Origin of the sequence: Methylobacterium sp. 275MFSha3.1, assembly GCF_900108435.1 — a bacterium.
Lineage (GTDB): Bacteria > Pseudomonadota > Alphaproteobacteria > Rhizobiales > Beijerinckiaceae > Methylobacterium.
Map to the genome: position 1 here is coordinate 55422 of NZ_FNWP01000025.1, position 43591 is coordinate 99012.

Here is a 43591-nt window from a genome sequence, read left to right on the forward strand (position 1 = left end):
CACCTCGGTGACGACACTGCGGCCGGACATCTCGCCGACGTCCTGGCTGAAATAGCCGATGGTGATGCCCCGGTCGGCCGCGACCTGACCCTCGTCGGGCTGCTCCTGGCCGATGATCATCCGGAACAGGGTGGTCTTGCCGGCCCCGTTCGGGCCGACCAGGCCGACCTTCTCGCCCCGCTGGAGGGCGGCCGAGGCCTCGATGAAGACGAGCTGCCGCCCGTTCTGCTTGGTGATCTTGTCCAGGCGTATCATGGCGGCGGGCGCTGTCCGGGAGGTCGCTGTCCGGAAGGTGTCCGGGAGTATCCCGGCCGCTTACGGCATCGGCCGACGCGGCGCAAAGGCAGGGTGCCGCAGTGCGGGATAACGCTTGCGTCCGGCGCAGGCCTGGGCGCATCCCGGGACCCGGGATGAGGCTCGGCCGTTGCCCTGGGCAACATGAGGATCGCGATGCTGTTCGGTTGGTGGATGACGGGCATGGACATGGCCATGCTGGGGCTGGAGGCGCAGGGCGTCATCGCGCAGCGCATGGCGATGTTCGCCCTCGGCGGCCCGGCGGCCCAGGCCGAGGCGCAGCTCATGGTGACCGAGAAGATGCTGGCTGCCGGCGAGGCGGCCCTCATGCTCGCCGCAGGCGCCTCGAACGGCAAGGTGATCCGCAGCTACCGGCGGAAGGTCCAGGCCAACGCCCGGCGGCTGAGCCGGGGGTGAGGCGCGTGGCCGCCGGATCTCCGCGCGCCGTCAGTGCGAGCGCAGCGAAGCAATCCAGCGGCGCCACATCCGGCGACGTCACGTTACCCTGGGTCGCTTCGCTGCGCTCGCGATGACGGAGGCGGCTCGTGAAGCCGCGATCCGCCTTCAGTTATTGGCCGTCCGGAACGTGTCGCAGGACTTGGTCTGGCCGCTCTTGTAGCCGGCCATGAACCAGCGCTGGCGCTGGGCTGAGGAGCCGTGGGTGAAAGAATCCGGCACCACGTAGCCCCGCGAGCGCTGCTGGAGCGCGTCGTCGCCGATCTGCGCGGCGGCGTTCAGCGCTTCGTCGATGTCGCCCTGCTCGAGCTCGGCGTACTTGTCATTGGAGTTCTTGGCCCAGACGCCGGCGAGGCAGTCGGCCATCAGCTCGATCCGCACCGAGAGGGCGTTCGCCTCGGTCTTGCTGGAGGCCTGCTGCTGGCGCTGCTGGACCTTGCCGAGGATGCCGAGCACGTCCTGGACGTGGTGGCCGACCTCGTGGGCGATGACGTACGCGTAGGCGAAGTCGCCCTTCACGCCGAACTTCGAGGCCATCTCCTTGAAGAAGCCCGTGTCGAGATAGACCTTCTTGTCCAGCGGGCAGTAGAACGGGCCCATCGCCGCCTGGGCCGAGCCGCAGCCGGAGCGCGTGCCGCCGGTGTAGAGCACCAGCGTTGTCGGGGTGTACTGCTTGCCGGTCTGCTGCGGGAGGATCTGGCTCCACACGTCCTCGGTGTTGCCGAGGATCTTGGACGCGAACCGGCCGCTGTCGTCAGTCGGGGCCTGGCGCCGCTTGGCCTGGGTCTGCGGGTCGACCTGCTCCTGCTGGCTGCGGCCGCCGCCACCGATCTGCTGGGCGCCGCCGATCAGGATCGCCGGGTTGATGCCCGTGAAGTAGCTGATGATCAGCAGCACCACGATGGTGCCGATGCCGAGCCCGCCGGCGCCGCCGCCGGGAAAGCCCATGCCGCCACCGCCGCCGCCCTCGCCCCGGCGATCCTCGACGTTGTCGGAGCTGCGTAGATCTTCCCAGCGCATGGTTGGGTCCCGCCATCGGTGCTGCGCCGGCCGCCTCGGGCGGGCCGGGATTGGCTGTGCGTCGTCGTGTCCGGCCGATGGCGCGCCAGCAGCGGGAACGAAGCTCTAATGGCGGGAGGGGAGAGCCGGTTCCGTCACTCCGGTCAAGCTCGCGGTCACGCTTTCCCGTCGAGGAGGGCGCGCAGGGACCGGAAGTCCCGCCACGCGAGGCGCTTCTGGACCGGCTGGCGCAGCAGGAAGGCCGGGTGGAGCGTGGCGAGCAGCTTCACCTCGCGGTTCGGCAACTTGTACGGGAAGAGGCGGCCTCGGGTCCGCAGGATGCCGTCCTTGGTGCCGGTCAGCGTCTGGGTCGCGGGCGCGCCGAGGCAGACGATGATGTCCGGGTCGACGAGTTCGATCTGGCGCTCCACGAAGGGCCGGCACACGGCCACCTCCTGGGGGGTCGGGTTGCGGTTGCCCGGCGGCCGCCAGGGCACGATGTTGCCGATATAGGCGCTCGTCCGGTCGAGCCCGACCGCCTTCATCATCTTGTCGAGGAGCTGGCCTGAGCGGCCCATGAACGGCTTGCCGATCCGGTCCTCGTCGGCGCCGGGCGCCTCGCCGAGAAACATCACCCGCGCCTCGGGATTGCCGTCGGCGAAGACGAGGTTCTTCGCCGTGAAGCGCAGCGGGCAGGCGTCGAAATCCGCGAGAATCCGCTCGAGCTCGTCGAGGGACTTGGCCTGCCGCGCCCGGGCGCGGGCGTCGCTCGCGGCCTCGTCGGGCTGGGCGCTGGCGGCGCGGCCGAAGGTCCGCGGCGCGGCGGCGGGTGGGGCCGAGCCGGGGGGCGGCACGAGCGTGTTGGCGACCGGGCTGACCGGCGGCTGCTCGGCGGCCCGGGGGAGCGCCCGGCGCGGCGCGCGCAAGGTAGGCGCGGGCGTGTCGGCCTCGTTGAAGCGGTCGTGCGGCTGCTCGTCGAGCGCCGCGTCGGCCCCGGCCTCCACGTGGAAGTCGAGATAGGCGATCAGGTCGGCTTGCGCGTCGGTGGGGCTCGGCATGGGACTCAGCATGTGGGATCGCCGGGGCCTGTGGACAACTCGCCGAATCGCTCCGGGTAGCAAGGACTTGCGTGACCGAACAGCGCGGCGCGGCGCAGCGCTGTGACGCCGTTCCCTGCGGCAAAGGGAACTTTGCCTTGAGCTTGAGCGTCGGCAACTTGCCTTTCTAGCTTGGAATCGCTTGAGACGGCATCAGGAAGGCCGGCCCGGCGACGAACCGGGCGCCGGAACAAGAAAAGGAACCCGAGGATGGCGCTGCCCGAACGCGAGAGCATGGATTTCGACGTGGTCGTGGTTGGCGCCGGCCCGGCCGGCCTCGCCACCGCGATCCGCCTGAAGCAGCGCGCCGCCGAGATCGGCGAGGAGATCTCGGTCGTCGTCGTCGAGAAGGGCTCGGAGGTCGGTGCCCACATCCTGTCGGGGGCGGTGATCGACCCGATCGGCCTGGATCGCCTGCTGCCGGAGTGGCGCCAGGATCCCGAGCGGCCGCTCAAGACCGAGGTCCAGCGCGACGAGTTCATGATGCTCACCAAGAACAGCGGCATCACCCTGCCGAACGTGTTCTTCCCCAAGCTCATGTCGAACCACGGCAACTTCGTCGGCTCGCTGTCGAACACCTGCAAGTATCTGGGCGCCCAGGCCGAGGCGCTCGGCGTCGAGATCTATCCGGGCTTCCCGGCCTCCGAGGTGCTGTTCGACGGGAACGGCGCGGTGGCGGGCATCGCCACGGGCGATCTCGGCATCGGCAAGTCGGGTGAAGCGCGGGACGACTACACCCGCGGCATGGAATTGCGCGGCAAGTACACCGTGTTCGGCGAGGGCGCCCGGGGCAACCTGACCAAGGGTCTGATCCAGCGGTTCGCGCTCAACCGGCACAGCGACCATTTCAAGTACGGGCTCGGCGTGAAGGAGCTGTGGCAGCTCGCGCCCGGCAAGTTCGAGCCCGGGCTGGTGCAGCACACGATGGGCTGGCCCCTGCCCAACAAGGCCGGCGGCGGCTCCTGGCTCTACCACTTCGACGACCACCTGCTCTCGGTCGGCTTCGTCACGCACCTGAACTACGAGAATCCGACCCTGTCGCCGTTCGAGGAGTTCCAGCGCTTCAAGACCCACCCGATGATCGCCGAGACCTTCGAGGGCGCCAAGCGCATCGGCTACGGCGCGCGGGCCATCATGGAGGGCGGCTGGCAGTCCGTGCCGAAGCTGGTCTTCCCGGGCGGCTGCCTCGTCGGCTGCTCGGCGGGGTTCGTGAACGTGCCGCGGATCAAGGGCTCGCACAACGCGATCCTGTCCGGCATGCAGGCGGCCGACGCCATCGCGGACGCCCTGAAGGCGGGCCGGGCGGGCGACGAGCTGACCGCCTACGAGGCCGGCTGGCGCGAGAGCCCGATCGGCCAGGACCTCAAGGCGGTGCGCAACGTCAAGCCGCTCTGGTCCAAGTACGGCACGCTGGTCGGCGTCGGGCTGGGCGGGATCGACATGTGGGCGACCAGCATCCTGGGCGCCTCGCCGTTCGGCACGCTGTCCCATGGCAAGCCCGATCACGCCTGCCTCAAGCCGCTCTCGGAGGTGACGCCGATCGTCTACCCGAAGCCCGACGGCAAGCTGACCTTCGACCGGCTGTCCTCGGTCTACCTCTCGAACACCAACCACGAGGAGGACCAGCCGCCGCACCTCAAGGTCCGCGACCTGGAGCTGCAGAAGCGCTCCGAGCACGACGTCTACGGCGGCCCGTCCGGCCGCTACTGCCCGGCCGGCGTCTACGAGTGGGTGGAGGATTCTTCAGCCAGCGACGGCGTGCGCTACCAGATCAACGCGCAGAACTGCGTCCACTGCAAGACCTGCGACATCAAGGATCCGAACCAGAACATCGACTGGGTGACGCCGGAGGGTCCGGGCGGGCCGAACTACCCGAACATGTGAGGTCAGCCCTCGGCCGAGGGGCCGAGGCTCACGTCTTTGCGAGCGCAACGAAGCAATCCAGTGAACCGCTCCGTGGGCAGACGTCCCGCCGCCCTGGGTCGCTTCGCTGCGCTCGCGATGACGGGACGGCCGACCAACCCGGCTCAACCCCCGCGCCATCCTTTCGCCTTGCGGGGCTGGCGGGATGGGTTCAGTGTCCCCAACGTTTTTTCGGGGATGCCCCGCCATTCTCGCGCCCGGCCCCCGACGGGCCGGCGCCCAGGAGCCGCGATCGGTTCATGATGATGACACGCGCCCGCCGGAGCGTTTCGGCGCTCGCCCTGCTGCTCGCCGCCGGGCTCCCGCAGACCGTGCTCGCCGCGCAGCCGAAGGAATCGACCCCGGTGCTCGACTACGAGCCCGCGGACTCGCTCGAGGGCAACTTCCTCTCCGCCTACATCGCGGGCGCGTCGCGGGACACGGCGGCGGCGGCGACCTTCTACCGCGAGGCGGTGAAGGCCGACCCGCGCAACGCGGAACTCGTCGAGCGCGCCTTCATCTCACTGCTGGCTGACGGCGCCCTGCCGGACGCGTTCCGCACCGCCGAGAAGCTGATCGCCCGCGATCCGACCAACGGCCTCGCCAACCTCTCCCTCGGGGTGCGCCAGATCAAGGCCGGCCAGTGGGCCGCCGCCCGCCAGAACTTTTCCCGGAGCGGCCGGGGCGCCGCCACGGACCTGACCGCGACGCTGCTCACCGCCTGGTCCTACGCGGGCGCCGGCGACAGCAAGAAGGCGCTGGAGACGGTCAACAAGCTCCGGGGCGAGCGCTACTACAACACCTTCCGGGACTACCATGCCGGCCTGATCGCCTCGGTGACCGGCGACAACGCCGAGGCCGAGCGCCGCCTCAAGGCCGCCTACGACGCCGACCACAACACCCTGCGCATCGTCGACGCCTACGCCCGCATGGAGGCCAGCCTCGGCCGCACCGACCTGGCGATCCAGGCCTATTCCGACTTCGACCAGCTCTCGCCGCGCCACCCGCTGGTGCGCGACGCCCTCGAGAAGCTGAAGGACGGCAAGCCGCTCACGCGGCTGATCGGCACCGCCCAGGAGGGCGCCGCCGAGGTGCTGTACGGGCTGGGCTCCGCCGGCTCGACCCAGGGCGACGAGCTGCCCGCGGTGATCTACCTGCGGCTCGCCCTCTACCTCGCCCCCGACCACGCGCTGGCCCGGCTGACGCTCGCCGACACGCTCGACCGGATGAAGCAGCCCGAGCGCGCCAACGAGGCCTACGCGCAGATCCCGGCCAATTCCCCGCTCAAGCTCAACGCCGACATCCAGATCGGCCTGAACCTGGAGCAGATGGGCAAGGGCGACGAGGCGCTGGCCCATCTCGACGCGGCGATGAAGGCCCACCCGGACGACATCGACGTCATCACCGCGCTGGGCAACGTGCAGCGCGCCCGCAAGAAGTACGAGGAGGCGGCGGCCACCTACACCCGCGCCATCGACCTGATCGGGAACCGGCCGCAATCCAACTACTGGACGACCTACTATTTCCGCGGCACCGCCTACGAGCGCGCCAAGCAGTGGCCGAAGGCCGAGGCCGACCTGAAGAAGGCCCTGTCCCTGGTGCCGGCCAACCAGCCGGCCGCCAAGGCCCAGGTGATGAACTACCTCGGCTATTCCTGGGTCGACCAGAACATCAACATCGACGAGGCGTTCAAGCTGCTGCAGCAGGCCGCCGACGCGAGCCCGCGGGACGGCATGATCGTCGACAGCCTCGGCTGGGCCTATTACCGCCTCGGCCGCTGGGACGACGCGGTGCGCGAGCTGGAGAAGGCGGTCGAGCTGAAGCCCGGCGATCCGACCATTAACGACCACCTCGGCGACGCCTACTGGCGCTCGGGCCGGCGCCTCGAGGGCAAGTTCCAGTGGCAGCACGCCAAGGACCTGAACCCCGAGCCGGACGACCTCACCCAGATCAACGCGAAGTTGAAGGACGGGCTGCCCGACATCGAGAAGCCCACCGCCACCGCCGAGACGGTGCCGGCCCCGGTCGCCGCCCCGCACAATCCCGACAACCCGGAACTCCCGAAGGGCGCTCCCCAGCCGCACGAGGCGCCGGGCTCCGCCGACAAGGCCAAGAAGTCGGGGGGCTAGGCCTCCCGCCAAGTCCCGCCTCGGGGCGGTGCGGCTGCCGCGCCGTCCCGACGATGCGCGGGCCATTTCGGGACGCGAGGCCGCGAGATCCGGCCCGCGCCCGCCGCCCTGTCGCGGCTTCGGGCGCCCGCGCTGCGGCCCGGAGGCCGTAGGTCGAGCGACCTAATTGCCCACCGATCCGCGCCCGCTATCGTCGCGCCTCCGCAACGTTCCGGAGTGCGACGTGAGAGCGCTGAAGCCTGTCTGTGTCCTGCTGGCCCTCGCCTGCGCGGCGTCCGGGATCGGGGCCTATCCCGCGCGGGCGCAGGACGCGGCGGCGGCGCCGAAGTCCTTCGCGCTCGATTCCGTTCCCGTCTCGGACGCGCCGCTCGGTCGCTTTCCCTACTTCGCGCTGCCCGACGGCTACCAGCCGGTGAACCCGCCCGAGACGCGGGAATTCGGGCATTTCCTGTTCTGGACCGGCGCAGCGCTCCACGAGGTCGAAGGCAAGGTCTTCCAGTCCCTGATCGGTCCCAAGGACGGCAAGACCTACTCCGCCTACGAGCTGAAGAAGAACATCGAGGCCGTGCTGACGCAGGCCGGCGGCCGGAAGATCGCCGACGGCCGGATCCCCAACTCCGTGACGGAGACTCTGCCGGAGGAGATCCGGATCGGGATGTATGAGGGCCTGGGCGACGTCTACAACGTGCCCGCCCAGACCTGGGTGATCCGCCGGCCGGACCGGCAGATCTGGGTGCATTTCGTGCCCGACAGCTTCACCGCGGCCTGGACGATCCTCGAGACGAAGCCGTTCGTGCAGACCGCCGCCCTCCTGCCCGCCGAGCGGCTGAAGCAGGCTCTCGACAAGACCGGGAAGGCGGTGATCCAGGTCAACTTCGCCACCGACAGGACCGAGATCCTGCCGGCCTCCGCCCCGCAGATCGACGCGGTGGCGGCCCTGCTCCGGACGGATCCCGGCCTGCGGCTCGCGATCAACGGCTACACGGACGGGACCGGGGCCGCCGCGCACAACCAGGCCCTGTCCGACGGCCGTGCCAGAGCGGTCATGGCGAGGCTCGTCGGCGCCGGAATCGCGAAGGACCGGCTGAAGGCCAAGGGCTTCGGCGCCGCCAGCCCGGTCGCCGCCGACGACAGCGAGGCGGGGCGGGCGCAGAACCGGCGCGTCGAGCTGGTCAAGTTCTGAGCGGCGCGGGCGCGCGAAGACCCCCGGCGGCCGGGCTCGGACGGACCATCCGGTAGCGCTCCGGCGTCGGAGCGGGGGACAGCGCGATCGACAAGAGTATTTTGTCCGCCAGCTCATAAAAATCGACGCGCATTTTCGCGAGCTTTGACGCACAGTGCGTGGCCGTTCGCGGGCGGCCACGCCGCGTCCCGCCCGGCAGGAGATTCGCACGGCAAGAGCCGGCGGGCGGGCACGTGCCCGCGACCCAGGGAGGAAGGCCCATGCCGTCAGACATCGAGATCGCCCGCGCCGCGACCCTGAAGCCGATCGCGCAGGTCGCCGAGAAGCTCGGCATCCCGGATGACGCGCTCCACAATTACGGCAAGCACATCGCCAAGATCGACCACGGCTACATCGCCGGGCTGGAGAGCCGGAAGGCCGGCAAGCTCGTGCTGGTCACCGCGATCTCCCCGACGCCCGCGGGCGAGGGCAAGACCACCACCACGGTGGGCCTGGGCGACGCCCTGAACCGCATCGGCGAGAAGACCATGATCTGCCTGCGCGAGCCCTCGCTCGGGCCGTGCTTCGGCATGAAGGGCGGCGCAGCCGGCGGCGGCAAGGCGCAGGTCGTGCCGATGGAGCAGATCAACCTGCACTTCACCGGCGACTTCCACGCCATCACGTCGGCCCACAGCCTCGCGGCCGCGCTGATCGACAACCACGTCTACTGGGCGAACGAGCTCAATATCGACGTCCGCCGCATCCACTGGCGCCGGGTCGTCGACATGAACGACCGGGCCCTGCGCGCGATCAACCAGTCGCTCGGCGGCGTCGCCAACGGATTCCCCCGCGAGGACGGGTTCGACATCACGGTGGCCTCCGAGGTGATGGCGGTGTTCTGCCTCGCGCGTGACCTCGCCGACCTGGAGGAGCGCCTCGGCCGGATCGTCATCGCCGAGACCCGCGACCGCAAGCTCGTCACCCTCAAGGACGTGAAGGCCACCGGCGCCATGACGGTGCTGCTCAAGGACGCCCTGCAGCCGAACCTCGTGCAGACCCTCGAGGGCAACCCGGCGCTGATCCACGGCGGCCCCTTCGCCAACATCGCCCACGGCTGCAACTCGGTGATCGCCACGCGGGCCGGCCTGCGGCTCGCCGACTACACGGTGACGGAGGCCGGCTTCGGCGCCGATCTCGGCGCCGAGAAGTTCCTGGACATCAAGTGCCGGCAGGCGGGCCTGACCCCCTCGGCCGTGGTGGTGGTGGCGACGGTCCGAGCCCTCAAGATGCACGGCGGCGTCGACAAGAAGAACCTCGGGTCCGAGAACATCGATGCCCTGGAGAAGGGTTTCGCCAATCTCGCCCGTCACGTCACCAACCTGCGCGGCTTCGGCCTGCCGGTGGTGGTCGGCGTCAACCACTTCCACGCCGACACCGACGCCGAGCACGCCAAGCTCAAGGACCTGTGCCGCGAGCGGCTCGACGTGGAGGCGATCACCTGCCGCCACTGGGCCGAGGGCGGTGCCGGGGCCGAGGAACTCGCCCGCGCGGTGGTCAAGCTCAGCCAGGCCGAGCCGGCGCCGATCCGCCACGCCTACGAGACCGAGAGCCGGCTCACCGACAAGATCCGGGCGATCGCCACCAAGCTGTACGGCGCCGCCGACATCCAGATCGAGACCAAGGCCGCCGGCAAGCTCGCCACCTTCGAGAAGGACGGCTACGGCCACCTGCCGATCTGCATGGCCAAGACCCAGTACTCGTTCTCCACCGACCCGACCCTGATGGGCGCCCCCGAGGGCCACATCGTCGGCGTGCGCGACGTGCGGCTCTCGGCCGGCGCGGGCTTCGTGGTGGCGATCTGCGGGGAGATCATGACCATGCCGGGCCTGCCCCGGGTGCCGGCCGCCGACACGATCCGGCTCGACGCCAACGGGCAGATCGACGGGCTGTTCTGAGAAACGTCGCGCGGGGCTCGCCCACGGGCGGGCCCCGCCGTTCGTCGTTGCGAGCGGAGCGAAGCAATCCAGGGACACACCGCATCCGGAGATCGCGCGCTGCCCTGGGTCGCTGCGCTCGCGATGACGGAGCGGGTCGGATCAGGGGCCGCCCCTACGCGTCCCCGAACAAGTCCACTGCCAGCCGGGAATGCGCCTCGCGCAGCATCCCGGTATCGACTCCGAGCGGCTGCCCGTCGATCACCCGCCAGCGCCCCGCGACCATCACCCGGTCGGCCCGGGTGGCGCCGCACAGGACGAGCGCCGCCAGCGGGTCGTGGGCACCGGAGAAGCGCAGCTCGTCCAGGGTGAACAGGGCGAGGTCCGCCTCGCGGCCCGGCGCGATCCGGCCGATATCGGAGCGGCCGAGGCAGGCGGCCGAGCCCTCGGTCGCCCAGCGCAGGGCGTCGAGATGCGTCACGGCCTCCGCCCCGTAGGTGAGCCGGTTGATCATGAGGGCGTGGCGCACCCCCTCCATCAGGTTCGAGCTGTCGTTCGAGGCCGAGCCGTCGACGCCGAGGCCGACGGGCGCGCCCGCCGCCTCCAGCTCGCAGGTGCGGCAGCGGCCCGAGGCCAGGGTCATGTTCGAGGTCGGGCAGTGACAGACACCGACGCCGGCCGCGCCGAGCCGCGCGACCTCGGCATCGGTGAGGTGGATGCCGTGCGCGAGCCAGACCCGGTCGCTCAGCCAGCCGACCTCTTCGAGGTACTCCACCGGGCGGCAGCCGAACATCTGCTGGCAATAGGCCTCCTCGTCGCGCGTCTCGCCGAGATGGGTGTGCAGCCGGCACCCGCTGCGGGCGGCGAGCTCCGCGCTCGCGCGCATCAGGCGCTCGGTCACCGAGAAGGGCGAGCAGGGGGCGAGGGCGATCTGCACCATCGCCCCGGGGGCGGGATCGTGGAACAGGTTCAGCACCCGCTCGCAGTCCGAGAGGATCGCGTCGTCGTCCTGGGTCAGGGCCGCGGGCGACAGGCCGCCCGCCCGGTCGGACAAGCTCAGGGAGCCGCGGGTGAGCGCGGCCCGGATCCCGAGGTCGCGGGCCTCCGCGACCTGGATGTCCATCGACGCCTCGAGGCCCTTCGGGAACAGGTAGTGGTGGTCGCCCGCCGTGGTGCAGCCCGAGAGCAGCAGCTCGGTGAAGGCGACCCGCGTGGCGAGCCGGAACGCCTCCGGGGTGATCCGCCCCCAGACCGTGTAGAGCGCCTCCAGCCAGGGGAAGAGCGGCTTGTTGAGCGCCAGCGGATGGGCGCGGGTCAGCGTCTGGAAGGCGTGGTGGTGGGTGTTGATCAGCCCCGGGATGACCACGTGGCGCGACGCGTCGAAGGTCGCGTCCACGGGCGCGGCGGGCCGCGCGCCCGCCGGCACGCACTCGACGATCCGGGTGCCCGCCACCACGATCCCGCCGCCGGCGCCCTCGGCCAGGACGGCGCGCGGGTCGCGGATCCAGAGGCGTCCCGATCCCGGTTCCCCTGCCTCGGCCATGCGCGTCCGCTCCCGTCGCCCGAGGGCCTGCGTAGCGGAGGCGTCGGACCGGGGGCAATCCCGCGGGTACACGCTTGAGGATCCGGGGCGGTCGGCGCCCCGGCCGCCCCGGCCAGGGTTGACGGGCCCCGGCCGCCTTGAGAAACGTCATGGGGACTGACCTATCACCCGTTGGGAGCGGCCGCGCCGTGACACGGACAGCCCCGCGCGAGGAGATGTTCGCGCCGAAACCCGTCCCGGGCGCCGCGCCGGCCGCCCTCGGCAGCGACGACCTGATCGAGCTCCTGTTCTTCGCCTACCGGGACTTCGTCGGCGATCCGGACAGGATCCTGGCCGATTACGGGTTCGGCCGCGCCCACCACCGGGTGCTGCACTTCGTCGACCGGTACCCGGGCCTGACGATCGCCGAGCTCCTCGACATCCTGCGCATCACCAAGCAGAGCCTGAACCGGGTGCTCAAGGACCTGATCGGGCAGGGCTACGTCGCGCAGAAGCCCGGTTCCAGCGACCGGCGCCAGCGTCTCCTGTACTGCACCGAGGCCGGCGCCGGGCTCGCGGCCGACCTGACGCGGGTCCAGGCCCGCCGCCTCGCCCGGGCGCTCGCGGCGCCGGATGCCCGGGGCTCCCCGGAGGACTTCCTGATGGCGATGATCGAGCCGGAGGACCGGCCGGCGGTCCAGCGCCTGATGGCGCGGCGCGGGGGCGGGGCCGAGGGGCGCCTCGACGCGGAGGAGCCCGCGTGAGCCACGCCGCCCGGTCCGACCTGCCCGACGAGGCGCCCCACGTCCTCGTGGTCGACGACGACCGCCGCCTGCGCGAATTGCTCGCCCGCTACCTCACCGACCAGGGCTTCCGGGTCACCGCGGCGGCGAGCGCCGCGGAGGCGCGCGCCCGGGCCCAGAGCGTCGTGTTCGACGCCATGGTGCTCGACGTGATGATGCCCGGCGAGAACGGCTTCGACTACGCGCGCAGCGTCCGCGAGACCTCGCGCGTGCCGATCCTGATGCTCACGGCCCGCTCCAACCCGAACGACCGGGTGATGGGGCTGGAGATCGGCGCGGACGATTACCTTCCGAAGCCGTTCGAGCCGCGGGAACTGACGCTGCGGCTCAACAACATCATCAAGCGCAGCGCGCGGCCCCGCGCGGCCTCCGCCGAGGCCGTGACCTTCGGGCCGTTCGCGTTCCGGATCGACCGGGGCGAGCTGCGCCGGGACGACGAGCTGATCCGCATCACCGAGCGCGAGCGCGAGATCCTGACGATCCTGGCGACGGCGGGCGGCGCCAATGTCGAGCGCGAGCAGCTCGCCGGTCCGGGCGGCGCGGCGGCGGAGCGCACCGTCGACGTGCAGATCAACCGCCTGCGTCGCAAGACCGAGGTCGATCCCGCCAACCCGGTCTTCCTGCAGACCGTGCGGGGCGTCGGCTACCGGCTCGCGGTGGATTGAGCCGCCCGCGGGCCGCCGCCGGGCGGCTCAGACCACCCGCGGCGTGTCGGGCTTCAGCTTGAGGGCCTTGGCGATCCGGGTGGACAGGCTCCCCACGATCGCGAGGCTGGCCGAGGGGCCGGCGAGGGCGCGGACGGCCTCCAGCGCCTCCTCGGCGCTGGGCTTCATCACTGCGTAAACCGTGGCGCCGGGCGCCGCGCCGGCGCCCTCCGCGGTGACGGAGACGAGGAAGGTCGTGTGGCGTCGCCGCGGGCGTCCAGGCATGGTCCAGCATTTGGCATGTCGGCTAACCATCACCAATGCCTGAGACCCGGAGCCGGCCGGGAAACTGCACGCACCCGGCCCGATAACCCGTGCCGGGTCTCTCAGATCAGGGCAAGGTCGATGCCGGGAAGCCGCAGCCCGTCGAGGCGCGTGCGCCAGCGCTGACCGGAGGCGACGGGCAGCGCGTCCGTCAGCGTGCCCGTCGTGACGACAGTCCCGGCCGCGAGCGGTGGGGCCACCGGATCGTTAGCCAACGCATCGACGAGGTGGGCCAGGGCCGCGAGCGGCCCCGTCCCGAGCACGCAGCCGCCGCCGCCCCGGTCCGCGACGGCCCCGTCCCGCAGCAGCTCGACGGTGAAGCCGGCGAGTTCGCCGAGCCAGGCCGATCGCGCGTCCGCGGCGATCCGCACCCGCTCGCCCACCACCAGCAGCCCGTGCAGGCCGAAGGCCGCGACGGTGTCGGGCGCCGCGAAGCGCCAGCCCGGATAGAGCGACTGCACGATCTCGAAGCCGCTCGCCGCCCAGTCGAGGCAGGCGATCAGCGCCGCGGCATCCATGCCGGGCTCGGGCGCGCGCGCCAGCCCGAACACGATCTCCGGCTCGATCCGCGGCTCGACGAAGGCGGCGAGCGGCACCGGACCCGACAGGGCGGCCCGGTCGCGCAGGGTCGTGTCGTAGACGTGCCCCCAGATCGGCGCGCGGACGCCGTAGCGCTCCCACAGGGTCGTATTGGTGAAGCCGATCTTGTAGCCGACCGGCCGCTCGCCGCGCTCCCCGCGCAGGACCCGGACCGCCTCGGCCACCCGGTAGGCCGCCGGCAGGTCGAGGGCCGGATCCCAGTCGGTCAGCGGCGCGATCGGGCGGCGATGCTCGTGCGCGGAGAGGATCGTGCGGGCATGGGCCGCGGCGGAGATCGGCTCGGTCATCGGCGCACGGCGTGAGGGCCGACGGGGCGGCACCCGCGCCGGGCCGCCTCGATCGCGGCCGGCCGATCTTACCCGAGGTGACCGTCGCCGGGAACGCGCGCTCTGTCGCTGCGCCGCCGACGCTCGCCGGCCCGTCCCCCGCGGGGAGCGCGCGCCCGGGGCGTTCGCTCCCGCCAGGCCGCCCGCAGCATATTTTCATTAGAGGAATACCAAAATACGTTTCTTAAAGATGTGTCATCAGAGGCACATACTGCTCACGGATCCGTGATAGCTGGGCATCGGCGCGTATCTTCGCCCAGTAATTCCTGTTTAGAGTCGGTACAATGTCGAGATATGTCAGTGACCGGGCCGCGTCGCGCGCGTTTGATCGCGCGGAGAGGCTGCTCCGAATCGGGTTTGTATCGTCGACATCTATACTCACGCTCGGGGCGGCCGCGCTCGCCCAGCCCGCGCCCGTCCAGCCGGCGCCCGCCACGGAGATCGAGCTGTCCGAACTCAGCGTGAGCGGCGAGGCGCGCGCGCGCAGCCTGAACAGCGATCTGTACGGGCGCGGCGGGGCGACCGGGCCGGTGCCCGGCTACGTCGCCAGCCGCAGCACAGTCGGCACGAAGACCGACACGCCGATCCTGGAGACGGCGCAGTCGGTGTCGGTCATCGGGCGCCAGCAGATCGAGGATCAGAACGCCCTGACCATCAACCAGGCGCTGCGCTTCACGCCGAGCGTCACCACCGAGCAGCGGGGCGGCGCCGGCTCGACGCGCCTGGAGCAGTTCTACATCCGCGGCTTCACCGCGCCGATCTTCCTCGACAACATGGCGCTGCCCGGTAACCGCGACGCCTTCCCCAGCGTCGATCCCTACCGCCTGGAGCGGGTCGACATCATCAAGGGGCCGGCCTCGGTCCTCTACGGGCAGTCCGGTCCGGGCGGCCTCGTCAACCTCGTCTCGAAGGTCCCGCAATTCGTCCGCCACGGCGAGATCTTCGTCCAGGGCGGCGGCTTCAGCGAGGTCCGCGGCGGCTTCGACGTCGGCGGCCCGATCGCGTCCGACATCCCGGGTCTCGCCGACCAGTTCGCCTACCGGGTCATCGGCCTCGGCTGGAACGGCGACGGCCCGGCCGTGACCACCAAGGTCGAGCGCGCCTTCATCAACCCGAGCCTCACGTGGCGGCCCTCCGCCGACACCTCGCTCACGGTCATCGCCAACTACCAGCGCGACCCGTTCTCGGGCTTCTACGGCGGCTTCCCGGCCGTCGGCACGGTGTTCCCGCGCAATTTCGGCAGCGGCGTCTTCGGCCGGCTGCCGGTGAACTTCTACGACGGCGACCGCACCATCGAGCGCTCCGACCGCACGCAGGCCTCCGTCGAGTACCTGTTCGACCACCGGATCACCGAGAACCTGCGCTTCCACTCGGCCGGCCGCTATCTGCGCTCGAACGGCGACTACCGCAGCGTGTTCACGACCTTCGGCGACGTCAACGGCCCGTACACGAGCGGCCCGATCATCGGCCGGTCGGTCGGCGGCACCCAGGTCGACATCGAAGCCTACACGATGGACAACAACTTCATCGCCGATTTCGACACCGGCCCGATCGCCCACACGGCGCTGCTCGGCGTCGACCACCGGACCTTCAGCACGCGGTCCGTCACCGGCCCGTTCCCGGCGACGACGAGCCTGAACGCCCTCGCCCCCGACCACGACCTGCCGATCCGGTTCCCCGCCTTCACGTCGACCTCGCGGATCGACGCGCAGCAGACCGGCGTGTACTTCCAGGATCAGGCGAAGTTCGACCGCTTCATCCTGACGCTCGGCGGCCGCTACGACACCGCCCGGCAGACCGGCCCGACCCGCACCTTCGCGCCGAACGGGCTGACCATCCAGGACGTCCCGGCCGAGGCCTTCACCGGCCGCGCCAGCCTGCTCTACCTGTTCGACAGCGGCGTCGCCCCGTACGTCTCCTACAGCGAGGCGTTCGAGCCGATCGTCAACGGGCGGATCTTCGACGCGGCCTTCGGCTCGGCCGGGCGCATCCCCGTCCCGATCGCCAGCAACCAGTACGAGGCCGGCATCAAGTACCAGCCGCCCGGCACCGACATCCTGCTGACCACCGCGTTCTTCGACATCCGCCGCTCGAACGCCACCACCACCGACCCGGTCAATCCCGGCTTCGTCGTGCAGACCGGCGAGGTCGGCGTGCAGGGTGTCGAGTTCGAGGCGCGGGCCACCCTCGCCGAGGGCCTCAGCCTGATCGGCGGCTTCTCGCTCCTCGACATCCGCAACGTCCGCGACACCGGCTTCACCACGAACGACCTGACCCGCCGGCAGGTGCCGCTCCAGGGGCTGCGGCCGGTGCAGGTGCCGGACACGACGGCCTCGCTGTTCGTCGACTACCGCTTCACCGACGGCCCGCTCATCGGCCTCGGCCTCGGCGGCGGCGTGCGCTACCTCGGCCCGTCCTGGGGCGATCCCGCCAACACGTTCCAGGTGCCCGAGAGCGTGCTGGTCGACGCCGTCGCCTCCTACGACATGAAGCACCTCGACCCGCGGCTCGCCGGCCTCAGCGCGCAGATCAACGTGCAGAACCTGCTCGACGAGCGCTACGTGACCGGCTGCTTCACCTACTCGGGCTGCTATTACGGCCTGCCGCGCACGGTCTACGCGACCCTGCGCTACCGCTGGTGAGGCGGCCGCCGTGGGCAAGACCTTCCGGCAGTCGATGGCGTGGCTCCACGCCTGGTCGGGCCTCGTCGTCGGCTGGGTGCTGTTCGCCGTCTTCGTGACGGGCACGGCGAGCTACTACCGGCCCGAGATCTCGCAGTGGATGCGGCCCGAGCTCCGCACCGACCGGACCTTCGGGCCGGCGGAGCTCGCGGCGGCGGCCGAGCGCGGCGTCGCCCACCTGCAGGCCCATGCGGGCGGCGCGCGGACGTGGTTCCTCGCGCTGCCGCGGCCGGACCGGCCGGTGCTGGAGCTGTTCTGGCGGACGGGCCCGGGCCGGCCGCCCGGCCACGTCCTCCTGGATCCCGACAGCGGCGCGCCGGCGGCGGTGCGGGCGACGCGCGGCGGTGACTTCCTCTACCGCTTCCACTTCGAGCTGAACCTGCCGCCGCTCTGGGGCCGCTGGATCGTCGGCGCCTGCGCGATGATCATGCTGGTGGCGCTGATCTCGGGGATCGTCACCCACCGGCGCATCTTCGCCGACTTCTTCACCTTCCGCCGGGACAAGTCCGCCCAGCGGGGCTGGCTCGACGCGCACAACGTCACGGGCGTGCTCGCCCTGCCGTTCCACCTGATGATCACCTATACCGGGCTCGCCACCCTCATGGTGATGTACGTGCCCTGGGGCCTGAACACGGCCTATCGCGGCGACAGCCAGCGCTACTTCGCCGAGTCCGGCCAGATCACCGCGCCGCGCTCGCCCGCCGGCCAGCCCGGCACGCTCGTGCCGGTCGGGCCGCTGGTGGTCCGCGCCCTGGCGATGCGGCCGGAACCCCTGGAGCGGATCACGGTGGTCAACCCGGCGGACGCGCGCGCCACCGTGGTGGCGGTGTTCGAGGAGCCGCACGGCCTCTCCCACGAGCACCCGCAGATCGCCTTCGACGGCGTGACGGGCGCGGTCCTTGAGGTGCGCGCGGGCGGCCTGCGGCCGGCGACCAAGACGTTCACCGCGATGGTCGGCCTGCACGAGGCGCACTTCGCCGGCCCGACCCTGCGGGTGCTGTTCTTCCTGTGCGGCCTCGCCGGCAGCGCCATGGTGGCGACCGGGCTGCTGCTCTGGGCGGTGGCGCGCCTGCCCAAGGGGGACGCGCCCCGGGGCTTCGGCCTGCGCCTCGTCCAGGGCCTGAACGTCGCGACGATCGCCGGCCTGCCCGCGGCCGTCGCCGCCTATTTCCTTGCCAACCGGCTGCTCCCCGCCGCGCTGCCCGCGCGGGCGGAGTGGGAGGTCGGGGCCTTCTTCGCCGTCTGGCTGCTCGTCGCCGTGGCGGCGCTCCTGCGCCCGGCCGGGCGGGTCTGGCCGGAGACGCTGACGGCGGCGGCCGCGTTGTACGGCGCCGTCGCGGCCGCGGATGTCGGGCGCCTCGTCGCGCTCCGGCTCGGCGGCGACGCGCCGGTCGAGCCGGTCTTCCTCGCCTTCGACGGCGCGATGCTGGCCCTCGCCGCCCTCATCCTGCTCGCGGTCCGCACGATCGCGCGGCGCGGCGGAGCGTCCCGCGGCCCCGCGAAGGCCGCCGGGCTCTCGATCGCGGGGCACGCGCGGCGGGACCAGGCCCGGCCCGGTATGCCGGTACCGGGAGATCGGGAGCCGATATGATAAAATTGAACTGGTATATTGAACCCAGTGCGGCGAATTAATTCAAAATAACTCCCGAAGCCTGACATATATCGGATGCGCGTCGACTGTATCTGTGCAGAATGGTTCGGCCGGCATGCCAGCCGGTCGCGCCTGTGTCGTCGATTTTCACGCCCTTGATCCTTCGGCCCAGGCGTTCCAGCGCGGTCCATCCCAAGCGCACGCTGGACATGTCCCCGAGACCCAGAACTTGAGCCTCGAGGCGCGGCCCTCGGGGCTCTTTTTCTGCCGCGCCGGGCGATGCGGGCCCTGCGGCTGTTCACGGGCCCCGCGTCCCCGTACCAGAAGGCCCCGGGAGCGGCAGGACGGGCATGCAGCGCATCACCATCACCATCGACGACGCCCTGCTGACGGCGGTCGACGACCTCTGCGCACGGCGCGGCTACGGCAGCCGCTCGGAGGCGGTGCGCGACATCGTCCGCGACGCCCTGGCGCCGGCCCGCGCCGCGGAGACCGGCGGATCGGCGGCCTGCTACGGGGCCCTGAGCTACGTCTACAGCCACGGCACCCGCGACCTGGCCCGCCGGCTGACCGGCGAGGGGCATGAGCACGGCGTCTCGATCGCCAGCCTGCACGTGCACCTGACCCACGACGCGTGCCTCGAGGTGGCGGTCCTGCGCGGGCCGGTGGCCCGGATGCAGAGCTACGCCGACGCCGTCGTTACGCAGCGCGGCGTCCGCTACGGTCACCTGCACCTCATCCCGGAGGGTGACGACGCCCACGCATCCGGGCCACGGCGATGACGGCCCGGCGTGAGGCCCCCCCGCCCGCGATCCAGCGCCTCACGCGCAACACGGCCGGCCTAATCTGCCCGTATGATTTTTTCGTATGTTTATCATACGGGCGGCGTGCGAGAGTCCGGGGATCGCCACGCCTCGCCCGGTCTGCCGGTGTCCCGCCCGACTTCCCGTCCTGTCTGCCGTCACCGGCCTGCCGCCCCCGGCCTCCGCGCCGTGACCCGGCTGCTCGCCGCGGGCGGCCTCGTCGTCGCGACCGCCGGGCGCGGCTGGGCGGCGCCGGGTGAGGGCGCCCCGACATCGTCGGCCGTCACCCTGTCCGAGATCTCGGTGGTCCCCGCGGCGCCTCCAGTCATCCCCGCGACGGACGGGCCCGGCGCCAGCGCCGGCTATGTCGGCGGCGTCACCGGGATCGGCGGCGCCCTGCTGAGCGTCGACGCGGCCAGCGCCGGCCTCATCGGCGGGGCGGTCCTCAACGCCCGCCCGGTCACGCGGCCCGGCGAGGTGCTGGAGGCAGTGCCGGGCCTGATCGTCACCCAGCACAGCGGGGAGGGGAAGGCCAACCAGTACTTCCTGCGCGGCTTCAACCTCGACCACGGGACCGACATCGCCATCAGCGTCGACGGCATGCCGGTCAACATGCGCACCCACGCCCACGGCCAGGGCTACGCCGACCTCAACTTCCTCATCCCCGAACTCGTCGGCGCTGTGGAGTACCACAAGGGGCCGTACTTCGTGCGCGACGGCGACTTCGCCTCCGCGGGCTCGGTGCGCATCGACTATCTCGACACCGTGCGGGAGAATCTCGCGCTGACCTCGATCGGCAGCTTCGGCTACAAGCGGGCCCTGTCGATCGCCTCGGCCCCGCTGGGCGAGGGCACCCTGCTGGTGGCCGGCGAGGCGCAGGTCTACGACGGGCCGTGGACCGTCCCGGACGCGCTGCGCAAGCTCAACGGCGTCGCCCGCTACAGCCAGGGCACGGCGCTGGACGGGTTCGCGGTCGCCGGCATGGCCTACGCGTCCCGCTGGACGGCCACCAACCAGATCCCGGAGCGGGCCGTCGGAGCGGGGCTGATCGGCCGCTACGGCACCCTCAACCCCACGGATGGCGGCGACACCGCCCGCTTCTCCCTGTCGGGGCGGTTCAGCGCGACGGACGACACCGGCATCACCCGGGCCTCGGCCTACGTGATCCGCTACCAGATGAACCTGTTCAACGACTTCACCTACTTCCTCAACGATCCCGTCGGCGGCGACCAGTTCCACCAGCTCGACCAGCGCGTCCTCGGCGGCGGCGAGGTTCTGCACATCTTCCAGGGCGACCTGTTCGGCCGGCCGCTGGAGGTCGAGGTCGGCGCCCAGACGCGGACGGACTCGATCCGCGTCGGCCTGTTCAACACCGCCTTCCGCCAGTACCGCTCGACCGTGCTCGACGACCGCGTGCTGGAATCGAGCGGCGCCCTCTACCTCGACACGCGGGTGCGCTGGACCGAGTGGCTGCGCACGAGCGTCGGCGTGCGGGCGGACGGCTACTACGCCGACGTCCGCTCGGACACGCCGGCGAACTCGGGACGGGCCACCGACGGCATCGTCAACCCGAAGCTCGGCCTCGTGCTCGGACCGTGGTCCGACACCGAGATCTACGTGAATTACGGCGGCGGCTTCCACTCGAACGACGCGCGCGGCGTCACCGCCACGGTCGATCCCGCGAGCCCCCTGTTCAACATCACCCGGTCGCCCTTCCTGGTGCCCTCCACGGGCTACGAGCTCGGCCTGCGCAACCGGTCGATCGCCGGGCTGGAGACGAGCCTCGCGCTGTTCCGGCTCGACTTCGCCTCGGAGAACATCTTCCAGGGCGACACCGGCACCACGGAGCCGAGCCGCCCGACCCGCCGGTTCGGCGTCGAGTGGACGAACCGCTACGCGGTGACGCCGTGGCTGTCCCTGGACGGGGATCTGACGATCACCAACGCCCGGTTCTCCAGCTACGACCCGGCGGGCAACCGGGTGCCGGAGGCCCCCACGACCATCGCGTCGGCGGGCGTGACCTTCGGCGAGCCCCTCGGCTGGTTCGGGAGCCTGCGGGTCCGCTATTTCGGGCCGCGCCCGCTCATCGAGGACAACGCGATCCGCTCCCGGGCGACCGCCCTGCTCAACGGCCGCATCGGCTACCTGTTCGACACCGGGGTGAGCGTCTCGCTGGACGTGCTCAACCTGACGAACAGCAAGGCCGACCAGATCACTTACGCCTACGTCTCGCGCCTTCCGGGCGAGCCCGCCGAGGGGCTGATCGATCGCGTCTTCCACCCGGTGGAGCCCACGGCCGTGCGCCTGACGATCGCCGGGCGGTTCTGACCGCCGGCGCCACGACGACACGCGGGTCCCGACCCCCTCGCGGCAGACCCACGCCGTGACGGACTTCGTCCCGGCGTCCCGGTCGCGTCAGCCGCTGCTGCGCGAGACCCGGTAGTCGCGCGGGGTCAGGCCGTAGGTCTCCCGGAACGCGCGACTGAGCTGGGCGCCGCTCCCGAAGCCGTAGGCCTCCCCGATCGCGCCGATCGACCGCGGCTCCAGCGGATTGTCGAGGGCGGCCCGCACGGCCGCGAGGCGCTGCCGCGCGCGGTAACGCGCCACCCCGCCTTCCGGCTCGAACAGGCGGTAGAGCTGGGAGCGCGATATGCCGAGCGCCCGCGCGATCGCGTCGACCCGGGGCGGCGTGTCGAGCTGGCCGCGGATGAGCCGCTTCGCGGTCCTGAGCCGGGCGGCCTCGAGCGGCGCGGCCGCGCGGGCCGCTCCCTCCAGGCTCGGGCGCGCGCAGGCCGCGACCATGTGGAGCGTGGCCTGCGCGATCGGGGCTGCGTCGGTCGCGGTGATCGCGCCGCTATGCGCGGCCAGGCTCCGGATATGGTCGGCGAGCAGGCGGCCCGCGCCGCCGGTCAGGATCAGCCCGTGCATCGCGTCCTCGTCCGGCAGCACGGTGGCGATGGAGGCGCGCGGGACGGCCAGGATCAGCGAGTCCGTCTCCGGCACCCGGCTGCGGCGGTACGGCTGCGACAGGTCGTTGAGGCTGACCGCGCCCGCCGGAACCTCCGCCACGCCCCGTTCGGTCTCGACGCTGTAGGCGTGCCGGCTGAGGTGCAGGACGAACCCGTCCTGACCGTCGCGCCGGATCCGGGAGCGGGACCGGGCCGGCCCCTGCGGTGCGGCGCTCATGACGCGCAGGGCCATCGGGCCGATCAGCGTCGTCTCGATCCGGCCCGAGAAGCCGTGCGGATCGGCATCGAGGTCGTGGGCTGCGAACAGCGCGCGCCACGCGGCGAAGCGGTCGCGCTCCGGCAGGGCATCCGTCGTGAAGAGGGAACGGGGTACGACGTTCACGGCGGGACCGATGAGCGAGGGTTGAGTGATTTTACCTTACGTTGCGCGAGCGACCAGTGCGCACGGGACACAATCTACGATCTGACGCGACCCGCTCCCGCGGGGCGACGGTCTGTACCCTGGGGCCATCGTTCCATCGCGGCAGTGTTGCGATGCGCCGACCTTCGGGCCATAAGGGCTTGCGAGAAACATAACGCATTATATAAATCGTGTCGGGAGGACCGACATGCCGGCAGACATCCTCGACGAACTCGGGCCGCTGTTCCTGGGCAGCCGCCTCAAGCGCCTCGCCGACCGCTTCCAGGCCGACGCCGCCCGGATCCTGCGGGACGAGGGGCTCGGCATCCAGCCGGCCCAGTTCCCGCTCCTCGCCGCCATCGACCGCTACGGGCCGCTGACCATCGGCGACGCCGCCGCCGCCCTCGGCGTCAGCCAGCCGGCGGCCACGCGCACGGCGGCGAGCCTCGTCGCGCTCGGCTTGCTCGAAGAGGCGCGGTCGGACGCGGACCTTCGCCAGAAGGCGCTGTCGCTCAGCGGTGCGGGCAAGGCCCTGATGGCGCGCGCCAAGGACGCGCTCTGGCCGCGCGTCGACAGCGCCGTCGCGAGCCTGTGTGCCGGCCTGTCGGGCGCCTTGCTGGACCAGGTCGCCGCCCTGGAGCGCAGGCTCGACGCCGTCCCGTTCGCGGCCCGCATCCGCCAGGACGGCGCGGCCGGCGACGCCGCGACGGGCCTGACGATCCGGGACTACACGGACGCGCTGGCGGACCGCTTCCGCGACATCAACGCCGAGTGGATCGAGGCGATGTTCGCGCTGGAGGAGAACGACCGCCGGATCCTGTCCGATCCCCGCGGCGAGATCCTGGACCGCGGCGGGCTCATCCTGTTCGTTGAGTCGGCGGATCTCGGGATCGTCGGCACCTGCGCGCTGATGCGGACGGAGGCGGGCTGCTACGAGCTGACCAAGATGGCCGTGTCCGCGCGGGCCCGGGGCCGCAAGGCCGGCGAGCACCTGCTGCGGGCGGTGCTGGCCCGCGCCGCGGCCATGGAGATCGAGACGCTCTACCTGCTGACCAACACCAAGTGCGCGGCCGCCGTGCACCTGTACGAGAAGGTCGGGTTCCGGCACGACCCGGAGATCATGGACCGGTTCGGCCGGCGCTATGCCCGCTGCAACGTGGCCATGCGCTATCCCCTGTGACGCCGCGCGCCCGACGTGCCGAGGGCGACCCGTTCCCGGTCGTGCCGCCTGGCGCGGCGACGAAGCGCGGATCCCGGCCGTGCGCGGGCCCGCGCGGCGCCGCAGCGAGCCGCTCCCATCCGCGGAGGACAGCTGCACGCTCTGCGTCAGATCTCGTTCAGCAGTGACGATGCGCGGACAGACAAAATGATGGGCGCGAAGAGTTCAACTGAAAATTGATTTGGGCGATCTGTTTGTGAGAGCATCAGCAACAGATCCCGTAACGGAATCTTATCGTCGCGCTTCCATCTTGGTGGCCCCGCTCTGGAGCTGCGCTCGGACAATGAAAGCTTGGTTCGCGAAACTTTCGATCCAGCACCGGCTGGTCGGAGCACTCGCGCTGCTCATCGTCTGTCTGCTCCTCGTCGGCGGCGTGGGCCTGCACGCCGTCGGCGATCTCGCCGAGGACCAGATCCGCCTCGGCAGCGGCACCCTGCCCAGCGTGCGCTACGCCGGCGAGCTGCGCGGCAACGTGATCGACGTGCGCGTCAGCGTCGTGAACCACATCCTCTATCCCGAGGCCGCCCACATGCGGGCCGAGGAGGCGGCCCTGGCGAAGAAGACGGAGGCGGTGGCCGCCGCGATGCGCAACTACGCGCCGCTGATCGACGGTCCGAAGGAGCGCGCGCTCTTCGACGTGTTCGACCGGGAATGGAAGAGCTACCTCGCGGCGATCCCGGCCGTGCTGGAATACTCGCGGACGGGCCGCAAGGATCTGGCGCTGCGCGAGAGCTTGGTCGGCGTCCGCCCCCACATCAAGGCGGCCTCCCAGGCGCTCGAGGAGATCGTGGCGCTGAACAACGCCAGCGGCGAGACGGCGATCGCCCAGGGAGCGGCCGCCGCCTCCGGCGCGAAGCGGCTCATGCTGGCGATCGGCGCCATCGCCCTCGTGCTCGCGACCGCGCTCGGCGCGCTGATCGTGCGGAGCATCGCCGCCAGTGTCCGCGCCGTGCTGGAACCGATGCGGCGGCTGGCGGCCGGGGACCTCGCGGTCGCGATCCCGCACCAGGGCGAGCGGAACGAGATCGGCCAGATCGCCGACGCCGTGCAGGTCTTCAAGGAATCGGGGATCGAGGCGCGGCGGCTGGCCGCCCTCCAGGCCGAGGCCGACGCCGCCAAGATGCGCCGCGCCGAGCTGCTCGACCGCATCACCCGCGGTTTCGAGCGGGAGGCCGGGGCGCTCACGGACGAGCTGACCGCCGCCGCCACCGAGATGGAGGCGACCGCCGCCTCGATGACCGAGATCGCCGCGCAGACCAACACCCTCGCGGCGAGCGTCTCGGTCGCCGCCGAGCAGACCTCCGGTAACGTCCAGCAGGTTGCGAGCGCGACCGAGGAGATGGCGGCCTCCGTGCAGGAGATCAGCGGGCAGGTGACCCATTCGGTCGAGATCGCCGCCTCGGCCATCGCGCGCGCGCAGGAGACCGGCACCATCATCCGGGAGCTGTCCGACAGCGCCGACCGGATCGGCGCGGCGGCCGGCCTGATCTCGGGCGTGGCGAGCCAGACCAACCTGCTCGCCCTCAACGCCACCATCGAGGCGGCGCGCGCCGGCGAGGCCGGCCGCGGCTTCGCGGTGGTGGCCGCCGAGGTCAAGACGCTGGCCGAGCAGACGGCCCGGGCGACCCAGGAGATCTCCGCCCGGATCGGCGCGATCCAGTCCGCCACGCGGGGCGCGGTGGAGGCGGTCCAGGGCGTGAGCCGCACGATCGACGACATGTCGGGCATCGCCACCCACATCGCCTCGGCGATCGAGGAGCAGGGCGCGGCCACGCGCGAGATCGCGCGGAACGTCCAGGCGGCCGCGCACGGGACCCGGCAGGTCACGGGCCATATCGGATCGGTGCGCGAGGGGGCCGGCGAGACCGGATCGGCCGCGACGCAGGTTCTCGACGCCGCGCGCACTCTCGCGGTCCGGTCCGACGGGCTCAGCCGGGCCGTCCGCAGCTTCCTGGACGAGGTCCGGGCCGCCTAGAGCTGCGCCCGATCGAGGCGCGACGGGGTGATCGCCGAGCCCGTGCCGTCCGCGGTGCGGGCCCCTCTCCCGCACGGCAGAGGGGGCATGGCGCGGCTGCTCCGCCGGAGCGTCTGTCTCCCGGATCTGTCTTCCGGAACGGTGCACAACGATCGGGACCGCCGCCCGCGTGGGGCCCCGCGGGTCGACGCGCCGGTCGGCCCGGGGATCGGGCAGCCCCGCCCGCGCTCAGTTGCAGCCGTCGCAGATGCTGCGCTCGATCTTGTTGAGCCGGGCGCGCTCGTGCTCCTGCACGGCGCGCGGCGGCACCTCGCTCGGGCCGAGGGACGTGCCGGGGGGTTTGGTCACGCCGAGGCTGTTGGTGTTCGGCGCCGTGATCGTCGTGGCCGGGCCGCCACCCGTGCCGGTCTGGTCGGGCGCCAGGCCCTGGGCCGCGAGGGTGGCCGGGACGGCCAGGCTCAGCAGGGCTAGGCCCGCGGAGCGGAAGAGGGTTCGGGTCATCGTACCTCCCGTCGTCGAGCGCGCGTGAAACAGCTTGGCAGTATCCGTCGTCTCCCGAAACCGCCTTCGTCCAGTCGTGAGCCGGATAGCTCCACTATCCACCGTAATCCGACTGGCCGATAGAGTCCCGACTGCGCTCGGAGCGATCGGTTGGCGGACCGGGGCGGCTGCCGGCCCGGTCGGTCCGATCCGATCGCGCGATCATCGGGCGAAAGCTATCCGGTCAGATCTTAGTCGATCGCTAATAAATATTAGCTAAGTATTTACAAGAGCGGGATCGGGTCCCGTCGGGAGCGGATCCGGGAACAGGGAGCCTCGCATGTGCGTCGCGTGTGACTGGGCGCCCCATTTCCAGGCCTTCGGGGGCGGGCGCGCCGTCAATCGGCGCGCGGTGCTGCGGTCGGGCGCGGCCATCACCGCGACGGCGCTCGCGCTGGACCTCGTCCCGACGGGCGCCCGCGCCGAACCGGGGAGCGGCCGCGCGGCCGCCGCGGGGCCCGCCGACGTCGTGTTCCACAACGGCCCCGTCTACACGGTGGCGGGGCCGGCCCCCTGGGCCGAGGCGGTCGCGGTGCGCGGCAACACCATCGTCCATGTCGGTGACGCGGCCGGCGCGCTGGCGCTGGCCGGCCCGGCCACGCAGGTGGTGGATCTCCAGGGCCGGCTGCTGATGCCCGGCTTCGTCGAGGGGCATACCCACCCGTTCCTCGGCGCCTTCCTGACATCCGGTGTCGACCTGCAGCGCGACAACCTCGCCCAGGTCCTCGCGGCCATCGAGGCCTACGCGAAGGCGCATCCGACCGGGCCGATCCGCGGCTTCGGGTGGCGCGTCGACATGTTTCCCCCGGAGGGTCCCAACCGGGCCGAACTCGACGCCATCCTGCCGGACCGGCCGGCCTTCTTCTTCGCCATCGACGGGCACAGCCTGTGGGCCAATTCCAAGGCGCTGGCGATGGCCGGCGTCGACCGGGACACGCCCGACCCGATCCCGCGCTTCAGCTACTACGCGCGCGACCAGAAGGGCGACCCCACCGGCTACGTGCTCGAGGTCAACGCGGTCCTCGGGCTGGTCAACGCCGTGGAACCCATCAGCGTCGCCGCCATGGGCAGCCTGCTGGAGGGCTGGCTGCCCAAGGCCGCGGCCGCCGGCATCACCACGGTCTTCGACGCGGGCGTCCCGCCCGTCGGCAGCGATCAGGCCGCCATCATCGCGCTCTACGTGGAGGCCGAGAAGCGCGGCACGCTGCCGTTCCGCGTCTCCGCCTCCTACTCGGTGAAGTCGCTGCCGATCGACGACACGGTCGAGCGATTCAACGCCGTGCGTCGGCAGGTCTCCGGCGAGCTCGTGCACGTCGACATCGTGAAGATCGTCGGCGACGGCTCGCAGGGCGGCTACACGGCGTGGCTGATCGAGCCCTACGCCGACCTGCCCGACTCGACCGGAGGGTCGCCCTTCACCGAGGCGCAGTGGCACGACCTCGTCGGCGCGGTCGACGCGGCGGGCTTCGACGTCCACGTCCACGCCTGCGGCGAGCGGACCGCCCGCGTCGCCCTCGACGCGATCGAGAAGGCCGTGGCGAACAACCCGGCCCGCGACCGGCGGCACGCCATCGCCCACTTGGTCTATGTCGAGGACAGCGACGCGCCCCGCTTCGCCCGGCTCGGCGTGACCGCGCAGTTCTCGGCCAACTGGTCGTCGGCCGACCCCGACACGCTGCAGAACATGATGGCGCGCTACGGCGCGCACCGCGCCAGCCGGATGTACCGGACCAAGACGATCCTGAAGCAGGGCGGGCGGGTCTCCTTCGGCACGGACTGGCCGGCGGCCGGCTACGTCTCGACCTACGAGCCCCTCACGTCGATCCAGGTCGGCGTGACGCGGCAGCTTGTCGGCCGGCCGGACGCGCCCGTGCTGAGCCCCGCCGACGAGCGCCTGACGGTCGCGGAGGCGATCCACGCCAACACGATGGGCGCCGCCTACCAGCTCCGCATGGACGACAGGATCGGGTCGGTGGAGGTGGGCAAGCGCGCCGACCTGGTCGTCCTCGACCGCAACATCCTGACGATCGATCCGCACGAGATCCACCGGACCAAGGTCGCCCTGACCATGATGGACGGCGTCGTGCGGCACCGGGCCTGAGGATCCGGCCGGACGATCAGGCCGGCCGATCAGGGGCCCGGCGCGGCGCCGGCGGCCGTCCCCCCCGGATCCGCGAGCCGGTCCGCCACCATCCGGCAGAACGCCTCGGCCGCAGGCGGCATCGTCCGCCCGGCCTTCTTGATCAGGCAGACCGGACGCTCGAACAGCGGGTCGTCGATCGGCCGCGAACGGAGCAGGGGCTCGGCCCGGATCTCCCGCGCCGCGCCCGGGAGGATCGTCAGGCCGAGGCCGGCCCGGACCATGCTGACGGCGGTCATCATGTAGGTGGCCTCGCAGGCCATGCGGGGCAGGCGGCCCGAGCCGACGAAGGCGCGGTCGACCACCGCCCGCACGCTCGTGGCCGGGTCCATCAGGATCAGGGGGTGCTCGGCGAGCGCCGCGATCGTGACCCGGGGCAGCGCGCCGATCGGGTGATCGGCGGGATAGATCACGTGCAGGGCGTCGCGCGTCCGGTGCAGGACGCCGATCTCCGGATCGCGGACGTCGCCGCCGACGATGCCGAGATCCGCCTCCTCCTCGCGCACGAGGTCGAGCACCCGCTGCGCGATGACGTCCTTGATCCGGAACGTCACGGCGGGGTGCTCGGCGCGGAAGCGGACGATCGCGTCGGACAGCACGCTCGCCGCGAAGGACGGCAGCGTCGCGACGCGCACGACCCCGTGGCGCCGTGCCGCGAGGTCGCGGGTGTCGACCACCACGGCGTCGAGGTCGCGCAGCACCCGCTCGAACACGGGCAGCAGCTCGCGGCCGAGCCGCGTCGGCGCGACGGTGCGGCTGGTCCGGTCGAGGAGCCGCGCGTCGAGCATCTCCTCCAGGCGCTGGATCTGAACCGTCAGGGCGGGCTGCGACAGGTTCAGCAGGGCGGCCGCGCGGGTGAAGCTGCCGACCTGGACGACGGACACGAAGGCCCGCACTTGCCGCAGGTTGAGATCCATAATCTCAGGCTATCGCTGCGATCCGATCTTTTCAATTGTGTCATGAAGCCGTCCGCCGTTTCCTGACCCGATACAGGCGCGGGTCCGAACCACGCCGGCGCCAACGGGAGGAACGGATGCTGGCCCTGCTCGGCCTGTGCACGATCGCGCTGCTGCTCGCCGCCATCCTGACCAAGCGGATGTCGCCCCTCGTGGCGCTGATCGTCATCCCGGTCGCGGCCGCCCTGATCGGCGGGTTCGGATTCGACACCGGCAAGTTCGTCCTCGCCGGCCTGCAGAGCCTCGCGGGCGTCGTCGGCATGTTCGTGTTCGCGATCCTGTTCTTCGGCATCGTCAGCGATGCCGGGATGCTCGACCCGATCATCGACCGGATCCTCGCCCGGGTCGGCACCCGCCCCACCCGGATCGTGCCCGGCACCACCCTGCTGGCGCTGCTGATCCACCTCGACGGGTCGGGCGCGGTGACGTTCCTGATCACCATCCCGGCGATGCTGCCGCTCTACGACCGCGTCGGCATCGACCGGCGCGTCCTGGCCTGCGCCGCCTCGATGGCGGCGGGGGTGAATTTCCTGCCCTGGACCGGGCCGATGATCCGCGCCTCCGCGGCCCTCAAGCTGCCGATCCCCGAGATCTTCTCGCCCCTCGTGCCAGTACAGGCGGTCGGGCTCGTCTTCATCTTCGCCGCCTCGTACTGGCTCGGCCTGCGGGAGGAGCGCCGTCTGGCCCTCGTCCCCGGGACGACGGGGTCCGCGGGGTCCGCGCCCGGCCCGGCCACGACCGCCCGGACCCTCAGCGACGCGGAGCGGGCCCTGCGCCGGCCCGACCGCTTCTGGATCAACATCGTCCTCACGGCCGCGGTCCTCGGGACGATGGTGTTCCTGGCCGAGAAGGTGCCGCCGGCGCTGATGTTCATGCTCGGCACGGCGCTCGCGCTGGTCATCAACTACCCGCAGGTCGACGCCCAGCGGCAGCGCGTCGACGCGCACGCCAGGGCCGCGATCCTGATGGCCTCGATCCTCCTCGCCGCCGGCGTGTTCACCGGGATCATGCAGGGCACCGGCATGCTCAGGGCCATGGCCCAGACGGCCGTCACCTTCGTGCCTCCCGAGATGGGGCGTCACATCCCGTTCGGGCTCGGCCTCGTGTCGATGCCCCTGTCGATGCTGTTCGACCCGGACTCGTTCTACTTCGGCGTCCTGCCGGTGGTGGCGGAGGTGGCCCACCAGCTCGGCGTCCCGCCGGTGCAGGTCGCCCAGGGGGCGCTGCTCGGCCAGATGACGACGGGCTTCCCCGTCAGCCCGCTGACGCCCGCGACCTTCCTGGTCTGCGGCCTGACCGGGATCGACCTCGCCGACCACCAGAGATTCACCTTCCCGTTCCTGCTGGCGGCCTCGGTGGTGATGACCCTCGCCTGCGTCGTCTTCGGCGTCTTCCCCATCTGAACCCCTCTGACAGCGGAGAGCGCGCCATGAGAACCGTCCGCCTCGGCGCCGGCGCCGGCTATGCCGGGGACCGCATCGAGCCCGCCGTCGAACTCGCCGAGCGCGGCGACCTCGACTACCTCGTGTTCGAGTGCCTCGCCGAGCGCACCATCGCGCTGGCGCAGCAGGCGAAGCTGCGCGACCCCGAGGGCGGCTACGATCCGCTGCTGGAGGCGCGCCTGCGGGCCGTGCTCGGGCCGTGCCGGGCCCGCGGCATCCGCATCGTCACCAACATGGGCGCGGCCAACCCGGTCGCCGCCGCCCGGAAGGCCGGGGCGCTCGCGCGGGGGATGGGCCTCGCCGGCCTGCGGATCGCCGCGGTGACCGGCGACGACCTGCTCGACGCGGTGCGGGCGGGCGACTTCGTCCTGGAGGAGAGCGGCGAGCCGGTCGCCGGCCTCGGCAACCGCGTCGTCTCGGCGAACGCCTATCTCGGCGCGGCGCCGATCGTGGCCGCCCTCGCGGACGGCGCCGACGTGGTCATCACCGGCCGCGTCGGCGACCCGGCCCTGTTCCTGGCCCCCCTGGTGCACGCCTTCGGCTGGGCGATGGACGACTGGGAGCGCCTGGGCCGCGGCACCCTCGCGGGCCACCTCCTCGAATGCGCCGGCCAGATCACCGGCGGCTACTTCGCCGATCCGGGCTGCAAGGACGTACCGGACCTCGCGCGCCTCGGCTTCCCCATCGGGATCGTGGCCGAGGACGGCACGGTCGAGATCACGAAGGTCGCGGGCTCGGGCGGCCGGATCAGCCTCGCCACCTGCAAGGAGCAGCTGCTCTACGAGGTGCACGACCCGGCGCGCTACATCCAGCCGGACGTGGTCGGCGACTTCTCCGAGGTCGAGATGGAGCAGGTCGGCCCCGACCGCGTCCGGGTGCGCGGCGCGACGGGCGCGCCGGCGACGGGCCTCCTGAAGGTCTCGGTCGGGTACGTGGATTCCTATATCGGCGAGGGGCAGATCTCCTACGCCGGGCCCGGCGCCCTGGCCCGCGGCCGGCTCGCCCTGTCGGTGGTGCGCGAGCGCCTCGCCCTCACCGGCGTGGCGACGACCGAGCTGCGCTGCGACCTGATCGGCGTCGACGCGCTCCACGGCGCGGCGCTGTCGGGCGAGCGGGAGCCCCACGAGGTCCGCCTGCGGGTCGCCGGGCGGACCGAGACCCACGCCGAGGCCGTGCGGATCGGCAACGAGGTCGAGACGCTCTACACCAACGGCCCGGCCGGCGGCGGCGGCGCCTGGAAATCGGCCCGCGAGGTGGTGGCGGTGCAGTCGGTCCTCGTCCCGGCCGCCCTCGCCCGGCCGCGCGTGCACGTCGTCGAAGCCTGAGAGCCGGGAGACCCGAGGATGAAGCTGCGCGCGCTCGCCCATGCCCGCACGGGCGACAAGGGCAACACGTCGAACATCGCGCTGATCGCCTACGACGCGGCCGATTACGAGCACCTCGCGGCGCACGTCACGGCCGAGCGGGTGCGGGCGCATTTCCGCGGGATCGTGACCGGCGACGTGACCCGCTACGCGCTGCCGAAGCTCGGGGCGCTGAACTTCGTGCTCACGGGCGCGCTCGGCGGCGGCGTCACCCGCTCCCTGGCCCTCGACGCGCACGGCAAGGGCCTCGGCGCCGCGCTCCTCGATCTGGACATCCCGGACCTCGGCGCCGGCCGAGCCGCACGCGGAAGCCCGAGACGGTGAGGGTCGAGGCCGCCGCGGCATGATCGCGATGCGGGTTCGAACCAGAGGCCGCCCATGACCGTTGACGGTCGTTCAGCGTGACCGTTCGAAGAGCCCAGATGGACCGCCCCCGCCGCGTCGGACTGCCCTGGTACACCCCGGAGCAGTACCCAGCCCTGCGCACCAGCCTCGCGGACGGCGCCAAGCTGCCCCCCGACTACGAGACCTGGCGCGTCGCCACGGAGCAGATGGAACGGGAGGTGCAGCGCAGCGGCGTCGAGGTCGTGCGCGTGCCGGTCGAGCCGGAGATCTTCGCGGAGTGGTGCGAGCGCGCCGGGCTCCCGCGCGACGCCGCGGCGCGCGCCCGGTACGCGGCCGCCGCACTGGCGGCGGACTGGGCCGTCTGAGAGCGGGCGCCCAGCCGGGCCCCGAGCCGGGCGACGTTCGGCGGGCCCCCGCGCCCGCGTCACGGATCACGTCGATCCCGCCATCCCTGCCGGGTTGTCCTACGAGGACTAGCACATCGCAGTAGAGCGGTTGCGTGCAACTCTTTTCCGCCGATCTCACGCGACTCGTCCCGACGGAGCGGCCCGGGGAAATCTCGCAAATTAGAATTATTACATGTTGATTTTGTCTCTGATCTGCAACTGAACTGCCGTTATAGGCTCACAGGCGAGCTTGACCTATTGCGTTCCTGTGCGGCGGCCGCGCAGATGGAGGTCTCGCAGCCGAATCCGACCGCGGCGGCTGCAGCGCCCAAGAGTTGCCTGCATGTGCGTCGATTTCGCTCCCGCTCCGTCCGATCGACCACAGAAGCGCCTCCCGTATTGGGGGCCGCTCCTGCTGTCGGCGGCCGTCGGTATCTCGCTGCCCGCCGACGAATTGGCCGCGCAGCCGGTGAGCGGCGGGCAGACTGCTGTCACCCTCGACGAGATCCAGGTTGTCGGACAGGGAGGATTGTCGCCCAACACGGCGACCGGGCCGGTCAACGGTTACGTCGCCAAGGCGAGCGCGTCCGGCACGAAGACGGACACGCCGATCATCGAGACGCCGCAGACGATCAACGTCGTGGGCGCCCGCCAGATTCGCGACGAGGGGGCCTCGACGCTGGCCGAGGCCCTGGCCTACACGCCCGGCCTGAGCAGCCAGGCCGTGGGCGGCTTCGCCAAGGTCTCGGACGGTTTCACGATCCGCGGCTTCACCGTCGAGGCGGGCAATTCGGGGCTGCTGCGCGACGGCCTGAAGCTGCAATCGGGCGTCTATGACGGGACGCAGGAGCCGTACGGGCTGGAGCGCCTGGAGGTCCTCAAGGGCGCGGCGTCGATCCTGTACGGCCAGCTCTCGCCCGGCGGCATCGTCAACGCCGTCAGCAAGCATCCGCTCCAGACGCCGTTCAACGAGATGAACGTCAGCTTCGGCCAGTACAATCGCAAGGAAGTGTCGGGCGATTTCACCGGACCGCTCACCGACGACGGCGCGTGGTCCTACCGGCTGACCGGGCTGATCCGGAACAGCGACAGCTATCTCGCGTACACGCCCGACGACAAGCGCTACATCGCGCCCGCGATCACGTGGCGGCCGTCGACGGCGACCTCCGTCACGCTGCTCGGCTACTATCAGGAGATCCACACGCGCTTCCAGCCGCCGCTCTCGGCGGTCGGCACGCTGCTGCCCAACGGCCGGTTCCCCCGCTTCGCCATCGACCGGTTCTACGGCGAGCCCGCCTTCGACCGGTACGATTCCCGGTCGGGCGCGATCGGCTACCAGATCGACCACGCCTTCTCGGACTCGGTCCGGCTGCGCCACGCCCTGCGCTACTACCAGTCGGGGGTCGACTGGGACTACCTGACCCCGACATCCCTGCTGGCGAACCGGCAGGTCGCGACGCGCGGCATCAGCATGCGCAACGAGAACGCGACGGGCGTGGCGTCGGACACCTCGCTCGAGACGAAGTTCGTCATCGGCCCGACCGCGCACACGCTGCTGACTGGCATCGACTACTACCGCAGCTTCCTGAACTCGGAGCGCTACACCAACGGCACCGTCGGCAATCTGAACGTCTACGCCCCGGTCTACGGCCTGACCTACCCGCGGATCAATTACGCGATCAACACCGGCTCGAAGAGCCTGCTCGACCAAGTCGGTATCTACGTCCAGGATCAGGTCAGGTTCGACCGCTTCGTCTTCCTGGCCGGCGGCCGCCAGGACTTCGCGCGCACGCAGGTCCTCACCTACCGCACCGGCGCGCAGCTCGATCAGAACGACAGCGCCTTCAGCGGGCGGCTCGGCCTGCTCTATCTCGGCGATTACGGGCTGGCGCCCTACGTCTCCTACAGCCAGTCCTTCCAGACCTTCGCGGTCACCGACCGGAACGGAAATCCCTTCCAGCCGTCGCTCGGCGAGCAGTACGAGGGCGGCCTGCGCTGGGAGGTCCCGGGCGCCGACACCCTGCTCAGCGCCGCGTTCTACCGGATCAACCAGACGAACGCGCTGGTGGCGGACCCGGTCAACCCGGTCTTCAGCACGCAGGCCGGGCAGGTCCGCTCGCAGGGCTTCGAGGCCGAGGCGCGGACGAATTTCGGCCCGCTGGAGGCGGTCGCCTCCTACTCGTACACCGATGCCCGGCAGACGCGGACCACGGTCGCGGCGAACTTCAACCAGCGCCTCGACCTCGTGCCCTACAACCAAGCCGGCGTGTTCGGCACCTACGACATGGGCCTATTCGGGATCCCGGGCCTGCGGCTCGGCGGCGGCGTGCGCTACGTCGGCAGCTCGAACATCTCGGGCGCGACCTTCGACTCGCGCGCGGCGACCCTGTTCGACCTCGTGGCGCTCTACGATTTCGGCGTCGCCGACCCGAGCCTCAAGGGATGGCGCGCCCAGATCAACGCCCGCAACGTCCTCGACCATTCCTACGTCACCTGCGTCACGGTGAATGGCTGCCGGTACAGCGAGCCGCGCAACGTGTTCGGGACCCTCACATACCGGTGGTGAGCCTCTCGCCGGCGGTCGCCCCCACGCGGGGCGGCGGGTCCGGACGCGGCGGGACCGCGCCCTGGCATCCGCGTCGGACGGCCGCCGTGACCCCGCCAGCGTCGGCCCCGGCCGGATCGGCGCGCGGTCCCTGATCCGACGCACCCCTGCGCCCGCCGCGGACCGAGAGCGCCGCGCGCTCCGGGTCCCCGCCGTCGCGGCCCCTCGTCCCGCGCGCGGGAGAAGAGGTCCGCGCCGTCCTGTCGGGATTGACGCGGGCCCTCGCGGAAGGGCCCGCGCCCGGATCAGGCTTCGGCCGCGTCGAGGGCCTCGGCGAACGCGTCCTGGAACGCGGTGCTCCGGAGGATGTCCAGGTGCCGCGCGCCGGGAATGATCCTCAGCTCCGCGACCGGCGCCAGCGCGCTCCAGTCGCGCAGGCGCTCCGGTCGCGTCAGCGAATCCGCGGCCTGGAAGACGTGCACGGGCCGCGCCAGCGGCGCGAAGGCGTGGCGCTTGGCCCGCACGCGCTTGTCCAGGAGGGCCCACAGCTCGAACTCGCGCGCCGTCAGGTCGGGCCCGTCCGCGGGCAGCTCCGGGTTGTCGACGAGGTAGGCGTCGAGCGCCTCCCGCTCGTCCGCGTCCATGCGGGCGATCAGCCCGCGCCACTGCTCGGCCATCCGCGAGCCGTCCAGCCAGTCCGCGCGCCGCCGCGCGGCCAGCGCCCGCGCGTCCGCGTCCAGAGCCCGCGGCGCCGCGAAGGGCACCGACTCGAACACGTCCACGAGGCCCAGGAAGTCGACGCGCACGCGCCCGTCGAGACGGCGCGCGGTCTCGTAGGCGAGGTCGCCGCCGGACGACCAGCCGACCAGCGCGCACCGGCCGCCCGGCGCGTGCGCGGCGACGCACTCCGCGTAGGCGCCGCTCAGCGCGGGCACGTCGTACCCCTGCCAGCGCGCCTCCGTGTAGACGTGGCTGACGAAGCCGTGGACCGGCCGCTCCGGGCCGAGCCGCGCGGCCAGCGCGGCGAACTCGGTCGCGTTGGCGATCAGGCCGGGGACGCAGAAAAGCGGGGTCCGTCCGCCCTCGCGGCGGAGATGGACGATCTCCGGCCCGCGCGGAGCCGCCGGCGCGACGCGTTCGGCGAGGTCGGCGAGGCTCTTCGCGCCGAGGATCTGGGCGAGGGTGAGGGTCTTGCCCCCCGCGACGCCCTGCCGGCGGATGCGCGCGAGCATCTTCAGGCTCAGGATCGAGTCGCCGCCGAGGTCGGCGAAGGCGTCGTGGCGGCCGATCGCGGACGGATCCAGGCCGAGGAGGTCGGCCCAGAGGGCGGCGAGTGCCCGTTCCGTCCCGTCCCGGGGCGGATCCTTCCCGTCCGTCCCGCGCGCCGCCTCCAGCGACGCCAGGGCGCGCCGGTCGAGCTTGCCGTTGGGGGTCAGGGGCAGCGCGTCGAGCCGGGTCAGGCTCGTCGGCACGAGGGCCGGCGGCAGGCGCTCGGCGAGCCGGGCGCCGACCGCGGCGAGGTCGAGGTCCGGGTCGGCCACGACGTAGCCGGCGAGGCGCGGGCCGTCCGCCCCGTCGGCCTCCGGTTCGGCGAGCGCGATGACGGCGGCGTCGCGGATTCCCGGAAGGTCGCGCAGGGCCGCGGCCGCCTCGCCGGGCTCGACCCGGTGGCCCCGGATCTTCACCTGGTCGTCGGCCCGGCCCACGAAGGCGAGGCTGCCGTCGCGGAGAAGCCGGACGCGGTCGCCGGTCCGGTAGAGGCGCGCCCCGGGGCCGGCGTGCGGGTCCGGAACGAACCGCTCGGCGGTGAGGCCCGGCCGGTCGAGATAGCCCCGCGCGACCTGCGGCCCGCCGAGGTAGAGCTCCCCCGTCGCGCCCGGCGGCACCGGCGCCAGGAATCCGTCGAGCACGCGCGCGCGGACGCCCGGGAGCGGCGTCCCGATGGGCGCACCGCCGGCCCAGCGTCCGGCCCCGTCCTCCGGGTCGAGCGCACCGCCCCGGTGCTCCGCCCCCGCGCGGACCTCCTGGCACAGCGCGCCGACCGTCGCCTCGGTCGGCCCGTAATGATTGACCACCCGGCAGCCGGGCTTCAGCGCGGCGATCCGGTCGACGAGGGGCCAGGGCAGCGCCTCGCCGCCGAGGATGAGGAGCCGTTCTGGCAGCGCGGCGGCGGGGTCGGCCGCCTGGAGCAGCGCGCCGAGGTGGCTCGGCGCGATCTTCAGGGCGTCGACCCTCCGGCCCCCGGCCGCGTCCCCTCCGACCGCCGCGGCGAAGCGGTCGGGGTCGAGGGCGGTCTCGTGGTCGAGGAGGTCGAGTTCCGAGCCGCCGGCCAGCGCGCCGAACAGCACGGTGTTGCCCAGGTCGGCCGCAACGGTCGAGGCCATCGCGACGCGGCCGCCGGCGGGCAGGCCGACGCGCGCGAGCATTCCGGCCACGTACTGCGCGAGGCCGCCGCGGGTCACGACGACCCCCTTGGGCCGGCCCGTGGAACCCGAGGTGTAGAGGATGTAGGCCGCCGCGTCGGGATGCGGCGGCGCGGCCGCGAAGGGCTGGGCCGCCGCGTCCTCGGCCGGGTCGAAGCGCGCCGCGATCACCGGCCGGTCGGGCCGGTCGCCCGGGACCGGCTCGCCCAGGACGAGGCAGGCCCCGCACTCGGCCACGAGGTCGGCCCGGCGGGCGGCCGGGAGGCCGGGATCGATCGGCACGTAGGCGGCGCCGGTCTTGAGGATCGCCAGGAGGCCGAGCACCCATTCGGGGCCGCGGCCGAGATGGAGGGCGACCCGCGTCTCCGGCCCCGCCCCGTCCGCGGCCAGCCGCGCGGCGAGGCGGTCCGAGGCGGCATCCAGCTCGGCCCGGCTGTGGGAGCGCCGGCCCTGCCGCAGGGCGGGCGCCTCCGGCGCCTCGGCCGCGCGGGCGCGCCAGGCCGCGACCACGTCGAGCGCGACCCCGTCGAGCGCGGCCGGGTCCGTCGCCGCGGCCGGGGCGGGGCTCGCCAGCGCGTAGAGTGGGCAGTCGGGTTCGGCGACGGCCGCGGCGAGCAGCGTCGCGAAGGCCTCGGCCAGGCCCGCGACGGTCTCGGGGTCGAACAGGTCGCGGGCGAAGGCCAAGCGGCCGCACAGGCCCTCGGCGGAATCGACGAGATCGAGGCTGAGGTCGAAGTGGACGTCGCCCCCGTCGAGGCCGCGCAGCCGCATCGGCCGTCCGGCGAACCGGGCGTCGGGCGGGGGCGCGGCCTGCTCGGTGACCTTGACTTGGAACAGCGGGTGGAGCCCGGGCCGGCGCTCCGTCGCCGACGCCGCGACGATCCGGTCGAACGGCAGGTCGGCGTGCGCCTGGGCGGCCAGCAGCCGATCGCGGACCTGCCGGAGATGGACGCGGAACCCGTCGCGCGGGTCGACCCGCGCCCGCAGGACCCCGATGCCCGTCAGGTGGCCGACCATGCCGCGCGTCTCGGGCCGCGCGCGGTCGGCGAGCGGCAGGCCGACGCGCACGTCCGCGCCGTCGCCGTAGCGGGCCAGCGTCAGGGCGAACCCCGCGAGGGCGGCCATGAACGGCGTCGCGCCCTCGCGGCGGGCGAGGCTCCGCAGGGCCTCGCTCACTTCGGGCGGGATCCGGAACGCGTGGATCCCGCCTGAAGCGGCGCGCTCCGCGCGGCGGGGCCGGTCGAGGGGCAGCGGCGTCTCGGCCGGGGACGCGCCCAGTTCCGAGCGCCAGTACGCGGCCTGGCGCTCGGCCTCCCCGGCCTCGAGCCGGCCGTGCTGCCAGAGGGCGTAATCCGCGTACTGCACGGCCAGCGGCGGCAGCCCGTCGGCCACCGCCTCCCGCGACCGGGCCGCGTACAGGGCGTCGAGGTCGCGCAGCAGCAGGGGGATCGACTGCCCGTCGGCGGCGATGTGGTGCAGGCCGAGCAGGATCCGGTCGGTGCCGTCCCCGAGGCGGTGCAGCTCGACGCGGAGCAGGGGGCCGGCCTCCAGATCGAACGGCGTGCGGGCCAGGGCCTCCGCGAGGGCGTCGCTGCCGGCGGCGTCGAGCCCCTCGCGGACCCGGATCGGGACAGGCGCGGCCGGGTGGACGCGCTGGCACGGCTCGCCCTGCGGATCCAGCCCGAAGGTCGTGCGCAGGGGCTCGTGGCGCCGCACGAGGTCGTCGACGGCGGCCTGGAGCCGCGCCGGATCGAGGGTCCCGGCGATCTCGACGATGCCGGTCAGGTTGTAGGCCGGGCTCAGGGGCTCGCGTTGCCAGGTCAGCCACAGGCCGCGCTGCGCCGCCGAGAGCGGCAGCGCCGTCCTGTCGCCGTCCGCCGGGACGATCGGCAGGGTGGCGAAGTCGATCCCGTTATCGGCGAGCTTGGCGAGGAAGGCCCGGCGCTGCTCCGGCGCGAGCCGGGCGAAGCGTCGCGCGATCTGCGTGGCCTGAAGGGTCATGTCCGCGTCGCTCCTGCCGCCGTCTCGATCGCGTCGAGCCAGCTCTCCATGTCGGTGAGGTCGGCCGCCCCGGCCCCGCCGGTGCTGCCGTCCGCGTCGATCCGGGCGGCCAGATCCGCCAGCGTCGGGTGATCGAAGACCGCGCGCAGCGGCAGGCGCGGTCCCAGGCTCTCCTGGACGGCGGCGACGAGCTTCATGACGAGGATGGAATCGCCGCCGCGCTCGAAGAAGGTGTCGGAGCGGGCGACGGCGTCGGGGCCGGGCAGGCCGAGCACCGCGGCCCAGAGATCGGCGAGGCGCCGCTCGGTCGCCGTGCGCGGCGGGTCGGCGTCCGGGGCGGGCGCGTCCGCGTCGGGCTCGGGCAGGGCGCGGGCGTCGAGCTTGCCGCTCGTCGAGAGCGGCAGGGCGTCGAGCAGGACGATCGCGGCCGGCACCAGGGCGTCGGGCAGGTCGCGGGCCAGGGCGCGGCGCAGCTCCTGCGGGTCGGGGTGCGCGCCTAGCGCGGGCACCGCGTAGGCCACGAGCCGCGCCGGGCCGTCGGGTTTGCGGCGGGCGACGACGGCGGCCTGGGCGATGCCGGGTTGCGCGCGCAGGGCGGCGGCGACCTCGCCGGGCTCGACGCGCTGGCCGCGGATCTTGACCTGCTCGTCGGCGCGTCCGCGGTAGTCGAGGGCGCCGTCGGGGCGGCGGGCGGCACGGTCTCCGGTGCGGTAGAGGCGCGCGCCGGGCCTTCCGAACGGGTCGGGCACGAAGCGCTCGGCGGTCAGGCCGGGGCGTCCGAGATAGCCGCGGGCGAGGCCGGTGCCGCCGATGTAGAGCTCGCCCACCACCCCAACCGGCACCGGGTGCAGCGCGTCGTCGAGGACGTGGAGCTGCGTGTTGGCGATCGGGTGCCCGATCGGCACCCGCGGGGCGTCCGGCTCGGGCCCGCAGGTCCAGGCGCTGACGTCGATGGCCGCCTCCGTCGGCCCGTAGAGATTGGCCAGGTCGGCCCGGCTCTGGGCGCGGACGGCGGCCGCGAGGTCGGGGGCGAGCGCCTCGCCGCTGCACACGATGCGGGACAAGCTCGGGCAGGCGGCGAGCCGGCCGGACGCCAGGAACGCCTCCAGCAGGGCGGGCACGAAGTGCACGATCGTCACGGCGTCCCGCCGGATCAGGGCGGCCAGCGCGTCCGGGTCGCGGTGGGCCTGCGGCGGCGCCATGACGAGGCGTGCGCCGCTGACGAGGGGCAGGAGGATCTCCCAGACGGCGACGTCGAAGGAGACCGGGGTCTTGTGCAGGATCACGTCGGCGGGGCCGACCGCGAAATGGGCCCGCATCCAGGCGAGGCGGTTGGCGATGGCGGCGCGGGTGTTGGCGCAGCCCTTGGGCGTGCCGGTCGAGCCGGACGTGTAGATGAGGTAGGCCAGGGCGTCCGGGTGCGGCGCCGCGGCCGGCAGGGCGGGATCGTCCGCCGCCTCTGCCAGATCCGGGGTGAGGATCTGCAGGTCCGGAAGCTCCGCCGGCCCGGGCATCCGCGCGGCTAGGCCGGACTCGCTGACGAGGAGGTGCAGGGCCGCCTCGCGGGCGGTCGCGACGAGGCGCGGGCGCGGCAGCTCGGGGTTGAGGGGGAGGATGGCGGCGCCGGTCCTGAGGACGGCGAGCCAGGCGACGAGCAGCGCGCAGGACCGCTCCAGCCCGACGCCGACCAGAGTGTCGGGACCGGCCCCGGCGCGGGCGAGGCGGCGGGCCAGCGCGGAGGCCGCGCTGTCGAGGGCGCGGCGGGTGAGCGCGCCCTGCCCGTCGGTCACCGCGATCGCGTCCGGGTCGTGCGCGCGGTGGTCTGCGAAGGCGGCGAGGACGTCGCCGGCGCCGTCCGGATAGGCCCGGGCGGTCGCGTTCGCCGAGCCGATCACCGCCCGGTCGCTGTCGGGCAGCGGCGGCGGCAGCGCCCCGAGCGGGGTTGCCGGGTCGGCCTCCGCCAGGGCGGCGAGCTGGGCCACGAAGGCGGCGAGCAGCGCCTCGGCGTCCGCGTGTCCCAGGCGATCGGCGGCGTAGCTCAGGCGCAGGGCTAGCCGCGTCCCGTCGGGACCGGTCTCCGGGTGGACCACCAGGGTGACGGGGTAGTGCGTGGTCTCGGCGACGATGGCCGGGCCGAGACGCAAGGCGTGCGGGTCGGCAGCGTCGCCGTTCCCATCCCCGTCCCAGTTTCCGTCGCCGTCCCGTCCGTGGCGCGCGGCGGCGAGGGCTTGGTCGACGGGGTAGTTCTCGAACACCACGAGGCTGTCGAACAGGCCGCCCGTCCCTGTGCCCGTGCCCGTGCCCGCACCCGCGGGGCCGGCGAGGCGCTGGATGGCGGCCAGGGGCAGGTGGCCGTGCTCGCGCAGGCCGAGACCGGCCTCCTGCACGCCCGCCAGCCACGCGCCGAGCGTCCGGGCCGGGTCGAGGTCGACGACCACCGGCAGGGTGTTGATGAACAGCCCGAGCACGGTCTCGGCCCCGGGCAGGTCGGCCGGGCGCCCGGCCACGGTCGTGCCGAAGGCGACGCGCGCCTGCCCGGTGCGGGCGGCCACGAGCCGGGCCCAGGCGGCCTGGACGCAGGTGTTGAGGGTGAGGTGCGCGGCCCGGGCGCGGGCGAGCAGCCGCCCGGCGGTGGCCGGCGGCACCCGGTGCCGGACCTCGCCGTGATGCCGGACTTCGCCAAGATGCCGGACCTCGCCGTGCCCGGGCGGGCGCTGTCCGTCGCGGGCGCCGGGCGTGCCGGGCGTGCCGGTCGTGCCGGGCGGGTCGAAGGTGTCGGCGAGGCGGGTGGGGGCGTCGAGGCCGGCGAGGGCGTCCTGCCAGAAGCGCTCGGCGGCGGCCCGCGGCTGGCGGGCGAGCCAGGCGAGGTAGTCGGCGAAGCGTCCTGTGACGGGCTCGGGCTCCTCTCCGCGGTAGCGGGCGAGCACCTCGGCGACGAGGCGGGCGGTGCTCCATCCGTCGAGGATCAGGTGGTGGACGGTGAGCACGAGGTGGTGGCGGGCGGGTCCGGTGCGGACCAGGACGAGGCGCAGGAGCGGGGCCCGGGCGAGGTCGAAGGGCCGGGCGCGCTCCTCGTCGGCCAGGGCGGCGAGGCGGGCGGCGAGGCGCGCGGCGCGGGCATCCTCGTCCGGGGCGTCCTCGTGCGGCGCATCCTGGCTCGACGGCGCCCCTGTCCAGTCGAGGCGTGCGAGGGGCAGGGGCACGGGGTCGAGGACGGCCTGGAGGGGCGGGCCGTCGGCGGGGTCGAGGATGGCGGTGCGCAGGACGTCGTGGCGCTCGAGGGTGGCGCGGACGGCGCGGGCGAAGCGGTCGGGATCGAGGGGTTCGAGGTCGAGGCGGACCTGGTTGCGGTAGGCCGCGTCCCCGGGGGCGAGGCGGGCGTGGAAGAGCAGGCCCTCCTGCAGGGGGGTGAGCGGGTAGAGGTCGGCGAGGCTGTCGGGGTCGAGGGTACCGGCCGCGCGGGCGCCGGCCAGGAGGGCGTCGAGGCCGGGTTGGTCGAGGCGGGCGAGGGGCAGGTCGGCGGGGGTGGGCCGGCGCGGGGTGCCCGGGTCGGCGCAGTGGTCGACGAGGGCCTGGAGGGTGTGCCGGGTGTCGCGGGCGATGGCGGCGATGGCGGCGG

General features: G+C 72.7%; 30 protein-coding genes (1 of these 30 running past the window's edge). 19 read left to right on the top strand and 11 right to left on the bottom strand.

Annotation, left to right across the window (positions count from 1 at the left end; all coding sequences use genetic code 11):
* On the bottom strand, positions 1-255 hold the 5' portion of the coding sequence (locus BLW78_RS24870; protein ID WP_091682716.1) for an ABC-F family ATP-binding cassette domain-containing protein. Its footprint begins 1368 nt before the window's first position; only the first 255 of its 1623 coding nucleotides appear in the window; its start codon is at positions 253-255; the stop codon falls past the left edge of the window.
* Between the two features lie 195 nt (positions 256-450).
* Between BLW78_RS24870 and BLW78_RS24875 the strand changes: the two genes are divergently transcribed.
* Complete coding sequence (locus tag BLW78_RS24875) at positions 451-711, top strand: hypothetical protein (RefSeq protein ID WP_020094308.1); 261 nt, start codon at positions 451-453, stop codon at positions 709-711.
* 147 nt (positions 712-858) lie between these two features.
* Here BLW78_RS24875 and BLW78_RS24880 read toward each other — a convergent pair whose 3' ends face one another.
* Together BLW78_RS24880 and BLW78_RS24885 are read right to left on the bottom strand one after the other, a co-directional pair.
* Entirely contained in the window at positions 859-1770 is a 912-nt protein-coding gene (locus BLW78_RS24880; RefSeq protein WP_056533500.1) for a KPN_02809 family neutral zinc metallopeptidase, read from the bottom strand.
* Between the two features lie 155 nt (positions 1771-1925).
* Positions 1926-2819: a uracil-DNA glycosylase gene (locus BLW78_RS24885; RefSeq protein ID WP_091682717.1), complete on the bottom strand. Its 894-nt coding sequence runs from the start codon at positions 2817-2819 to the stop codon at positions 1926-1928.
* A gap of 237 nt (positions 2820-3056) precedes the next feature.
* Between BLW78_RS24885 and BLW78_RS24890 the strand changes: the two genes are divergently transcribed.
* From BLW78_RS24890 to BLW78_RS24905, 4 genes are all read left to right on the top strand, one after another.
* Positions 3057-4730 (top strand): electron transfer flavoprotein-ubiquinone oxidoreductase, encoded by a 1674-nt coding sequence (locus BLW78_RS24890; protein ID WP_091682719.1) that lies wholly within the window; start codon positions 3057-3059, stop codon positions 4728-4730.
* 278 nt (positions 4731-5008) lie between these two features.
* Complete coding sequence (locus BLW78_RS24895; RefSeq protein WP_020094312.1) at positions 5009-6877, top strand: tetratricopeptide repeat protein; 1869 nt, start codon at positions 5009-5011, stop codon at positions 6875-6877.
* A gap of 223 nt (positions 6878-7100) precedes the next feature.
* On the top strand, positions 7101-8060 hold the full coding sequence (locus BLW78_RS24900; RefSeq protein WP_091682720.1) for an OmpA family protein: 960 nt from the start codon (positions 7101-7103) through the stop codon (positions 8058-8060).
* Positions 8061-8320: 260 nt separating this feature from the next.
* On the top strand, positions 8321-9994 hold the full coding sequence (locus BLW78_RS24905; protein ID WP_091682722.1) for a formate--tetrahydrofolate ligase: 1674 nt from the start codon (positions 8321-8323) through the stop codon (positions 9992-9994).
* A 154-nt stretch (positions 9995-10148) separates the two neighbouring features.
* On the opposite strand, the gene BLW78_RS24910 is transcribed toward BLW78_RS24905, so the two are convergent.
* Positions 10149-11516, bottom strand: coding sequence for an 8-oxoguanine deaminase (locus tag BLW78_RS24910; RefSeq protein ID WP_091682723.1), 1368 nt, complete (start codon positions 11514-11516; stop codon positions 10149-10151).
* A 215-nt stretch (positions 11517-11731) separates the two neighbouring features.
* Here BLW78_RS24910 and BLW78_RS24915 point away from each other — a divergent pair, with 215 nt between their 5' ends.
* Together BLW78_RS24915 and BLW78_RS24920 are read left to right on the top strand one after the other, a co-directional pair.
* The gene (locus tag BLW78_RS24915) at positions 11732-12259 is read left to right on the top strand and encodes a MarR family winged helix-turn-helix transcriptional regulator (protein ID WP_091682725.1); all 528 of its coding nucleotides are present in this window, start codon (positions 11732-11734) and stop codon (positions 12257-12259) included.
* Positions 12256-12963: a response regulator gene (locus tag BLW78_RS24920; protein ID WP_091682727.1), complete on the top strand. Its 708-nt coding sequence runs from the start codon at positions 12256-12258 to the stop codon at positions 12961-12963. The genes BLW78_RS24915 and BLW78_RS24920 overlap by 4 nt, the downstream gene beginning before the upstream one ends.
* Before the next feature lie 27 nt (positions 12964-12990).
* Here BLW78_RS24920 and BLW78_RS24925 read toward each other — a convergent pair whose 3' ends face one another.
* Entirely contained in the window at positions 12991-13227 is a 237-nt protein-coding gene (locus BLW78_RS24925; protein WP_056533491.1) for a hypothetical protein, read from the bottom strand.
* A 101-nt stretch (positions 13228-13328) separates the two neighbouring features.
* Entirely contained in the window at positions 13329-14153 is an 825-nt protein-coding gene (locus tag BLW78_RS24930) for a 2-keto-4-pentenoate hydratase (protein ID WP_091682729.1), read from the bottom strand.
* Between the two features lie 323 nt (positions 14154-14476).
* Between BLW78_RS24930 and BLW78_RS24935 the strand changes: the two genes are divergently transcribed.
* The 4 genes from BLW78_RS24935 (at position 14477) to BLW78_RS24950 (ending at position 21595) form a co-directional block, all read left to right on the top strand.
* Entirely contained in the window at positions 14477-16834 is a 2358-nt protein-coding gene (locus tag BLW78_RS24935) for a TonB-dependent siderophore receptor (RefSeq protein WP_091682731.1), read from the top strand.
* Positions 16835-16844: 10 nt separating this feature from the next.
* Positions 16845-18464 carry a PepSY-associated TM helix domain-containing protein gene (locus tag BLW78_RS24940; protein WP_091682732.1) on the top strand — a complete coding sequence of 540 codons (1620 nt, stop codon included), beginning with the start codon at positions 16845-16847 and terminating at the stop codon, positions 18462-18464.
* A gap of 350 nt (positions 18465-18814) precedes the next feature.
* Positions 18815-19246, top strand: a complete 432-nt coding sequence (gene nikR, locus BLW78_RS24945) for a nickel-responsive transcriptional regulator NikR (RefSeq protein WP_091682734.1) — start codon at positions 18815-18817, stop codon at positions 19244-19246.
* 210 nt (positions 19247-19456) lie between these two features.
* Complete coding sequence (locus BLW78_RS24950; protein WP_170855232.1) at positions 19457-21595, top strand: TonB-dependent receptor; 2139 nt, start codon at positions 19457-19459, stop codon at positions 21593-21595.
* 87 nt (positions 21596-21682) lie between these two features.
* Here BLW78_RS24950 and BLW78_RS24955 read toward each other — a convergent pair whose 3' ends face one another.
* Positions 21683-22618: a helix-turn-helix domain-containing protein gene (locus BLW78_RS24955; protein WP_091682735.1), complete on the bottom strand. Its 936-nt coding sequence runs from the start codon at positions 22616-22618 to the stop codon at positions 21683-21685.
* Between the two features lie 226 nt (positions 22619-22844).
* On the opposite strand from BLW78_RS24955, the gene BLW78_RS24960 reads away from it, so the two are divergent.
* On the top strand, positions 22845-23816 hold the full coding sequence (locus tag BLW78_RS24960; protein ID WP_091682737.1) for a bifunctional helix-turn-helix transcriptional regulator/GNAT family N-acetyltransferase: 972 nt from the start codon (positions 22845-22847) through the stop codon (positions 23814-23816).
* A 322-nt stretch (positions 23817-24138) separates the two neighbouring features.
* Positions 24139-25830 (top strand): methyl-accepting chemotaxis protein, encoded by a 1692-nt coding sequence (locus BLW78_RS24965; RefSeq protein WP_091682738.1) that lies wholly within the window; start codon positions 24139-24141, stop codon positions 25828-25830.
* A 228-nt stretch (positions 25831-26058) separates the two neighbouring features.
* On the opposite strand, the gene BLW78_RS24970 is transcribed toward BLW78_RS24965, so the two are convergent.
* A complete protein-coding gene (locus BLW78_RS24970) occupies positions 26059-26331 on the bottom strand; it encodes a hypothetical protein (RefSeq protein ID WP_091682740.1) in 273 nt (90 codons plus the stop codon).
* Positions 26332-26650: 319 nt separating this feature from the next.
* Here BLW78_RS24970 and BLW78_RS24975 point away from each other — a divergent pair, with 319 nt between their 5' ends.
* Positions 26651-28471, top strand: a complete 1821-nt coding sequence (locus BLW78_RS24975; RefSeq protein ID WP_170855233.1) for an amidohydrolase — start codon at positions 26651-26653, stop codon at positions 28469-28471.
* Positions 28472-28500: 29 nt separating this feature from the next.
* Here the strand turns inward: BLW78_RS24975 and BLW78_RS24980 are convergent, their stop codons facing one another.
* A complete protein-coding gene (locus tag BLW78_RS24980; protein ID WP_091682741.1) occupies positions 28501-29427 on the bottom strand; it encodes a LysR family transcriptional regulator in 927 nt (308 codons plus the stop codon).
* Positions 29428-29543: 116 nt separating this feature from the next.
* Between BLW78_RS24980 and BLW78_RS24985 the strand changes: the two genes are divergently transcribed.
* From BLW78_RS24985 to BLW78_RS25005, 5 genes are all read left to right on the top strand, one after another.
* Positions 29544-30869 (top strand): CitMHS family transporter, encoded by a 1326-nt coding sequence (locus BLW78_RS24985; protein ID WP_091682743.1) that lies wholly within the window; start codon positions 29544-29546, stop codon positions 30867-30869.
* A gap of 26 nt (positions 30870-30895) precedes the next feature.
* Positions 30896-32233 carry an acyclic terpene utilization AtuA family protein gene (locus tag BLW78_RS24990; protein WP_091682745.1) on the top strand — a complete coding sequence of 446 codons (1338 nt, stop codon included), beginning with the start codon at positions 30896-30898 and terminating at the stop codon, positions 32231-32233.
* A gap of 18 nt (positions 32234-32251) precedes the next feature.
* Complete coding sequence (locus BLW78_RS24995; protein WP_091682746.1) at positions 32252-32596, top strand: AtuA-related protein; 345 nt, start codon at positions 32252-32254, stop codon at positions 32594-32596.
* Positions 32597-32694: 98 nt separating this feature from the next.
* The gene (locus tag BLW78_RS25000; RefSeq protein WP_091682748.1) at positions 32695-32982 is read left to right on the top strand and encodes a hypothetical protein; all 288 of its coding nucleotides are present in this window, start codon (positions 32695-32697) and stop codon (positions 32980-32982) included.
* 364 nt (positions 32983-33346) lie between these two features.
* Complete coding sequence (locus BLW78_RS25005; protein ID WP_244527046.1) at positions 33347-35569, top strand: TonB-dependent siderophore receptor; 2223 nt, start codon at positions 33347-33349, stop codon at positions 35567-35569.
* A gap of 284 nt (positions 35570-35853) precedes the next feature.
* Here the strand turns inward: BLW78_RS25005 and BLW78_RS25010 are convergent, their stop codons facing one another.
* Together BLW78_RS25010 and BLW78_RS25015 are read right to left on the bottom strand one after the other, a co-directional pair.
* Positions 35854-39972, bottom strand: a complete 4119-nt coding sequence (locus tag BLW78_RS25010; RefSeq protein WP_091682751.1) for a non-ribosomal peptide synthetase — start codon at positions 39970-39972, stop codon at positions 35854-35856.
* Positions 39969-43591: non-ribosomal peptide synthetase (locus BLW78_RS25015; protein ID WP_139307737.1), on the bottom strand; the 3623-nt coding region annotated here is incomplete at its 5' end. The genes BLW78_RS25010 and BLW78_RS25015, both read right to left, overlap by 4 nt.

Excerpts from the sequence above, each read along its gene's own strand:
- BLW78_RS24990 (WP_091682745.1), top strand. The coding sequence starts at position 30,896 with ATGAGAACCGTCCGCCTCGGCGCCGGCGCCGGCTATGCCGGGGACCGC.
- BLW78_RS24880 (WP_056533500.1), bottom strand. The coding sequence starts at position 1,770 with ATGCGCTGGGAAGATCTACGCAGCTCCGACAACGTCGAGGATCGCCGG.
- BLW78_RS24915 (WP_091682725.1), top strand. The coding sequence starts at position 11,732 with ATGTTCGCGCCGAAACCCGTCCCGGGCGCCGCGCCGGCCGCCCTCGGC.
- BLW78_RS24935 (WP_091682731.1), top strand. The coding sequence starts at position 14,477 with ATGTCGAGATATGTCAGTGACCGGGCCGCGTCGCGCGCGTTTGATCGC.
- BLW78_RS25010 (WP_091682751.1), bottom strand. The coding sequence starts at position 39,972 with ATGACCCTTCAGGCCACGCAGATCGCGCGACGCTTCGCCCGGCTCGCG.
- BLW78_RS24995 (WP_091682746.1), top strand. The coding sequence starts at position 32,252 with ATGAAGCTGCGCGCGCTCGCCCATGCCCGCACGGGCGACAAGGGCAAC.
- BLW78_RS24970 (WP_091682740.1), bottom strand. The coding sequence starts at position 26,331 with ATGACCCGAACCCTCTTCCGCTCCGCGGGCCTAGCCCTGCTGAGCCTG.
- BLW78_RS24895 (WP_020094312.1), top strand. The coding sequence starts at position 5,009 with ATGATGATGACACGCGCCCGCCGGAGCGTTTCGGCGCTCGCCCTGCTG.
- BLW78_RS24905 (WP_091682722.1), top strand. The coding sequence starts at position 8,321 with ATGCCGTCAGACATCGAGATCGCCCGCGCCGCGACCCTGAAGCCGATC.
- BLW78_RS24930 (WP_091682729.1), bottom strand. The coding sequence starts at position 14,153 with ATGACCGAGCCGATCTCCGCCGCGGCCCATGCCCGCACGATCCTCTCC.
- BLW78_RS24885 (WP_091682717.1), bottom strand. The coding sequence starts at position 2,819 with ATGCTGAGTCCCATGCCGAGCCCCACCGACGCGCAAGCCGACCTGATC.
- BLW78_RS24960 (WP_091682737.1), top strand. The coding sequence starts at position 22,845 with ATGCCGGCAGACATCCTCGACGAACTCGGGCCGCTGTTCCTGGGCAGC.
- BLW78_RS24985 (WP_091682743.1), top strand. The coding sequence starts at position 29,544 with ATGCTGGCCCTGCTCGGCCTGTGCACGATCGCGCTGCTGCTCGCCGCC.
- BLW78_RS24890 (WP_091682719.1), top strand. The coding sequence starts at position 3,057 with ATGGCGCTGCCCGAACGCGAGAGCATGGATTTCGACGTGGTCGTGGTT.
- BLW78_RS24975 (WP_170855233.1), top strand. The coding sequence starts at position 26,651 with ATGTGCGTCGCGTGTGACTGGGCGCCCCATTTCCAGGCCTTCGGGGGC.
- BLW78_RS25000 (WP_091682748.1), top strand. The coding sequence starts at position 32,695 with ATGGACCGCCCCCGCCGCGTCGGACTGCCCTGGTACACCCCGGAGCAG.
- BLW78_RS24910 (WP_091682723.1), bottom strand. The coding sequence starts at position 11,516 with ATGGCCGAGGCAGGGGAACCGGGATCGGGACGCCTCTGGATCCGCGAC.
- BLW78_RS24875 (WP_020094308.1), top strand. The coding sequence starts at position 451 with ATGCTGTTCGGTTGGTGGATGACGGGCATGGACATGGCCATGCTGGGG.
- BLW78_RS24925 (WP_056533491.1), bottom strand. The coding sequence starts at position 13,227 with ATGCCTGGACGCCCGCGGCGACGCCACACGACCTTCCTCGTCTCCGTC.
- BLW78_RS24965 (WP_091682738.1), top strand. The coding sequence starts at position 24,139 with ATGAAAGCTTGGTTCGCGAAACTTTCGATCCAGCACCGGCTGGTCGGA.
- nikR (WP_091682734.1), top strand. The coding sequence starts at position 18,815 with ATGCAGCGCATCACCATCACCATCGACGACGCCCTGCTGACGGCGGTC.
- BLW78_RS24980 (WP_091682741.1), bottom strand. The coding sequence starts at position 29,427 with ATGGATCTCAACCTGCGGCAAGTGCGGGCCTTCGTGTCCGTCGTCCAG.
- BLW78_RS25005 (WP_244527046.1), top strand. The coding sequence starts at position 33,347 with ATGTGCGTCGATTTCGCTCCCGCTCCGTCCGATCGACCACAGAAGCGC.